Here is a 46,933-nt window from a genome sequence, read left to right as displayed (position 1 = left end):
TGGCGGCCCGCCGCCACCCCCCGGCCCCCCGCCGCGGTGAGGATTACGTCAGCCCGCAGTTGGGGCGGCACTGCCAGTGTCAGCAGTTGGCCTGGTACACGGCGAGGCCCTGCTGGTAATACGTGAAGTAGCGGCGTGCCAGGGTGCTGTAAAGGGTGCGGGTTGCCGGATCCTTGCTGCTGAGCGCCAACATGTTGTACTTGAGGTACATGTTGAGGTCGCTGGTGTACTGCGCCTGCAGGTCAGCGCAATAGGGGCTGGTCACCGACGTGGCCGCATCGGCCGCGTGGGCCGGTCCGGCGAGGCCTGTCACTGTGGTGGCGGTGATGGCGGTGGTGAGTGCGATGCGGAAAAGGGAATTGCGCACGCCGCTCCTCCTTAATTGAATCTCGTGAGTCCGCCGAAGTCGGTTGCCGGGCGGACCAACCTCTCGCAACAACCGGACGCGAACCTGAAGGCTTGAAGCGGTCTCGGCCGTGGGTGATTGCGATCGCTTGTTGCTGACATGGATGTTAGGAACGGCGTACCTGCTTGGTCGTCGACCGCGGGGTTGATCAACGGGTGGACGACACCCGGTTCTCGCTCCACCCCTGGGTGGACCCACGGTGGCCGCCCGGGCTCGGCGCGAGCAACCACAGGGCTGGTCTACGGCACACCAAGCGGGAGGCCGACCAAGGGAACATCCGCGCGATCTACTCTGACGTACGGCCAGCTGTCGGCGCGGCGGGGCACGTCTGGTCGCCGAGCATGATCGACGTCCGAGTTATGCCGGCTGTGCAACTGTGGATGTCGATGCTATTCGACGGATGGGTTGCGTGGTCGCACTATCTGTCTGTTGTGGTCTGTCAGAGGGCGGACAGGCTCCCGTGCTTGTGTTGATCGATGCTGCCGGTGCTCAGTAGGCAGCGGCGATTCGACCACCGTCGAGCGTGACTGTTGTCGGTGGTACGCCCAGGGCTGGCCACTGCACCGTGAGCTGCAGCGAGTGCGCGGGTGGTCGCGGCCACAGCCACGCCCGGTGGTCGGCGACCACGAAGTCCCCCATGACGGTGGCGCCGTGCCAGCAGCCCACGAGAGTCGGCCCGTCGGGTTGCTGGCTGTCGGTATCCCTGGCCTTCGCCGAGATCACCGGTGGCTGGCCCGGCCAGGCGATGCTCAGCCGGAGCGCATCGGGATGGAGTGGGCGGCGAACGGAGTGTCCGGGGAAGCCGAACCCGTGCTGTGCTACATCGCTGAACCTCTTCCATCCGGGCAGGTCCAGATCTGACCGCCGCGCATGGACGTTGAGGAGAATCAGGCACCCCGTCCGGTAGACGGTCACCGCGGTCACGGTCAAGTCGAGACGGGCGGAGCGAAGGACGGCCTGGTCTACCGGCACTTGTACGCCGGGCTCGTCTGGCCACCGTACCCAGTCAGGGACAGACCACCGTGCTGGTGAGGTACGAAACTCCGCAGTCGATGAAGTCCAGCCGCCTCGCCGAGTTTCCTCGTGTCGGTGGTAGGCCCCGACCCGGTCGGTGGCCTTGTGCACGACGGCGTGCGGAACGCCTGGGATCCTGTCGGCAGGCCAGACCACGATCAGGTGTTCCTCGATCGGCTCGTCGTTCTCGCCCTTGGGGTCGTCTCGGGCGTCGTCGCGTCCGCGCGCGTGCAGCCGAAGCCAGTAGGCACCCCCACCGGATGCGATGTCAACGGTGGCGGCAGGACCCGACATGAGGGTCCGGATGGCCAGCCTCGCGCTGGGCAGCTCGAAACTCACGTCCACGACTTCGTCCCAGGATTCCGGGTCGAGGGCCGGTGGGACATCATGCGCCTCGACCGTGAGCCGAACCGGGCCGTACGCAGTGCCGGTGTACACGACGGCCGCGTCGCCCGTCGGGCCGATGAGTCCGGTACCTCCGGTGGTGAACTCACGGCTGATATCGGCGTCGTGGTCGGCCACAAGATACTGGCTGTGGTCAGCATCGACGGCGGTACGCAGGCGGTTGAGCAGCATGCCGGACCATAGCAGCTACCGCCCGCTCACAGGACCCAGTGCCCGGCACCCACCGCCTGCGTTCGCCGGCACCTCGTGCCGTTGTGGTGATCAACAACGGAATGCGCGGGTCATGACCCTGCGTGGAGAATCAACGCACCAATTTGCCGCCGAGCGGGCGCTACGTCGCCCGGCGTGCTGCCACCCGCTCGCGCTGATGAGCGTGATGAGCCCCGCTTCCCGATCGCCCGCAGCCAGCAGCCAGCAGCCCAGGCACTTCCACTCCCATGCACTCATCTGCCGCTGTCCGCGCATTGACCCCCGCCCGGCGCAGTGCGCGGTCGTGCCGATGTGCGGATGAGTGTTTCTGGCCCTCGGTAGCTTGCTGCCGCTGCCCAGCTCAGGGCGGGCGGCGACCGCTGGGCGGCGCCCCGAAAAGTTCCGCTGCTTTGCTCCGGTGGCGTTCGCCATCTTCACTCTGCGGCCGACCGGAGGCATATCTGGTCTGATTGTTTACGAAGGTGGGTAGCTCTTCAAGACAGCCTGAAGGGCGGCCCGTGCAGTGGCTTCCTGCTCGATCGCGTAGCCCCGGTGCAGGCAGCGTTGCGCGAAGGCGCCGATCTGATCCGGGCGTTGTGCGAGCTGCTGCAGGTGGCTGCGGCTGTGGGTGTTGAAGGGCCGGCCTTCGTCGTGCGGCACGGTGCCGACGTCCACGACGTGGATGGTGGTGTCCGGCGGCAGTTTGTCGTAGATGCGGGCGGTAATGCGGACGCCGCCGAGGTCGGCGTCCGCGCAGATGACGACCGCGGAGGTTTGCTGCGCCGCCTGGACGATCATCGACACGACGGCGTCGGGCGGCTGGCCGTGGCACCAGACGATCGGCAGGTCGGCCCGGGTGTCACAGGCCGTTTCGGCTGCCTGTCGGTTTTCCATGATCAGCAGGACATCGCCCGGCCCGGTGAGGGTCAGTCGCGGCAGCATGTGGGGGCTCAGCCGGATGTCATGGGGCCCGGGCAGTGCCGACAGGTCGAGGAAGGGGCCGTTGGTCGGGTGCAGCAGGATCGGGCCGCCGAGCCCGATGTACGGGTTGCGGGCCACGCCGAGTGCGATGAGTGTCTCGTGGTCGAAGCCCATCGCGGCGAGCAGGTGATGTACGTCGTCGCGGGCTTTTGTGTCGTTGGCGTGGCTCTGCACGAATGCGCGGAGGGAGTCGTGGGTTCGGCCCTCGGCCAGGTCGGTGGCTGCGTGCAGTGCCCACAGCAGTCGGTCTGGGTGCTCTGTGCTGCGTAGTGCCCGGCTGGCGTCCGGCCAGTCGTCGGCGATTTCCGACGCGATCTGCTCCGCCTTGGCACGGAGGGTGCTGGTGTCGTCGCGACGGCGGCTTCGACGTTGCTGTTCGGCTGCCGTGAGGTCGGGGTGCGGGTACACCCGGCGCGGCGGCTGGGCCAGGGCGTTGCCGTTGAGGGTATAGCCGATCGTCACGCAGCCGGATGCGGCGAGTTCCAGCATGATGCGCAGCGCGTCGGTGCCGAACTTGCTGTTGACACCGGCCCAGCTGTGCTCGCTGCGAATGACCCAGCTCCAGTCGCTGTCGCTGAGCAGGCCCTCCGGTCGGCGGGGGGCCTCGCGCGGTTCTGCGGTGCGGAGCCGGGCAGAGCGCGGTCTCGGTCGGCCTCGGCTGTCTCGGGGATAGCGGCCGCTGGGCGGAAGTGGTGCGTAGGCGACCAGGCCCGGATAGTCGCGGATCCAGCTCAGGGTGATCTCGGGGTCCGGGTCCTCGGGGATGGTGCCGTCGGTGTAGGTCATGTCTGCGGCTCCGGCCGGAACGAGGTCATCCAGTCAGAGAGCAGTTGAACCCGGGCGGTGTCGGCTTCGCTGCCGATGACGACCGGTGCCTGGTTGTACGGCATGACGTCGGACGGGCGTCGCAGCTTGATGTAGAGGCTGGACGCGCCGATCGCGTACCTCTCCATGTCGTCCTGCAGGGCGCCGACGACGCTGATTGCCCGGTCGCGGCCAATGTTTTCGAACAGGGCGACTGCGTCGCGGCGGTGTGCGGCGCCGAGGTTGCGGCCGAGTTCGTCGAGGACCAACAGCAGCGGCCGGTCCTGGGCGCCGGCGAGGGCCGCTGCGCAGACGAGCTTCACTGCTTTGTCGTCCATTTGGGCGGTGTTGCCGCGCAGCCGGTACGACGACGGAGGCTTGCCCTCGCCGCGCCGCCACCGTGGGGTGATCGTCCACTGCCACGGTTTCTCGGGGTCGGAGGGGGCCTCCGGTTCCGGAAAGTCGAGGTTGCCGCCGTAGCCGCCGTAGGTCTGGTCGAGCCGGTCGAACTCGTCGGATACCTGCCGCAGCTTCGCCTTGATCGCTTTGGCGGTGGTCGACCGTAGCGCCTCCGACGTTCGCCGAGCCTCGTCGAGCGCGGCCTTCGCACCGGTCAGCGTGATGGTCTTCGCCTGCCGCTCCTGCTGGATTTGGGAGGCGTTTTCCCGATCGACGCGCTCGTGATCGGTCAGGAAGTTCCCGACGATCCGCAACACGTCGGGGATCAGCCGCACGTACGCTCCGCTACGCCGATCGGCACGCTGCTCGTCGACGACGCGCAGTTCCTCCGGCCGGTTCTGCTCCGGTTCCCCGGGCGGGAAACACGCAGCGCGGACCTCGTTGGCTAGTCGCGCGCACAGCTCATCCCACTCCGCTGGCGGCCGTATCGCCTCGTTCTCGTCGAGCGTAAGCAAGTACTGCTCGGCGGTCTCCACGGTTCCGGTCCACTGCGCCTGCAGGCGAGGCAGATCAAGGTCTTTGCGCAGTTGTAGCAGGGCTTTCCATTGGTCGCGGTTCTCTCCGAGTTCCTTCCTTAAGGTGTTCAGGGTGCGGTTCGCCGCTTCGATCTGCTGGGCTCGGGCGGCCTTCTCACCGAGAGCGGCCTCGTAGCCGATTTTGGCTTGCCGTAACGGCCCATCGAGTTTGATCAGCTCACGTTCGATGGCGGAGTTGCGATCGCGAAGTTTCGTCACCTTATCGCGGACCGCTGTGGCCTCGGCCTCGGCTTTCGCGCCGCGCAGATGTGCGTCGGCGCGGCCCTTGATCCGCTTTGCCTCGCGGATCCTCTCGTCGGCCTCGGCTCGGATCCGGCCGGCACGACCGGTCAATGCTTCCGGGAGTCCGGCGATCCCGTGCACACCGGCCACAGGATCGATGTGTCCGTCAGCACCGGCTCGCTCTGCCAACGCCGCAAGGAACCGGGCCACCGGTAGGTCGGGGTCCCCGGCGGCAGGCAAGCCCGTCTCGGGCATGTGATCGCTCGGGTCTGCTTCGACCAGCAGACTGCCTGGCAGCGCGGCCAGCAGCAGGACGGCATCCCCAACTTGGTGATGGGCGACGACGACGGCATGCCGATAGGGCAGCAGCCGAGCTTCCCACGCAGCCCGCTGCTGTTTGGTCAAGGAGATCGTGTCGACCAGCGGCGCCGCGGTGATGCCGTTTGCCCGTAGTAGCCGGACCTGAGCGACCGCGACATCCTCGCCCCTCTCGGCCGCCGACAGCGCCGCCTTGGCGACCCGCAGTGCGTGCTCGGTTCGGCCTTTGACCCGCTCCGCAGCCTGGATCATCTCTTCGGCCTCGGAGACCTCCCGCTCGGCCTGTTCAACGGTTCGCCCATCCGCTGCGGCCGCATCAGCTCGAAGACCCCGTAGCTGTCCGCTGAGGGTTTCGATCGAGCCGACGTTCTGGTTCTGCTCGTCCTGCAGCGCGTTCTCGGCGGCCTTGAGATCCTCGTACGCCTTGATCCGGGTCCGACAGCTCTCGTCGAACGCCTTGTCGTCGGACAGCCGATCCGCCTCCCCGCCAGCCGTCTCGATCTGCGCATCCAGTTCCTTGCGCCGGCGATCCTTCGCCTCGATGTCCACGGCGATCCGCTCGGATTCGTGGAAGCCATCGACCAGATACCGGGCACAACGACCTCGCCAGCTGTCACGTGCCTCGGCCAGCAACGTCCGGGCCCGCTCCCGCGAGGCAATGCCCTCCTCGACGACCTTCATCCGGCCGTCCCACAGCTCATACTCGGCCTCGGCGCGCTCGGCCTTCCCGGCCTGTTCATACTCCTCGGCCCGGGACTTCTGTTCCTGTTCGATCTCGGCGGTCAGGCCGGTCAGCGCACCGATGGCCTCGAAGATCCGCTCCGGAGTCAGCTCGTTGAGCGGCTGGGCGAGCAGGTTAGCGGTCGGGCTGGCCCGTACCGAGGTCGACAGGAAGGACACGCACCTGACCGTCGAGCCGTACAGGGTGCGGGCGAGCCGGTTGGCGCGGATGTCGGTGCGGCCGTTGCTGCGCGGCAGCGCATCCCACAACCCGTCGGCACCGCCGGCCCGCTCGTCCTCCGTGTCACCGAACGGCACGTGCAGCCGATGGGCCCACCGCAGCTCCACATGCGGGCTCTGCCGGTTGATCCGCAGCCACACTGTCAGCGCCGACGCGTTGAGTTCCTCCATGGTGGCGGCCTGCGGCGGCACGAACACGCCGATCAGGTAGCCGCGATCGGCGTTGGCGTGCATCGCCTCCTGACCGGCGAGCTCGGCGGTGAACAGCAACTCGGCCGCCGCCTGCGCCCCCGACTGCAGCCGCCACTGCTCATCGGCGTGCAGCAGGCTCAGCCCGGCGATGAACGACGACTTGCCGGCACCGTTGGAGTCCGAGGGCCCCTGCCCCGCCACGGTGATCAGCCCACGGGCGGTGATCGGCACCGGGTGAGTCGACAGCCGCGAGATGTTGACCATCTGGATGCCGGCGAGGACGCGCGCTCCGACGATGTCTTCGACGACTCCGTCCGACGGCATGGCTACAGACGTCAACGCTGCCCTCCCCCGCGGTTGTGCCGGCGTTCCCGGATCGCTGCGGCCAGCGGATGGTCGGGTGCCGCGGCGAGAATCAACTGGTCCTGCAACTGTTCGCGAGCGGCCGGCGTCAGCCGCGACAACTGCGGGCCGGGGACGTAGCCACTGTCGTGGTCGCCACCGCGGACCGTCCGGAGCAGCCCGCATGCAGTCAGTCGGCCCAGGGCCGCTCTGACCTCGCCGACCGGCACCTTGCTGTCACGGGTGACGTCCTGCAACGTGGTCGGGTACGGGCTCTCCCAGGAGTCCGCGGCGACCTGCTCCTCGCTGCGCGGGATTGCCACCGAGTGGACCAGCACCAGAACCAGCACCGCGCGGTCGGCGAGCGACAGCGGCTGCCACCCCGTCTCGGTGAGCTCAGTCCGTACGGTGTCGTCGAACCCGGACGTGAAGTGCAACTGGTCGACCGTCACCAGTGTCCGGCCGGTTCGGCGAAGTAGCTCTTCCAGCCGTTCACGGCTCGTCGCGTCGCGCAGTGCGGGCAGGAACTGCCGGTGAACCGGACCGCTGCCATGCTCCAGCAGCGCGTACGCCGCTTCGACCAGCTCCCGCTGCCGATCGGGCAACGTCCCGAGCACCTCGTCGAAGATCGAATTCGGGCGGTTCACGACCCCTCCGACCTGTCCTCGGCGGTGTCGGGGATCAACCGCCACAGCTCCCGAAGCGTGCTCAGCTCCAGCGACCCGAAGGACGCGATCCGCGGACCGATCCGCACCGTGTCCGCTCGCTCCAGCAGGACCCAACCGGATACCGACAGGCGCCGGAGCCCTGCGGACAGCAGTTGCTGACGACTCACCTTGTTGCGGCCCGGCACCAGCCGTTGCAACACCTGACCGACATGACCGGTCGAAGCCGGCCTCCCGGGCCATGGATCCGTCGCGGGATCGGGCCAGCAACACCGTAAAGTCGCGGCCAGTACTCGCAGAGTTCCCTTGCTGTCCATCATCGAGGAGCCAGGCACCCCGTACTCGATCAGAACAGCCGGTCCCGCGCTGTCGGGCAGGTTCGGGATCAGCCACACCGCCTTGGCGTCAGCCTCCACCAGACGACGCAGCCCGGCAGGTGTCGGTCCACCAGCGGAGACCTGCTGCGGACCGCCGGACCGGATCCGCGCCCACCACAGGGCCGCATCCCGCTCGTTCACGCCGTCTCCTGCTGGTCCCGGCGGAACCAGCCGTCAGAGACCCACGTCCGCGTGGACGTCACATCGACACGCCACCCATCGCCCCAGGTCACCGTGTACGGCAGCTCCGGGCGTAGATGAATCGCGGTCACCTCCGACAACACTCGCCGGCTGGTCGGCCAGTCACCCGCGTCGGCGAGAAGCTGCGCCACCGTGACCACATCCCGCCCGGCAAGCAACTCCTCCGCGCGCTGAGCCAAGAGCGTCGCCTCCGGGTCGACGTCGACCTTCGTCGGCGGAGGCTCCTCGTCGACACGCGGTCGCGGCGGCGGCACCCGGCCGGTGTCGGATTGCAGCCCTTCTTCCACCGCGTCCAGCAGATCGTCGGCGGTGAAGAAGGGCTCCGGCGCGTCGAACAGCAGACCGTCCAGCGCCTGCGCCAGTCCCTCGGTGCTGCTGTCACGCGCAAACGTGCGCCACCGCTCGGTCGGCAGCAACCCCAGTGCACGCGTCTTACCGGCATGCGCCAGCAGCCGCCCGGCCGCGGTGTTCAACGCGTCGCGATAGGCCGCCAGTGCCATCCGGAGCTGCGTGCACTCCGGCAACAACTGCGAATGCCGGTCCGCGGCCGCGTTGTGATACACCCGCGCCTTGTCGAGCAGGTCGCTGTTACCCAGCAGCGGCTGCGCCTGCGTCCGCAGGGACTCGACCGTCGCCGACTTCGCCAACTGCATGATCGGGTTCGCCAGCAGCCGGAAAACTGTCGTCATTTCCAGCAACTGCTCGCGCACCACCTCCGGGGTCGTGTCATCGTCGTCGAGCGCTAGCCGGGCCATCGACAACATCCGGTGCAGCTCCGCCTGGCCCCCGGTCTGCGACAACCGGCGAAGAAAGAGCAACATCACGTACGGCGCGAACGTCGCCTGGTAGAACATCTCGTGCGGCCGCTCGTTGACCCGGGTCACCGCACGGTACGACCGCAGCACCTCGAAACGACGCCGGACCACATCCGCCGGCCCAGCCGGACATGCCAGCACGACCTGTTCGATCGTCATCCCGGCTGGCCCCGCGTTAGCGAACGCCTGCAAGATCGACTCGTCGACCCCAACCGAGTCCGCATCGTCCACCATCGCGTTGGCGTTCCGCGCCAGCACCGCGAAGACCTGCCGGTAGATCCCGAGAACAGCCGATTCGGCAGCGTAGTCATCGAACGTCAAGGCCGGCGCATCGCTCATAGGACATCGACAATATCGCGGCCAGCCAGCAAGCAGGAGAACCTACGTACGCCGAAGCTGCCGGAGGCTCATCCGCCCGCGGGCGCGAGCTGGGAGGAGGACAAGGAGGAGGAGGGGAAGTATTTGGTGGATAAACCAAGAGGGTAGTTGCCAAGCGCTGGCGGTGCTTCAGCCAGCCGTTGGCGCTCCCCCCGCTACTGGCTGGCGGTGGTCGTGGCAACGCGGTTAGGGTTCGCTCGACGTGGGCGTACGATCAGGCCGCCCGAGTCTTTCCCGTGACTGGGCAAAAGCGGGAAGCGAGACTCCCAGTCCGATGGCGCGCAGAGTTGATAGACGTCGACCAGGTTGGCTTGTCCGAGGTTGGAGCCGCGGCTGACTCGATAGATCAAGCCCTCCTCGCGTAGCCACTTCAGCGAGGCTCGGACCGTGCTCTGCCCCAGCTGGCACATGGCAGCGAGTCGGGCTTCACCAGGGCGTGCATTCTCACCGGTGCGAGAGTCTGCGAACGAGGCGAGCATCATCGCCACGAGCTTGATCGAGCGCTGATTGGACGGAAACACCACTCTCCGGATAATCTTTTCCCACTCGAAACGGCCAGTCAGGATCAATTCAGCCTCAGGCATGGCGAAGAGAGTATCCGAGGCGGGGTCAGACATCTATCCGCGTTGCCTGCTGGACCGCTACATCCGCTTCAGACGTTCGGGGCGGTCAGGGGTCGGGCCATGGGCAGCCAAACACAGACATGACAGAGCGATGATTCACGTAGTTTGCGGCTGATGCGCGTTTAGGTGTCTCGCCAGGTTGGGGTGGTTTCGTGGCTGACTCGTTTCGCGAGGTTGTCGATCATCGCGATGCGGATCATGCTGGCGGAGTTGCCCGGTAGGGCTTCGTAGTCACGGGCCAGGCGCCGGTGCAGCATGATCCAGCCGAGGGTGCGTTCGACGACCCAACGCCGTTTGACCACCGAGAACCCTCGTACGTGTGGGTCCTTGGCGACGACCTCGACATCGATCCCCAGGTTGGCGCCCGTGTTCGATGACCTTGTTCTTGAAGCCGGCGTCGACCCAGGTGTTGGACAGGGTCGGGTGGGCGGCTTTGGCTTGTTCCAGCAGGTCGATGCCGATGGTGTTGTCGCTGGTACTGGCGGCGGTGACGATGACCGCGAGGAGCAGGCCGAGGGTGTCGGTGACGATGCCGCTTTGCGTCCGACGATCTTCTTGCCGGCGTCGATGCCCTGCGTCGGCAGAGGCGCGTTGGTGGACGTCTTCACGCTCTGGGTGTCAATCAAGCAGGCCGAGGGCTGCGCGGTGCGTCCGGCTCTGGTGCGGGCCAGACCGGTGAGGTCGTAGTTGAGCTGGGTGAAGATGTCGTTGGTGGTCCAGGCGGTGAAGTAGCCGTAGACGGTCTGCCAGGGTGGGAAGTCATGCGGCAGGTAGCGCCAGGCGATGCCGGTGCGGTTGACGTAGAGGATCGCGTTGAAGATCTCCCGTAGGTGATGGGTGGCGGTGCGGCCGCCGATCCCGGCCTCGGTGCGGGCCTGGCGCCAGGCAGTCAGCCGCGGTGCGATCAGCGCTCAGCGGGCGTCGGACAGGTCGGAGGGGTAGGCAGGTCGCTCAGCCATGCCGCATGTCTACTGTGGACGTCGCGTGCTGGATCGCACCCGCAGTCCGACGATACGAGGGCTTTTCTGAACCAGACACGATCTGCGGTATGAAGCTGGCATATCGATGCGGCATCAGTCGGGGCAAATCGTGGCGGTAGCCGCATTCGGCCACCTTGCTGCCGGGGGCGTTCGGTTGATCGAATCCAGCCAAGCAAGAACAGACAAGATCAAAACGCCCAGTACGAGCGGCCCTCCCGCCCGGGGAAGCCGGCGCGGGAGGGCCATCTGGACGTGCAGGTCAGCCGGTGACCGGCACCGTACGGGGCGTTCCGGGTGTCGTCCCGACGAGGAAGACGCGCAGGGCCTTGATCCGACGGTCCTTGGCACCGGCGATGGCCCCGTCGCAGGCGTAGAAGTTCTGCCACGCCGAGCCCAACCAATGGTCGAGGTACGCCTGGTAGCAGATGCTCGCCTTCGAGGAGGTGATCTTCACCTCCTCGAACCACCCGGCGCCGGCGTCCAAGACCTGACCGTTACACAGCTCGCCTGTCCAGTTGCCGCCGGCGATGTGGGCGCTGTAGCAGGTGTCGCCCGGGCCGCTGACGGTGGTCGCCTGCAGCCACCGGTTTTGATCCGTCGTGCCGGCGTACGGCACATCGGCCGTCGAGGTTCCGGTGAGGGTGCCGTGGCACGCCTCGTATTTGTTCCATCCGGAGACGGACGCCTGCCCGAGGGCACAGACCGTGGCGACGTTCGGGGCGGGTTGCGACACGGGTCTCAGCGTGATGTCGTCGCAAACCCCGGGCTCGCCGGGGGAGCCGTTGACTTTGCGGCAGAAAATCGTCGCGCTGCGCGCCGTGTCGCCGGTGGTGAACTGGAGTTGGCCTCCCTTGAAGACGCTGTTGGAGTAGATTCTGATCGTTTTTTCTGCACCCCCGAAATCGCGCACACCGATGATGACGTCGGTGCCCCAGTAGGACGAAGTCAGCGTCTTCGCGAAGCCACTCAGTTCGTACGTCGTACGGACGGAAAGGTTTTCCACCGTCTGCTGGGCGCTGCCACCGACTGGGACTTGGAGCATCCCGCTTCCGGTGTGGGCTGTTGTCCCGGTGACGATCGTCGCGCCGCCGGACAATGACCAGTACTGCTCGAATCCGCCGTTGCGCAATCCACCCGGCGTGAGTGTGATGTCGTCGCAGTTGGCTGCCCCGTTGCCCGCTGTCTTCCGGCAGAAGATGGTCGCGCTGGTCGCCGATGCGCCGGTGGTGAACCGGAAGGTGGCCTCCCCGTATGCCGAACCGGTGAGCGTGATGGCCGCTTCCGCTGCACCGTGGTCGCGCACCCCGATGGCCACGGCCTCCCCCGGTACGTCGACCCGCGCCCATCCGCTCAGCTGATAGGTGGTGTTCGGGGTCAGGCCGTTAACGGTCTGCTCCGCCGCCGCCGAGGTTGTCGGCAGGTGCAGTGCGCCGCTGCCCGTCCGCGCCATACTGGCGGTCTGAGCTGCGCCGCCCGTGTACGTCCAGCTGGGCTCGAACCCGCTGTCCTTCACCCAACCGGCCCGAATGATCGTGTCCACTGCGCGGACGTTGGTGGTGGTCTCCGCGACGCTTGCCAAGCCCTCCGTGTAGATGTTGCTGGCCAGCCGACGCGAGTGGGTTTCGATCCGGACGGCGAACTCGTCGGTGCGTTTCAACGCGCTCGCCACCAGGCACTGACTGACCGGGTCGATCGGAAGCCCGGTCACCCCCGACACGTCACAGGACGCCTCCAGGTGTCGGTGGTTCGCCATCGGCTGCGGTGAGAACCCGATGGGACACGCACCGCCCGATGAAGCGTTCGAGCAGCCCGCGTAGTTGTTGGCCGCGGTAACGTACGTTCCGACGAGTTCCGGGATCATTGGCAGGTTCTTCGACCCGTAGAGCAGTGCGGACAGTAGGTCGTCCTGCTCGACGGCACGGGAGAAACCGAGTTCCGTGTACGCCTGGAGCAGCCGGCCCGTTTCGTGTACCTGACCGGCGGCGTCACCGACCGCGCCCTCCTTGCGCTCGATCATGTTCTTGACGAGGTGGTAGAGGTAGCCCTGCCGGCCCTGCAGGTATGCGACGTTGCCGGTGCGGATTCCATCGACCAGCGCCTGGTTCGTCGACCACGTCGCGTACGCCTCGAAGTTCGGCTTCTGGGTCGTCCAGGTCTGCTGGAGCTTCTGCAGTGCCGTCCGGTAGTAGCAGTCGTAGGGCACGCCGTGGGAGTCGAGCTTGCACTCGGAGATCGTGCCGGCGGACCACGCGCGGCTGATGCTACGGACGGTCGACCAGCTGGCGGTGGAATCCGTGCGGTACTGCAGATGGAAGCTCAACCGGAGATCGGCGGTGGCCCACTCCCGGTACTGGTTCGCGTCCTCCTGGACGTTCTCGAAAGCGTAGGAGCAGGTGATACGCAGCTCGGGCTTGCTGGGCTGGACATAGGTGGCGAAGAGCACCTCGGCGGGCAGGTCCCTCAGCTTGACGTTGCTCGGGGTGGCCACGGCCGAACAGGGGTTGGTGGGTTCCGCCGGTATCGCCGCGGCCGGAACCTGTTGGGCGCCGGTGCCGAACAGTTCGTACGTCTTGCCTTCCTGGGCGGTGTTGCGCCGAACTGCCTCCACCGCAGTGGCGAACTGCCGGGCCGCTGCCCGGTAGCTCTCCATCAGGTTGACAAAGAGGAAGTTGGTCCGGTTGCCGGCCGCGTCGGGAGTCGACCGCGGTTGACTGAATGTCTGTACCGCCGCCTGGATCTCGTCTCCGGCTCTGGCGATCTCCTGCGCCTTCGCTGACCCCGCCCGGCTGGCGTATCCCGGATAGTCAATCGCCAGGGCGCTGTAGGAACGGGCTCCCAGCCCCCAGACGAGCGGGTTTGGAACGACCGAGGCCGGCTGTGGGAACGCGCTGTCGTACCGTCTCGCAAGCCAGGCCAGGTAGTTTATGGCACCGATGGCCCGATGCTTGTCGAGCTCGGCGACCGGGTCGGCGGTTGCGAAAAGGCCGGAGGAGACCGTGAAGATGCCGTTGCGGGAATTGTTTACCGCCGTGGAGTAGAAAACGTTCTCCGGGTCGGTGTACTGGTCCCCGCCCCCGTTGTAGCTGGGAATCGGCTCGCCGTACTCTTCCTCGTAATCCAGGTACTTCGACATCATATAGTGCTGATCCTGCAGCGAGAGAGCGCTCGCCACGTCGACGAGCTTGCCGCCGAACGTGTCGACCTTGTTCTCGATCGACAGTAACCGGGTCTGGATATCGGTGAGATTGCCGCGGATGACCGTGATGTCGCCCTGCAGCCGGTCGAACTGCTGGAGCATGTCACCGTACATGGTGACCAGCGCCTTCTCGATGCGGTCGAACCGGTTGTTCATCTGGGTCGCCAACTCCCGAACGTCCTTGCGCAGCTCGACAATTTGCTCGAGGATCATCTGTTCCGGCGACGGCTCACTGGCGGCGAACAGGGGCAGCAGCGTCATCACCGCGGCCAGGATGTTCCCGGTGAGGACCACAGTGCTCAGCGACGTCAGCGCCTCTCCGAGCTTCAGTCCTTCCACCTTCGTCAGGTACTGGTTGATCGCGGTGCCGATGGTGACCGCCGCCTTGCCGATGGTGGCGATCTGCTTGCCGAACTTGGGATCCGCGAACCCCACCAGGGTGGACAGGATGCTGACGGCCGCCCCGGCGGCATTGATCACTTCCTGCCGAGCTTCGGCCTCGGCCTTCGCCCTCGCGAGGGCCTTGGGATCAGGGGTACTTGCCACGCTCACCGGTCGTGCCGTGGAGGCATCCCCGAGCTTGTTGATCGCCTGGGTGTTGTCAAGCAGCGCGGCAAAGACCGTCTGCAGCTGGCGGCGGACCTCGGCGAGGTACGCGCCCTGGTCCTGTTGGTGGGCGAGGATGGCTTCCACGTTGATGTACGTGCCGATCAGCGGGTCGGCCATCAACTGTTCGAGGGTGGCGTCCGCCCGAGTACCGGCGCGGACGCCGATGACGGCACTCCACGCGCTGGCGAATGCCTGGTCCGCCTCACCGAGCCGGGCGACGTCACCCCACACCCAGTCCTGGGTCGCAAAGAGGTCATCCTGCCACCGTGAGATCTGACTCGCCCCGTGAATCCGGTCCTGGATACCCCCCCACTCCAGGAGCTCCTTGCCCACACTCATCTCGAGAATCGCCTTGACCGCCGGAATGTACGGCGCGGCCTGGGGAATGCCGGAGATCGCCTCCAAGAGCTTGATCACGTACTCGTAGCTGGTGCGCTGCCAGTCGTCGGCCTTCAGCCTGGCGTCGGTCGCCTGCTGCATGTAGACGAGATGGTCGCGGATCTGCGCCTCGGTGGCACCGGGGTTCGCCTGACGCCAGCTCATCAGTTCGGCACTGAGCACCATGTCCTTCAGCCCCTGCAACCCAGGGTCGTGGGCACGCATGTAACTGCCGAACAGTTTGGCGCGCAGCGACGCCATCTCACCGTCGCCCACAATGTCCGCCTGGGCGGGCGGCACGGCCAGGTTACCCAACACCAAGGTCACCGCCAGCACCATCCCGGCGGACCGCGCCAGTGTGGCGCGCCATCGACGCCACCGGCGCATGCCAGGTTGATGTGCCTTCAACTCCACCATTACTCCTATCCAGAAAGGCATTGGTACGGGCTAGCAGCTTCACCAGCACCCCAGCGGCGCCCTCGAGTAACCGGTTGCAGCCGTAGGTGAAGGACCGGCAGCTCGACCCACGTTTCCTCCAAACAACGACCGCGGCACTACGCCACGATCCGTCGATTTGGGGGCGATCACCGCTCGCCGTGCGCGACCCGATGATCAGAGCTCGGAGGCTATGGCGACGCGTCTCCCAAACACCAGGGCAGCCGTTCCCGGGACAGCCGGGAGCCTTCCCGGGAAGTTGGACGGAAGCGCTGCTCGTCGAACTCCTGACACCCGCCCACTGGGGTCGTCGTCGACCTCGACGCCCCCGCCCGGCAGCCTGTGGCCTGCGGCGGAGCATCTACTTTTGGAAGGGACGACCCCGGTCGGGGGAAGTGACCTGACGTAGCAGCGAGCGTGATCAAGTGCCATCCCGCGTTGCCACGTGACCAATCCCAGCGGGCAGCCACCGAGCGGCATCAAAGCAGCAGTGAGCAGCGGGCTGCCCTGCCGGTGCACGCCGGAGATGCTGCCATACGGTATGGCGATGCAGAGGTTAGCGTTGTTCGATCTCGACAACACCCTCGTCCAGCGCGATCAGGCTTTCGCCGCCTGGGCACAGGAGTTCACCACAGAGCATGGACTTGACCCCAAGTGGGCCACCTGGCTGATCTTCGCCGACGCGCATCACGACGGCCCGATGGGCACGTTCTTCGACCTCGTCCGCGACGAGGTCGCCTTGACCACTCCCGCAGGCGAGTTGTGGCGACAATACCGACACCGCATGCCACAACTGGTCTCATGCTCCGCGGAGGACCTCGCGGGGCTGGCCAAGCTCCGCCGTGAGGACTGGAAGATCGGGATCGTCACCAACGGCATGACCGACAACCAGCTCGGAAAGATCCGCAACACCGGCCTGGACCGGCACGTCGACGCCTGGTGCATCTCCCACGACGTCGGCATCCGCAAGCCCGACCCACGCATCTTCCAGCTCGCGGCTCACCGCTGCGGCCTCACCATCGACGGCGGCGGGTGGATGATCGGCGACAGCCTTACCCTGGACATCGCCGGTGGCGCCGGCGTTGGCCTACGGACGGTGTGGATTCCCGAATCCCGTCTCGCCCGCCAGCACGCCACATACGGACCAGACTTCTTTCTCCCGCCCGCGCCCGACGCCACTGTCACCTCGGTCGCCGAGGCTGTCGACGTGCTGCTCACGGCCGAGTAACCGGCAGCCACGTAGCCCTGCCCTGCTGGTCGACACACGCCCTGCGCGACAGATGGGGGCACCTGATTGTCTCCGGCAGGTCCGATGCGGTGCCTGCCTACGGAATCGCTTCGCAAGGTGAGAATGCTGATCGCGTTCTACCATGCGTCCGCCGAAACCCCGCACGCCGACCACGACGGAGCACCCATGCCATTGACGCTGCGTCATGCCTTGCGCGAACCTGGTGCCCCACCGCTGCGGCAGCTACCAGCCCAGGTCGCCGAACTCCTCCTCGAGTTGAACGCGCCACCTCGGTTGGCCGCGCATCTGCGCGCCGTGCACGACGTCGCCGCCCAGCTCACGGCCTGGCTTACCGTTCACTACCCGACCCTGGTTATCGACCGCGAGGCCGTTCTCTTCGGCGCGGCCACCCACGACATCGGCAAGACCGTTCACGTCGAGGAACTGTCCGGACCAGGCTCCCGGCACGAGCCAGCCGGGCAGCAGCTCCTGCTCGACGCCGGCATCGAGCCTTCCCTGGCACGCTTCGCCGCGACGCACGCCAGTTGGCGAACGACCGCCATCGAGCCCGAAGACCTTCTCGTCAGCCTCGCCGACAAGATCTGGAAGGCCAAGCGCGTCCCCGACCTCGAACAACTCGTCGTCGACCGGCTCGCCGCCGCTTCCGGCGAGGAGCCCTGGCAGGCTTTCCTCAACCTCGACGACCACCTCGACAAGATCGCGGCGGACGCGGACCATCGGCTCGCTTTCCAGAACGGCTATCCCATCGCCCCCGACTGAGACGTGCCGAGCCGGGTCCGGCAGCTCTGCACCGATCGCTTCGCGGCAGATCCGGACGTCGGCCTGGAGCGGCGCGACCACGGGTAGAGATCGGCGGGCGATGGAGATGGCGCGCGGAGCACAGCACGTCACCACCAGAGCCATTGAGCACGGTGTCGGTGCTGCTGGGTGGTCGGGATGGTATCGACGATCCCGTTACCGCGATGTTCTTTCGCGGCATTACGGCATGCGGTTCTCGCAGCCTGACGCTCCCTGCTGGTCCAGATGGCGTTGATGAACCAGCGCGGCGGGCCCCCACCACCGACCAGCGACCGCAGGCCGGTTCGCGGGTGATGCGGACCGTCTTTGTCCGTACGAGACATGGTTGCCCCTCTCGGGGCCGCGGACGCGGCCACCTAACGAGGGTGGAACGCCGCGCTGATCCTTGTCCTTAGGCCGACGACCATGACCGCAGGATAGGTCATTGCATCCACAGCATCAGGCAAGAGGTTCGATGAGACGGTGCGCACGAGCAGCGGCAAATCAGTGCGACGGTGGGATGAGACCATTGGTGCGTGGCAGGATCAGCAACGTCGATCGCCAACGTTCCGTTGCATGACGTGCTCCCCAGTGACTATGTGGCGGCGGAGGACGACCTGCGAAGACTGGCACACAAGCTCGACACCCACCGCTCGGCCGCCAACCGCACCGCATGGCACTGGTACCCAGAGCACGCCGAGTGTCCGCCGTTGTCCTCCGAACGCGAGTATCTGCTCCTCGTCGACACGACGATCACGTTGATCAACACGGGCGACGATTGGCTCGAGCTGACGCTCGACATCGCCTGGCGGCCGAAGCTCACCGTGAACGCGGCGGTCGAAGTGGCCTGCTGGTGCCCGCAGAACCACAACATGCACCAGGTCCGTGAGGCGCACTGGCAGGTTGCGAGCCGTCACGACCTAGTCGATGCGTTTACTGCCGGCACCGCAATGTTGACGGACGTTCTGGACGCGGGCCGATTCGACCCGTCCGCCTGGCGAGTCGGGGCCGGTCTACCGGATGCGCCCGCAGCCAGGCAGTGACCAGCGTCATCTCATCGGCTACGACAGCGCACTGCGCCGGGCACGGCCAACGCACGGACAGCGGCAGATCCGGATGCCGGTTCGGACGCTGTCGGTGACTCCTGCCGGGTCAGGAACAGTCGAATCGGTGGTCGTGGGGACGCTCTGGACATGATGTGCAGACGAAGATGTAGATGCCGCCAGCGTCGCCGAGCATCAATCCTGCAGGGTTCTGAAGCGACCGCCACGGATGGTCATCCGGGCTATCGAAGCCCCAGCCGATCATTGCGCGCCGGTCCTCCAGCGGGACCCAACGTCGCTCGTCACCCCGGCTGAACTCCCAGCTGGCGATGGTGAGCAGATGCTCCATCCGAACCCCGCACATGCAAACCGGCCAGTCAGGCGACTGCGTCCAGCCGGGGTAGCCGCCGACCTTGATCCCGGAAGCGACCGCCAGGTCGGTGTCGTACTCCCAGCCATGGCCAGCCTCGACCCGACGCGCCGCTTCCTGGATCTGCGACCACACCTCGTCCGGCAGGTCGGACGACGGGTACTCGACCACCCGCTCGGGATCGACGACGCACGCGTCGGGCACATACCACGCTTCGGCGTCCTCGTGTGGCGGAGGCATCGCCGCCAGTCGGGGTCCGATCGCTGATCGCCGCCGCCAGCGCAAGCGCGGAAGCGGAGCACTCCAGGGATCATGGTCAAACGGGCACCACAGCGCCTGCAGCACGTCCGAGCCCTCCGGGAATGGCAGCTCGGGCACATCGTCGGCGAGCAGTTGCAGGACCGGCACGAGTGGCACCGCAGCCTCGGCGGGATGATCGTCCAGACCTTCACCATCACAGGTTGGCCAGGGCTCGTTCGCCGGCCACAGCAGCGGCCCGCCCACGGAGCTCTGCTCGACCGACGGCGAGCCCTTGCGTGGATGCAGCCGGATGGTCGTCCGCGCGAACGCACGCAACTGCGGGAAGACCGCGTCCATATCGATCGAAGCCAGCGGGGTGGTATGCACGGCCGAGATCGTACGGGCAAGCACTCCCGTCTCTAGAACGCCTCGCTGGCAAGCGCGATCGGCGGCAGAAGCGTGCACCTGGTCAGGAGCCGCAAGTTGCTACCTCGGCTATACGGTTCTGCCATGTCTGCGGGTCAGCCGAAGCGCGGCACGGTGGTGCGTGGAATCATCTCAGAGATCCACAACTTCGGCGTCTTCGTGCGTTTCGAAGGAACCCGGCCGGCTCGCCCGGCACTGGGTTCATTCGGATTCCGGAGCTTACCTGGGAGTACTTCTGCGACCCTGCCGACGTGGTGCACGCTGGCCAGCAGGTCTCCGCCGAGGTGCTCGACTTCGACGCCACCCGCGGACAGGTGCAGCTTTCACTGAAGGCGTTGCAGGAGGATCCACTGGTCCAGTTCGCGGACCGGGTCGGCGAGGTGTTGTCCGGGCCGGTCGTCAAGGTGGTGCCGTTCGGTGTCTTCGTCCGCGTCGCGCCGGGCATCGCGGGACTGCTCCACGAGTCAGTTCTGACCCGGAGGCCAGTGATGGGAGAGATGGTCACCGTCACGATCGCCGAGGTGGACCGGCCGCGGCGCCGAGTGCGGCTGGAGCTCGCGCCGACGCGTTGATCGGTCGCCCATTACGAGCCGCCCGAATCAACACCGTCGACAACGGTTTCAACGACCACGAAACCCACGCCAAGCGCGGATCGCGGCAGATCTGGTAAACGACAGAGATCGAGAACGGTTCGGGAGGCGAACACGCTGTAGTCCGTCTGCGGGGCTCTTCGCCGCGGTCCAGCAAGGTCTCGGGGCATCTTGGTCATCAGCAGGACAGGGACGTGGCAAATGTCCTTCACCCGTTGGGGTAGGTGACAACCGGCTCCGCTTCCGGATCGGAATACGCCCAATGGGCGCCCGGCTGAGCCTGACGGGTGAGGACCGCAACTGACGGCTCCGACAGCGGCCGGTAGGGCAACTCATGAAGCAAGCGGCTTGCTTCTTCGACGGGGAACCAGCGGGCCTCCTGAATCAGGCCATCTGGGTCGCGGACGTGCAGGGTCGGATCCACCACGTCGACGGTGAAGTTCCACACCCGGCTGACGGTGACTGCTCCGGTCACCGCCGCCGTGCCATGAAGAACGAGGTCCGTGGTTGCGACGACGAGACCTGTCTCCTCGGCCAACTCTCGGCAGGCGCCCTCAAACGGCGTCTCGTGGTCCTCGATCCGCCCGCTCGGGATGTTCCAGTAGGGGCCGCCCCACCGTGGGTACTCCTCGTACACGAGAACGACTTTGTCGTCGTGATGTGCGAGAACGCCGGCGTACCGGGACCGACTCATGCTTGGCACGGGGGCCATTCAACCTCACCTCAGCACCGCGCACGGGCACGGGCACGTCACAGCTTTCACTATCTGCGGCAAATCCGGATGCCCAAGTCAGGCACACCGGTATTCGCTCGGGCGGCTCCGCTCCCTGCGGTCTCGGATGACGACCTTGCCGGGCCCGGTGGTGTTGGTGCAGTCCGGGCAGTGCACGTCGAGGCTCGCGATGTCGGTTGTGATCGCGGCCGAGCCGAAGTAGGCGGGATCGAGAATGAAGGCCACACGGGTGCCGGCTCCGGCTGGAGCGGAGAACTCCGCAGGTGGCTCGACCGGCCGTAAGCCGATGAGGCTCTGCCGAAAGCCGTGGCCGTGTCGCCAGACTTCGACGGTGGTCTGCGAACTCACGGCCGCCGCCGCAGCGCTCAACCAGCGATCGCTGTTAAGCAGCGAGTCGTTGTAGCCGAGATTCGGCATGCCCCGGCCGGTCAGGATGTCCGCCTGGTCGTCGGTCACTGAGAAGATGAGATCAGCGGTGATCTCCGCTACGACGTCGGGCGTGTGGCTCGCGGCGACCCTGGTTGCCGGATGAAACGCGTGCCCCACAACCGCGCAAAACACCCGAGTCGCCAGACGAGGATCCTCCCTGCCTACCCCGAAATACATACCGGGTCGCTTGCGTACGGAGTCGTCGAACTCCAGGACCGTGATCTTCGCGGGGCTATAGTCAGGCTCCGTCACGCCACCAACGCTATCCCGACGAGGCACGCGCGGTCATCGACAGAGGCGGATGCGGCGTGGTCCACCGAAGTGGGGCAGATGTTACGCTGTGTTACTGATCAGGACTGTGGCGTAGGACCCGGGGGTAACGGCGTCATCCGCTGGCCGCGACAGACCATCCCCTACCTGTCGGGTGTGGGCGTGGCGGTGGCGAGCGGGTGGGGTTGGCGGTCATGGCTGCGAGGGCGGCGGCGACAGCGTGCAGGTCTGCTTTGATGTAGGGGGTGGTGACGGGTCCACGCTGGTCGGTGTGGCCGGCGTAGGCGCGGGCTACGCCGTAGCTGAAGTGGCTTTCCACCCCAGGTGAGGGTGGTGTGCCGCAGCCAGTGGGTGGAGATGCCCTGCGCGGCGACCCAGGGCAGGCGCTCGCCGATGCGTTTCCACAGGTGGCCGTAGCGGCGGCTGCTGAGGTAGGCCGTTGCGGTAGCGCAACAGCCGGTCGGTGGGCAGAACGGCGCCGCGGACGCGGGTATGCCACCACGTCGGCGAGAGTGCGCAGCCTGGCGCCGTCGTGCACCCGGCACCCCCGCTCGGCCAGCAGCGGCCGCACCTCGGCGACGCTGCGGGTGATCGTCGAGCGGTGCGCCCCGAACCAGGCTGCTACCACGTCGTGGGTCAGTCCATGCCGTAGGTGCACCAGCGCGGCCAGCGGGCGGTCGGTGAACGCGAGCCGGTGCTTCGCGCCAGCGCCGATGCGGCGACGACGTGTGCGCGTGGCGAGCCGATCACGGTGGCGGGCCTGCCACCGTGGTGCCAGTTCCGCGACCAGGCCCGCAATCACCTGCCGAGACAAGCCTGTCATTCGAGGGTTCATCATGATCGCAGCGCCAGCCATGGCACGAACAACGATCATCGATGCTCAAGGATTCGCAACCGTGCACGAGGTCGGATCCCGGCGTCGAGGTCTCCCGGATCTCGCAACGGTACGCGGAGTCGTCGAGCGTCCGGTACTCCGTGGGCACCATCTGCAGCGGCTGCATGTCCCCGCGCGTCGCGATGAACTCTCGGTTGAGCCGGTTGAGCAGCTCCACCTGGGCACGACCGGCGGTGGCCGCGCTGGGGTGCGCCGTAGGCGGCTTGGTCGGTGGCACAGTTCCAGCGCGTGTAGGAGATGTCGTCGAGTGGGATGGAGAGCGCCCGGACGCCGAGGTCGGACATGGCCTGCAGCTTGGCGACCAGCGCGGCATAGTCGTTCTCGTCGGCGTAGCAGATGGAGACGCCGGGCGAGAGCGCGAAGGTGAATTCGACGTGGTGTCGGCGGGCTTGGTCGATCAGCTCGGCCAGCTTGTCGGCGGGGCAGGGGTCGCGCCAGCGTGCCCGATGGTAGAGGTCATCCATGGGCGCGTAGACGCAGGTGTTCATCTTGACGTCGCCGTAGAACGCCAGCTGGTCGGGGCGCTCGGCGTGCGTCCACGGCGATCCGTAGAAGCCATCGATCGATCCGCGCAGCGGCATGGCCGGGAAGTCCTGGATCGCCACCGCCGGCACTCACTGTCACTGTCCCGAAAGCCACGGAGGACGCGGGAAGGACCGCGCCGGTCAGCCCAGGCGCGATGTAAAGTTTTCTAGACAGGAAGTCAAAGATTCGCTACCTTGGTGATGTCAAAGATTTCAGACATCCGGAGGGCTTGTCATGACGCACGAAGAGAAACGCGCGTGGATCAGGCTGGTCGTCGCCGTGCTCGGCTACTCCGCCTACGTGGCCCTCATCGTCAGCCGCGCCGATGGTCGTTCGCTGCCCGACGTGCCGTACGCGAGCGCCCTGTTGTGGACGGTCGGCGCGGCCATCGTCGCGTCGATCGTGGCGGAGATCGGCATGGCCGTCCTGAATCCGGGCGCGCCGCGCGTCAAGGACGTGCGGGACCGCGAGATCGGGCGGCTCGGCGACCACGTCGGCCAGTCGCTCGTGGTCGTCGGCGCGGTCGCCGCGATGCTCATGGCCATGGCGGACTGGGACCGGTTCTGGATCGCCAACGTCATCTACCTGTGCTTCGTGCTGTCGGCGATCCTCGGCGGCATCACCAAGGTCATCGTGTACCGCAGGAGCCTCCCGCAGTGGTGAAGCCGACGCAGGTCACCAACCGCATCCGCGCGTTGCGCTTCGCGCACGGCGAGATGACCCAGGCCGAGCTCGCCGAGCGCATCGGCGTGACCCGGCAGACCCTCATCGCCATCGAGCAGGGCCGCTATTCGCCATCCCTGGAGATGGCCTTCCGGATCGCCCGGGTGTTCGGCGTTCCGCTCGACGACGTGTTCCAGTACCCCGACTCTCCCGAGGAGAAGTCATGAAAGCGATCGTCCACGACGTGTACGGCCCGGCCGACGTGCTCGAGCTCCGCGAGGTCGACAAACCCTCGGTCGGAGACGACGAGGTGCTCATCGAGGTACGCGCCGCTGGCCTGGACCCAGGCGTGTGGATCTTCATGACCGGCCGGCCCATGGCGGTGCGGCTCGCGGCCGGACTGCGCCGGCCCAAGGTCGCGGTGCTCGGTCGGGCCGTCGCTGGTGTGGTGGTGGCGGTCGGCGCCGGCGTGACCCGCCTGCGCCCCGGCGACGAGGTGTACGGCACCTGCCAGAGCGGCTCGTTCGCCCAGTACGCGACGGCGCGGCAGCACCGGCTGGCACCCAAGCCGGCCAAACTCACCTTCGAGCAGGCGGCGGCGATGCCCATCTCCGCGGTGACCGCGCTACAGAGCATCTGCGACGCACGCGTGCAGCCCGGACAGCGGGTGCTGATCACCGGCGCGGCCGGGGGCGTCGGGTCGTTCGCCGTCCAACTGGTCAAGGCATATGGGGCAAGCGTGACCGGCGTCTGCAGCACCTCAAAGATCGAGCTGGTGCGCTCCATCGGCGCCGAGGACGTCATCGACTACACCCAGCACGAGATCGACCGTGGCGGCGCGCGATACGACATCATCATCGACACCGCCGGCAACCGGCCGTTGTCGCTACTCCGGCGCGCAACCACGCCGCGCGGGACGATCGCCCTCGTCGGTGGCGGCCACGCCACAGGCTGGCTGCTCGGCGGCTTCCAACGCCAGATGGCCGCGCCGTTGCTCTCACTGTTCGGCAGCCAGCGAGTGCGCGGCGTGGCCGCTCGGGAGCGCTACGAAGATCTCGAGGAACTGACCACCCTCACTGAGGCGGGCTCGGTCACCCCGGTCATCGACCGTACCTACGCTCTCGCCGACGCGCCCGACGCGATGCGCTACCTTACCCAGGGCCATCCCGCGGGGAAGATCGTCGTCACGGTGTAGCCCAGCCGGGAACGGCACAGCACGACCCGTTACCTTTCAGTGCGCTCTAGTGAGCACGTGATCGGCAGTCCTACCTTGCGGTGGGACGGTCCCGGTCTGACCGGCGGATGCCGTGCCGGGTTCACGCTTCACGGCCACCTGCCCGCGTACGCGGGTCTTACGGTCGGCTCCACGTGCTGCCACCGGGCCACTCCCGGCGGGGTCGAACTCGGCCGCGAGGGCGGCCAGGTTCAGCGAGGCGTTGCGGTCGCGGTTCATGACCAGGCCACACGCCTCGCAGTGGTACTCGCGCTCGGACAGGGCGAGCTTGGCTTTCGCCGCGCCGCAACCCGAGCAGGTCTTGCTGGATGGGTACCAACGGTCGGCGATGATCAGTCGTCCGCCGTTCCACTGGGTCTTGTAGGTGAGCTGCCGGCGGATCTCGGCGAATCCGACGTCGGTGATGTGCCGGGCCAGCCTGCGGTTGGCGAGCATGCCGGCCACGTTGAGGTCTTCGACCACGATTGTGCCGTGCTCGCGGGCGAGTCGGGTGGTGAGCTTGTGGATGCCGTCTCGGCGCAGATTCGCGACGCGGGCGTGGGCGCGGCCGAGCCGGGCAGCGGTGCGTTCCCAGCGTTTCGACGACCGTCGTCCGATACGCCGGTCCGGACCCTGCTTGCGCGACAGCGCCCGGCCCAGCGTCCGCAGCCGGGCCTGCGCGACGGTCAGGTGGCGCGGATTGTCGGCTAGTTCGCCGGTGGACAGCACCGCGAGGTGCGTGATCCCGACGTCCACACCGACCACGCTGTCGGGTCGGGCCGGCGTTCGGCCGCACCGTTCAACTTCGACGCAGAAGGCGACGTGCCACCTGCCGCCGTCACGGCGGACCGTGGCGGACATGATCCGGGCAGTGCCTGCTTCGAGGCGGCGGGCGAGCTTTCGGGCCGACTCGTGCAGCTTCAACCGTCCCAGTCGGGGCAGCACCACATGCTTACGGCCCGACTCGACCCGGATCGTGCCGGTGGTGAACCGCACGGACGGGGTGGTGCGGCGGCGGGACTTGAACCGGGGGAACCCGACCGGCCGTCCGGCCCGCTTACCCGATCGAGAGTCAGCCCAATTCTTCAACCCGCGAGCGAGCGCATCCAGGCCGGTGTTGAACGCCTCCTTCGAGCATTCCCTCCACCACGGGGCGACCTGCTCCTTGACGGCGTCCCACGTCTTGCGCAGGGCGGGCAACGTCCATGACATGCTTAGGGTCAGAAAGTCGTCCGGCACGCCGTAGGTTCGTTCGGCGGCCCGCTGGTCCATGACGGCCTTGACCCGCGCCAGCGCCCAGTTGTGGGCAACGCGAGCAGCCCCGGCATGCGCCAGCACCGCACGCTCCTGGCCCGGAGTCAGGTCGAGGGCGAACCGGTACGCCTGGATCGTCTTCACGCCGGGTCGTCCCTGGTAGCGGCCTCGACAGCGCGGCGGGCACGGTTCGCGGCGGCACGCCGCCCGTAGAGGCGGGCACACAGCGACGTCAGGATCTCGGTAACGTCGCGCACCAGGTCGTCGTCCACCTCGGCCGGGTCGACCACGAGCAGCCGACGACCCTGCGCGGCGAGGGCGGCCTCGACATACTCGGCTCCGAAACGCGCGAATCGGTCGCGGTGCTCCACGACGATGGTCGTCACGGCCGGGTCGCGCAGCAGAGCGAGGAACCTCTTACGGCGCCCGTTCAGTGCGGATCCGACCTCGGTCACCACCCGGTCCACGGCAAGACGCTGCCCGGTCACCCACATGGTGACCCGGGCGACCTGCCGGTCCAGATCCGCCTTCTGGTCGGACGACGACACCCCGGCATAGACCACGACCTGCCCAGCGTTCCGGGTAGCACCGGCCAGGGGCTCGCCAACCATGATGAGCCGCCCGAGCCGGTACGTAGGAACAGGCAACGTCCCGGCCGCGTACTGCCGACGGGCGGTGACGTACGCGACGCCCTGCGACGCTGCCCATTCCTTCAAATTCACACACTCCACTATCGAGCGTCAAAGAGCGCCAAAGGCCCCCGCCGCGCTAGCTGCTGCTAACCCCGCGACCGCGATAGCTGGCGCTCGTGTCAAGTGTCCCCATCGGCCGGACACCAGCATCTTCCTTGGGGTCCCGCCGCATGCGGGCACCCGGGCGCTCTGTGAGCGGCATGGCGTGACGGATCATTAAGCGGTGATGAACCCTGCCGCGCTGCCGGTCGACCCCGGTGCGTTCTCGTTGGCCGTTCCGCCGCTGTTTGCCGCGCTGGCTCCGGCGCGGAGCATCCTCATCGCCGGAGCGGGCGGCGGGTTCGACGTGTACGCCGGCCTGCCCTTGGCGTTCGCCCTGTGGCGCGGCGGCGCACAGGTGCACCTGGCCAGCCTGTCCTTCTCCGAACTCGAATTGATCGACCGGGACGCGTGGGTAGCGGAGCACGTCGCGGCGGTGCAGCCGGGCACTACCAGCCCGGACTGGTACTTCCCCGAACGGACGCTCGCCCGGTGGCTGGCAGCTCAGAAGCTGCCGTCGACCGTGTACGCCTTTCCGCCGCTCGGTGTCCAGCCGTTACGGGCCGCGTACCGGTACCTGGTCGAACAACTCAACATCGACGCGGTGGTGCTGGTCGATGGCGGCACCGATGTCCTGCTGCGCGGCGACGAAACCGATCTCGGCACCCCGGTGGAGGACATCACCAGCCTGGCCGCCGTGGCCGCGCTGGACATGCCGGTCAAGCTGGTGACGAGTCTCGGCTTCGGCATCGACGCCTACGACGGCGTCAACCACGTCCAGGTGCTGGAGAATCTCGCCGCTCTCGACCGCAACGGCGGCTACCTCGGCGCCCTGTCCATCCCCGGTTCCAGCCCGGAGGCGGCGCTGTACCGCGATGCTGTCGCCGACGCCCAGGCCGCCACCCCGGACCGGCCGAGCATCGTCCAAGGGCAGATCGCCGCCGCCACCACCGGCGCGTTCGGAGACGTCCGGTTCACTCGGCGCACCGGCGGCGGCGACCTGTTCGTCAACCCGCTGATGGCGATCTACTTCACCGTCGACCTCGACAAACTCGCTGCCCGATGCCTGTACCTCGACCGCATCGAAAACACCGTCGGCAGACGACAGGTCATCACACGCATCCAAGCGTTCCGCGACGAGCTCCTCAACGCACGCATCCCCCGCGCGTTCCCCCACTGAACGGCCGGACGGCGGCACGCTTCATCACCCTGGCCATGCTCGCCCTGGCCGTCCTGACCATCCTCACCGCCACCGCAGCAGCCCGACGCCGGCCCGGAGATCATCGCGTTGACCTCGCCGAGATCCGCCGACTCCTCAACTCCTTCGTCCTCGCCGTGGCGCTCCCACCAGCGCACATCCTGCACTGGTCGATCTGGCGACGAACATCCCAAGCCCGAGCCCGACGAGCCCACTACCAGCACAGACAGGCGAAGTGACGTTGGAGTACTAACTCGCGTTCTTGCGAGGGGGAAGCTTCCAGTTCGGCCGGACGTAGTGGCACGTGTAACCCCCGGGATTTCGCTCCAGGTAGTCCTGGTGTTCCGGCTCGGCCTCCCAGAAGGGGCCAGCGGGGGTGACCTCGGTGACCACCTTGCCCGGCCACAGGCCGGAGGCGTCGACGTCGGCGATCGTCTCTTCGGCGATCTTTCGCTGCTGCTCGTCGCAATAGAAGATGGCCGACCGGTAGCTGGTTCCCACGTCGTTGCCCTGGCGATTCTTCGTTGTCGGGTCGTGGGCCTGGAAGAAGAACTCGAGAAGCTCTCGGTAGGCCAGTTTCGCGGGGTCGAAGACGACCTCGACCGCCTCGGCGTGAGATCCATGGTTCCGATACGTCGCGTTCGGCACGTCTCCGCCGGTGTATCCGACCCTGGTGTCGACTACGCCCGGGTGTTTCCGGATGAGGTCTTCCATGCCCCAGAAGCAGCCGCCGGCCAGGAGTGCCTTCGCAGTCGTCTCGGTCATCGTCGCTCCCCGTCCGGGTGCTCGAAAATTCTGCGGTACTCGCCGTAGCCTTCACGCTCGAGGTCGTCGCGTGGGATGAACCGGAGCGCCGCCGAGTTCATGCAGTAACGAAGTCCGCCAGTTTCTGGGGGACCGTCGTCGAACACGTGGCCCACGTGGCTGTCCCCGTGCGCCGACCGGACCTCGGTGCCGAACATGGCGTGGCTCGACTCTCGGACCTCGACCACGTTCTCCGATTCGATCGGCCTGGTGAAGGTCGGCCAGCCGGTGCCGCTGTCGTACTTATTGACGGAAGCGAACAGCGGTTCACCCGACACCACGTCGACGTAGATCCCCGGCTCCTCGTTGTCCCAGTAGGCGTTGTCGAAGGCTGGCTCCGTCCCCGCTTCCTGAGTGACTCGGTATTGCTCCGGCGACAGCCGAGAAACTGCCTCGGGGCTCTTGCGGTACTCGTGTGACACCGTTCTTCCCCTCCAGGGTCGGCAAGAACGCTCAGGGTCTACACACGCCTGCCCGAGTGCGTACCCCGCCTAGAATCGACTAACCACGGGGCTGGTAAGCGGACCACGGTCAGGCACATGCGAGGCCCTATTGGGTCGCTGGATCTATCGCACCTCAGGTGGCGGACGAGTGTCGCGGATCAGTTGTCGGATGACAATCACAGGAAGCGCTCTGTCCCGTCCCGGCTGATGCTTGACACGCGAGTTCAAGGGGTGCGCAAGGAGCTCGGCGAGCTTCTCGGATGGTGTCATGAAGCCGAGGGTCTTGCGGGGGCGGCGTTGGGGCTCTGGGCGAAGCGGGCATGGTCCAAGTCACGCACCGTGATGCCACGAAGGAGTCGTCGCCAAGCCTGAGCGTGAGGCACCGGCAATAGTTGGCGTCCCCGACCAGGTGCGGGTACGGCGTTTGCCGGACGGACCACAACTTGCCGCTGTCTGCGGTTGGTCAGCCCTGTCACGTTCGCGCGTGGCTCGTCGCCCACTCGAGCGCGTAGTCGGCCACCTGCTCCCAGCCAGGCTCGACGCCGGTGAAGTGTGAGCGGTCCGGAAACTCGTAGATCTCAGTCGTCGCCTCGGAGTTGCGGTATTTCTTCGCGTTCGAGCGGATCACCGAGGGCGGCATCAGGTGGTCTTGGCCGCCCATGATGAACAACAACGGAGCACGATCGTCCAGGTCGTAGTCGACCCAGGTCTCCTGGTGGCCCGGTTTCCAGTTGGCTGTCAGGCCATAGGCCCAGACCCAGCTGCCGGGCGCCGGGATGTGGAGGCGGTCGTACGCCGCATCTGATTCCTCCCGGCTGACCGTGTTGGCGAAGGCATAGTGGAACTGCTCCTTGGTGAAGCCCACCGCCCGGTGCCGGTTGGCCGGGTCCTTCAGGACTGGGAACAGGGACTTGATCTGGGCCGGCGGGTTCACCCGCACGCCCTCGGGGGGCGCCGAGTCGATCACCACCGCGGCGGCACCCAACCCGCGGTTCACCAAGAGCTGGGTGAAGGTCCCCCCGAAGGAGTGGCCCATGATGATCGGCGGACGGTCCAGGCTCTCGACCACCTCGCTGAGATGGTCGAGCGTTGCGGGAACGGAGGCCTCGGCGATGACCTCGGGTCTTTCCCGCAACGCCTCTACCTCAATCTCGAATCCCGGGTACGTCGGCACGACGACCTCATGGCCCTTCGCCCGGTAGTGCTCCACCCAGCGGTCCCAGCTTCGGGCGGTCATCCACAGCCCATGGATCAGCACGATCGGCAGGGCATTCGTCGTCGGTTCGCTCATGATGCTCCTTCCGAGGGCTGCAGCAATCGCCGGAACCCTCGGACAGCGGCAACCTCACGCCGCAGGAATGAAGTCGCGGCCCGCCGGCGCACGCGCTGCACCGCCTCCGGGTCGCCGGTCGCTTCCATGAAATCGTAGCGGTCCGCACACCGGCCGGAACCGGAAGCGACGTGGACGCCGGACACGTCGTCAGTTCGGCGCATCTGGTCACGGACGGTTACGCGCTGGCCCTGGCCGGCTGCCGATCGTGTCACCCACCAGGTGAAGCCGCCGTGCCCTCATCAGCCGGAGTCGGACAACCGGCCGCCGGCGATGCCTGGTCTGGTGACCGAAGCCCTCACCGCCTAACTGACCGGCGTTGCGACTAGCCCCGACTAAGCCCCTTGGGCGCAATGGGTCGAACAGGGCTGAGCGGGCAGTCGTTCGGGCGGGCGCCACCGATACCGCAGGAAGACTCATCGATAGCCTTTAGTGGCCTTGACGATCTGCGGGCTGACCACGATCGCGTACCCGACGAGAATCGCCGAGGTGAGCCCGAGCAGCAGGCCAGGTTCGGTGACCACCAGCGTCACCACGATGGCCAGCGTGATGCCCACCAGGCCAACGATGAACCGGCGCCGGGGCATGCGACCGAGAGCGAAGCGGTGCAGACCCAACCCGCACAGCATCCACGTGACGATCGACCCGCCCAGCACGAATCGCGCGTTGACCGGCATCTGACGCGACTGACCAATCTCGTACACCACAACACCCAGCGCCCATCCCAGGAAGAGCACGGCCGCGCCAGCGGGTGAGTGGAGATAGGCGTAGCCCTGACCGCTGCCCAACTGCGGCACGGCGAGCCTGCTGTTCACGTAGGTGGTGTAAATCCACCAGATGCTGGCGGGCAGAAGGAAGGCCGCAACGGCGGCGGCCACCACGCGGGCGGGCGGATGGGCGATCGGTACCGCGTCACGCAGGTTGGTCAGCGTAGCGCCGAGCAGAATGATGGTGAACTGCCCCAGCCGTTCAGGCAGGTGGGTGCTGTGTACGGGATGGCGGCGCAGCCATCGACGGCCGAGCCACGGGGTGAGCAGCTCAACAGCCAGGGCGGTGATCCACACTGCCGGTCGTACGGTCGGGGAGATGACCAGTGACCCAGCCCAGAGCAACCACCCGGTACCGAATCCGGTGAGATAGACGGCGACCAGATCCCAGGCGGACCGGTCGGCTGCGAGGACTCGCAGGTACATCAGGAGCAGACAGCCACGCACGATCAGGTACCCGACCGGCAGCAGCAGCCCGGAGGGGGCCTGCTGCACGCCGAGGGTGATGGCGCCAGCACCAATCGTCGCAGCCAGCACGAGCAGTCGGTGCAGAGTGTCGTCCGGGTCGTAGCGGGTGTCGTAGAAAGACTGGCCGATCCATGACCACTGGATGAGCACGTAAAGCACGATGGCAACGGCGAGTTCTTGCACACTCGGCGATGCCCGGATGTCCAACCGCGCGGTCACGCCCAGCAGGGCCAGGACGAATACCAGATCGAAGAAGAGTTCAAGCCAGGTGGCATGCCGCTCTTCGTTCAGCTCCGGCCCGCCGGGGTAGCGTAGCCCCAGCAGATCCACGGCACGGGACAGCCGGGCCAACCTGCCACCTCCGGCCAATCGCCCACCCCCACGCCGTCACTACCATTGGTAATCATTACCTAACGGGTCGTGCCGCCATGCCGAGACCCGCCCTGCTGCACCGGTTCCTGCCGCGGCTGAGCCACCGAGTTGCGCAGCGTCTCGTGGTCGACACCCGACCCCGGGCCCACGTCCCGAATCGTTGCGGCAGGAAACGAGCACCAGGCCGGCATTGCCGCAGCGCTCGACGGCACAGGCACCCGATCCAGCGGTCCCCCGTCGTGCTCCCGGACAAATCCGGTACCCACCCGTCTCGGCTCGACTCGCCGAACTCATGCGACAACCAGGTGTAGACCCCGATCGAGGTGGTACTCGGATGCCCTGGCGAGGAGCGGAGGCCCATGTGGCTGTCAAGACCGAAGAGCGGGTGGGCATCGCAGGTGTCCGGCCGTTCACGATTGAGGTCCCCGAGGCGGAACTCGAGGCGCTGCGCGCGCGCATCAGGGCCACGCGCTGGCCCGAGAGGCAGACCGTCGATGATCAGTCGCAGGGCGTACCGCTCGAAACAAGCCAGGCGCTCGCGCGCTATTGGGAGAAGGAATACGACTGGCGCAAGGTCGAGGCGAGGCTGAATGCACTACCGAACTTCATCACCGAGATCGACGGGCTCGACATCCACTTCATCCACGTCCGATCGAAACACGAAGACGCCCTGCCGCTCATCGTCACACACGGCTGGCCCGGCTCGGTCATCGAACAGCTGAAGATCATCGGCCCGCTCACCGATCCCACGGCACACGGCGCGAGCGCGTCGGACGCCTTCCATCTGGTGATCCCGTCCCTGCCGGGCTACGGGTTCTCCGGCAAACCGACCACGCCAGGCTGGGGCCCGGAGCACATCGCACGCGCCTGGATCGAACTGATGAAGCGCCTCGGCTACACCCAATTCGTCGCCCAGGGCGGCGACTGGGGCGCGCTCATCACCGACCTCATCGGTCTGCAGGCGCCCCCGGAACTGCTCGGCATTCACACCAACATGCCCGGCACGGTTCCCCCCGACATCGATGCACTGATCCAGTCCGACATCACCGGGATAAACAAGGCGCTCAGCAAGCTGCCCTCCAACCTCTCAGAAGAGGAGAAGCGCGCCTGCGGGCAGCTCGACTTCTTCTGGAAGCATGGAGCCTATGCCCTCGTGATGGGGACGCGCCCCGAGACGTTGACCGGACTCGCGGACTCGCCCATCGCATTGGCGAGCTTCATGCTGGACCATGACGCAGCCAGCCTGGAACTGATCTGCCGGGCCTTCGCCGGCCGACCCGGAGGCCTCACGCGAGACGACATCCTCGACAACGTCACGCTCTACTGGCTGACGAACACGGGGGTTTCTGCGGCTCGTCTCTACGCGGAGAACAAGCTGTCCTTCTTGTCCGCGAAGGGTGTCGCCGTGCCGACCGCCGTGAGCGTCTTCCCAGACGAGCTCTATCAGGCGCCGCGGAGCTGGGCGGAACGGGCGTACCCCAATCTCATCCACTACAACCGGCTCGACCGGGGCGGGCACTTCGCGGCCTGGGAACAACCGCAGCTCCTCACCGAAGAGCTTCGTGCCGGTTTCCGGCCGCTCCGCTAGCCGAGGCGACTCGGGTATCCCGACGTGGTGTGTTGGGTACGCGAAACGGACTGACGACTGCGAGGGGGAGGCATGGACGGCGCGCGGATCCCACCCGGATTCACGGAGCAGACGGCGCGGGTCGGTCAAATCACGATCAACTACGTGCGGGGTGGTCAGGGTGGGACATTGGTCCTGCTGCACGGCTATCCACAGACGTGGTTCATGTGGCGCAAGGTTCTGCCGGAGCTTGCCAAGCGGTACACCGTCATCGCGCCCGACCTGCGCGGCGCTGGCGGTAGCGACGCCCCGGCAAGCGGATACGACAAGAAGACCCTCGCCCGGGACGTACACGACCTCCTCGCCCAACTCGGGCTCGAACAGGATATCTGCCTGGTTGGCCACGACATCGGCACCATGGTTGCCTACGCGTACGCCGCCGCCTATGGCGACCAGGTGAGCAAGCTCGTCCTCACCGAGGCGCCCATCCCCGACCAGGGCCTGTATCAGGCTCCGTCGCTCACACCGAGCGGGCCGGGCCTGTGGAACTTCGGGTTTTTCAGCCTCCCGAACGGGCTGCCGGAGCAGATCGTGGCCGGCCGGGAGGAGCTCTGGGTGGATCGGTTCACCGACTCGATGGAGGTGCAGAAGACCGGCATCGGCGCGGACGAGGTCGCAGAGTACGCCCGGCACCTTCAGGACGACGCCCACCTGCGGGCGAGCTTCGAGTATTTCCGCGCCCTTCCACAGGACATCGCCGACAACGCCGAGTACGCCAAGACGAAACTCACCATGCCGGTGCTCGCCCTCGGCGCCCGGGCGAGCCTAGGGGACGCCGTATCCCAACAGGCCGCCCAGTACGCCTCCAACGTGAGCGGCGCCGTCGTGGAGAACTGTGGCCATTGGATCTTCGAGGAACGCCCCGCCGAACTCACGAGCCAACTGCTGGAGTTCCTCCAACCGGCCTGACCTGACCCGTTCGACTCCGGCCGGCCGTAGCCGGCAGTTTCCGTTGGCTGTCACGGCCCGGAGGCGCGGTCCGCGGCGGCGGCGAGCGGGTGTGGTTGGCCGCTCATGGCGGCTAACGCGGCCGCCACGGCGTGGAGGTCGGCTTTGATGTATGTGGTGGTGGCCGGCCCGGTGGAGCCGGTGTGTCCGGCGTAGGCGCGGGCGACGCCGTAGCCGAAGTGCCGTTCGACCCAGGTCAGGGTGGTGTGGCGCAGCCAGTGGGTGGAGATGCCCTGGGCGGCCACCCACGGCAACTGCTGGCCGCTGGGGTGACGACGAGGCTGCGTTGATGAACAACGGCAGCGGTGACGAGTGGGCGGTCGTGTTCACCGCCGAGGGTGCGTTCATCGGTGTGTTCGACCATGAGTCGGCGATGGCGCCTTACCGCAGTCCGGACCGCGAGCTGTGGCCCGGACTGCTTGACGGAATCCCCACAGTGTTCCGACATCAGATCGAGGAACCAGCGTTCGGCGACGAGGAAGGACAGTTTCTCGCCACCGCGTACTGTGGCGGCTCTCCGGTGACAACCGCTGGCACGCCGGCGAAGGCATCGCGTTCCCTCCGCTCGGTGGACCGTACGACGACAATGCCCCGGACGGCTCTGGGCCGCTCGAGATCCTGCTCGACGACATCGTCGACCGGTACGTCACGTTCGCCGAGGACTACCACGAGATCGAACTGGACCCGACGGAGGTCGAGCATGTCGTCGCGCACCGCCCGCTCACTGACGTCGTTGTGCAGGCTTTGAACCCAGAGATGACCGTTGCCAGGCTGCACGAGGACATCGCCGCGATTGGATACTCGATCGCGACGACGTGACATCAGGCCCGTACCTGGACCACCTCGACAGCACGCTGGTCACTCAACGGCTGTACCGGAAGCTGAAGCACATGCCTATAACTGATCGGCCACGGCCTGTGACGCGCGATCAGCGGCATGAGAGAGCACTCCGGCCGGAGGTCGATGGTTATTGGGCAGAGCCCCGTTGCCCCAACGGATACCGTGGCGCCATGTCTGTGGATCTCGTGGCGACGTTGGGAGAGCCAGTGACGCTTGACGCCGTGCTCCGGTCGGGCCGCCAGGTTCTCTCCGACCTGCTTGGCGTTGCGGCGCCCGAACTTGTGGTCTTCGCCGACCGCGAATACCAACGAGGCGTACGCATCGACGGGGGCCGACAGCTTGCCGTAGCGGAGTTGCGAGAGACGGTGATCGGCCATCGTATCCCTGCGACGGAGCCAAGTTTCGCCGAGTCGATCCACTTTGAGATCGAGATACCCCCCACCGGCGACGGCGTCTTCCTCATGGCGATCGACCATCAGGGCGACGGTCTGGACGACGGCCGGCATGCCGTTTTCACCCCGTACCGCACCTGCGTGGGGGTGGCAGTGGCGGTCTCCCTCGCGTTGGCGACGGCACGACTCGCCCACGGCCAGTACGTCGATGAGCAGATCGGCATGGTCACACCCGCGGAAAATGAGCCCGACGCCATCATCGATCGGACGCGACTATCTGATGCAGGCGAGGACTTCGCGGCTCAATGCGAAAAATACCTCCGGCAGTTTCGGCACCTCAACGGTTGGCCGCGAGATCGCGCGATGCCTTGAGATTCGGCCGGCGATCATCCGGCGGTGCCGTCATCAGGTGAATCCGTTACACGCTGCTGTCGGCACACTCACATCGGCAGTTCCGGACGTGCCCACTCTCTGATTTGCTAACACCCGTTCAGCAGCATGACCGGATGCGCCGGGCCATCCACCAAGCTTGATCCTTAACCTTCTGTTGCTTGTGGGCGGTGATGCTCAGGGCGCGATTGGCGGTCTTCCCCACGCCGTGGTGGGGGGCGGGCCGGCGGTTGCGGGAGCCTGGCGGCCGTCCTGGCCGGGTCTGCCGGGTTTGGGGACACTGGCTGGCAGGACGCTGGTCGCGCGGATGTTGCGAAATCCTCGACGTACGCGGGCGGGGGTGAGCCGCTCGGGTGGTGCGGGGCGTTCCCAGGGGCGGCGTAGATCAGCGGCCAGGGGTCGGGCCAGGCGTAGCTGGGTGTAGGCGACGATGACCAGCCACGTCCAACGGTCAGCGACTTCGGTGGTGCGGATCTTCGGCCGGGTCCATCCCAGGGTCTGTTTGAACAGGCGGAAGGTGTGTTCGAGGTCGAAGCGGCGCAGGAACGCCTGCCACCAGCGGTCGACATCGGCGTTGGTGGCGTTGGTGGCGGAGCACCACAGCCAGACCGGTTTGGCGTCACGCTCCCAAGCGGGGGTAACTCAGCGACCGCGCGAAGTAGGGTCGTGAGATGGTGCCCGTGACTCGGCTGGACCACGCCGTCATTGCTGTCTCGGATTGGCGGGTCTCCACCGACTTCTATCGTGATGTCGTCGGTGCTGAGGTGATCGGCGTTGGCGGCGACCGCGTTGCGTTCCGAGTCGGTCCCAACCAGTTGAACGTTCATGGGCCGGGTGTCGACCTTGCGGACAACGTTGCCCGTCTCCCCGTTCGCCCGGGGAACAGTGACATCTGCTTCGTCTGGGAGGGGCCGATCGAGGAGGCGGTGGCACACCTGCGACAACACAATGTCGAGGTGGAAACAGGACCTGTTCGGCGATTCGGTGCCGGCGGGACAGGGACAAGCGTCTACTTTCGCGATCCTGATGGAAGTCTGCTCGAGTTCATCTCCTACGAGGCGTCCCCGCGGCGGGCCAGCCCCGACCCCGCCGCCCCGGACAGGCCAGCAGGCGGCCATCCGGGCGTAGCCGATGCCCCACGCTCGTCACGGACCACATCTTCGCGCAGAAGCCGCAGGCCCGAACCTGGCTCAGCATGATCAGACATCCGCTCATCGGCTACTTGTTAACTGGCGCTACGACCGCAGCCCGGCCAGGCATGGTCGAGGTGACCGGCGGGATCGCTCTCTCATCGGCTGCCCACCGCGGTTTGGTGTGGCTCTTATCTGGCGTGCGTCCTGCCGGTCACCGTGGCGCGGAGAGGCTCAAGAGGGGTCTGCCCAGCTCGAAGTAGCGCTGCCCTCCTCGCTGACATCAGCCCATGTCGGATCGAGGAGGACGAGCGTGGGACAGGTCATCATCGGTATGGATCCGCATAAGCGGTCCGCGACCATCGAGATCATCAACGACCGCGAGAAGGTCCTCGCGCAGGGCCGGTTCGGCACCGACCGCGACGGCTACCGGACGATGCTGAAGCTCGGCCGGCAGCACAGGGAACGTGTCTGGGCGGTGGAGGGTTGCAACGGCATCGGCCGGCACATCGCTCAACGCCTCGTCGCAGACGGCGAGACCGTGGTGGACGTGCCGGCGAAACTGTCCGCGCGGGCCATCGGTGAAGGCTTCGACGCCCCCGCCCTCGACACGCTCTTCCTCGCCGGTCCGATCTCTTACGACGGCCTACTCGTCCAATGCGCCGGCCGCGTCATCCGGGCCGCACCCGGCAAGGACCTCGCCGAGGTCCACGACTACCACGACCCGGCCACCCCCATCCTCGCCGCCTCACTCCCACGCCGCATGCCCGGATACCGGGCCCTCGGCTTCACCAGAACATGAACGCACCGCACAGGGGGCGTCTGTCGTGACCCAGGGAAGAGTCAGCGCGTGGGAGACTGGCGCCTCGGACACTATGTGCGAGAACCCGGAGCAAGGTCGGCGCGCAGCTGTCGGCGAAGCCTTCGGCCCATGGCGAGTTGGTCGCCTAGCGTGGTGCCGGCGTGCCGGATTGTGGCCGGGCTTGCCAGCACGCGAGGATCCCGTCATCGCGCCCTTGCGGTTGAGGCCGACCGCGCGTGCCCGCAGTGCGGGCACGACGACCGCCTCGGCGGCCCCGCAAATCGAACACCGATGGCCCGCAATCCGAACACGGCTTGTGCCGCAAATCAAACACATACGGCCACGCAGATCGAAACCGTGTCAGTTATCATGACGCCGTGCCCACACCGCACCTGATCCCCCGCCGCGCCGCCACGCAGGTCAACGACGCCTTGGCCGACACCCGCGTCGTGCTGATCAGCGGAGCACGTCAAGCAGGCAAGAGCACCCTGGTTCGCATCGTCGCCGGCGATCGTCTCGCCGAGCGTCGTGATCTCGACCGAGCGCAGGACCGGGCCGCTGCGCTCGCCGACCCGGTCGGCTTCGTGGACTCGCCCGAACTCCTGGTCATCGACGAGATCCAACGCGCTCCAGAACTGTTGCTGGCCATCAAGGCAGCCGTCGACGAGGATCCCCGTCCCGGTCGGTACCTGCTCACCGGCTCTTCTCGCCTGTTCGGCATGGTGGCCGCCCCGGACGCCCTGCCCGGCCGGATGGAAACCGTCGAGCTCTGGCCCTTCTCCCAAGGCGAACTCGAGGGAGCACCGGACGGATTCGTCGACGCCGTCTTCGCGCTCGGTCCGGACCTGCGACACGAGTCGAAGGTGACCCGCGCCGACTACGCGGCTCGGATCGTGTGCGGCGGCCTACCCGAGGCCACGACCCGCACCGACCCACGCCGCCGCCAACGGTTCCTCGACGCCTACGTCCAGGCGCTCATCGACCGCGATGTGCGGCAGCTGTCCGACATCCAGCACAAGGGCGAGCTACGCAAGCTGGTACGCCTCCTCGCGGCCAGGTCCGCGACCATCATCGCCGCCAACTCCCTCGAATCCGCCCTCGGACTGAGCCGGCCAACGATCGCCCGCTACCTCGAAGCCCTGGAAGAGATCTTCCTGATCAAGCGGATCCCCGGCTGGTCCCGCAACCTCGGCACCCGCGCCACCGCCGCGCCCAAAATGATCTTCGTCGACTCCGGCATCGCCGCCAACGAGACCGCCACCGACGCCCGGGCGCTGCTCCGGCCGGGCGCACCGTTCGGGCCACTACTCGAATCATTCGTCCTGTCCGAGCTGTCCCGCCAGCTCACCTGGTCTGAGCAGTCCGTCGACCTGTCCCACTACCGCGACCAGAGCAGGTACGAAGTCGACGCGGTGCTCGAAAACAGATCCGGGCACGTCGTCGGGATCGAAGTCAAAGCAGCCTCCACCGTCGGACCCGACGACTTCCGCGGGCTACGCCGACTCGCCGACCGCCTCGGCGACGACTTCATCGCCGGCATCGTCCTCTACACCGGCACCTCGACGCTGCCGTTCGGCGACAAACTCCGCGCCCTACCAGTCAGTGCCTTATGGCAGATTCCCGCCCCGCCAGCAGACTGACCTCGCTCCCTCCGCAGGTCGCTCCCAGTTGGTGAGGGCCCACCAATGATCGAACGACATGGTCTGCTGATCTTCAGCAAGCGGAGTCTCTACGCGAGTTCGCACAGCGCTAGCTGCCCTGATCTTGGTTGTTCTGGCTGGTAGGGGGTCTTGTCGCGGATGCAGGCCCAGAGGACGTTGAGGCGTTGTCTGGACAGGGCGGCGGTAGCTTGGCGGTGGATCTTTCCTTCGGCTCGTTTCTTGTCGTAGTAGGCGCGTGATCGTGGGCAGTGGGACAGGGCGGTGAAGCTGGACATGCTGAACACCCGGCGCCGACCGCGGTGGTAGCGGTGGGGCCGGACCTGGTGGCCCTGCCTGTGGCCGGAGTCCCTGGAGATCGGAGCGAGCCCGGCGTGGGCGGCGAGTGCTGCGGGGCTTTGGTAGGTGGTGAGGGTGCCGGCGTGGGCGAGGAACTCGGCGGCGAGGGTGGTGCCGATGCCGGGCAGACTGGTGACGATCTTTCCCAACTCGTGGTCGGCAACGACACCGGCGATGGTCTCCTCGATCATGGTGATGCGGACGTTGACCGCTTCCAGGTCGGTGGCCACCTGGGCCACGATCCCGGCTGCGGTGGCCTCGCCCGCGACGGCGACAGTCTGCGTCCGCGCGGCGGTGAGAACCTTGGCGATGAGTGCCTTGGCGGCCCAGACGCCGTGCTGGCGCAGGTAGGCCAGGATGCGGGCTTCACCGGCGCGGCGTAGTCTTGAGGGGGTCTGCCACTGCGCGAGGAGCCGGAGCGCCCTCTGCTGCGCAGGTTGAGCGTTTTCTCCAGGGCGGGGCTGATCATGGTCAGTAGTTCCTGGATGCGGGCAGTGATGCGTACCCGATCGGGCCCTCGGCTTCACCAGAACATGAGTGCATCCCATCGCCGGTTACAGGGATATGACAAAGCCAAGCGTGCTGGGCCTAGCGTAGTAGGCTGACGGGTATGGGCCGGTTCTCCGAGGATGAGCTGCACGCGGTTGTCTCCCGGTACGAGGCGACGCGGGCGCAGGCGTTGACCGAGCGGGACGAGCAGCTGCGGGCGTTTCATGCGGCCGGCTGGCGGCCGGTGGATCTGCAGCGGGTCACCGGGTACAGCCGGGAGACGATCCGTCAGGCGCTCCGACCGGAAGTCCGGCGAGCGACCAACCTCAGCCGGCGCCGGACATCCCCCCGGCCGCCGGCGGACTACCGGCCCTACGGTGACCGGAAGCCCTACGTGGTCGCCGAAACCCTCGCCGAACTGCACGGTCCCACCGGAGGCACGGTGACGCTTCCGCGTCATCTCGACTGGTCCGGCCACGCCGAGTACGACCTCAACCGGGCCGCACGCCTGGCCAGCATGTACAAGGTGGTACTCACCGAAGCCAGTACCGTCGAGGACCTGAACACCTGGCTCGATGCCGACCTCCTCCGGCGGCTCTGGCCCACCCTGTGGCTGCCACCCCAGCTCCGCCAGCGCTGGGAGGACGCCTTCCCCGAACTCACCGCAACCCGCAGCAACGCGGCATAAGAGGTGGACCCCTTCCACGAACGCCTTGCCCGCACCGGGCTCGCGGCGCCGATCGATACGGCTTCGCGCTGGCCGGCGGCTACGCCGTGCAGGCCGCTGGACTTGTCGAGCGGCCCAGTGAGGACGTCGACCTGTTCACCGCCTGGGACCGCCGCGACGAGTTCACCGCTGCGGTCGCCGCCGTCGTACAGGCCTACCGGGACGACGGCCTGACCGTCGAGACCGAGCGGCAGTACGACACATTCGCCCGGCTGGCTGTCACCGACGGCATGCGGGTTTCCAAGGTCGAACTCGGCGTGGACTGGCGTGCCAACGAACCGATCCTCATGGCGATCGGGCCGGTACTGCACCCGGACGACGCGGTCGCGAACAAGATGAGTGCCCTCTATGGGCGAGCGTTCGCTCGCGACTTCATCGACATTGACGCCACGCTCCGATCCGGTCGCTACACGCGCCAGGCCCTCCTCGGCCTCGCGCAGCGCGCCGACCGTGGTTTCGACCGGCGCATCTTCGCCGACGCTCTCGGACAAGCCACCCAGCTCGATCCCGACGACTTCGCCCAGTACGGCGTCACCGGCCGAGCGCTGGACAAACTCCGAAGCCGATTCGCCGAATGGCGCCGCGAACTGCTCGACGACGAGGAAGGATGACTCGGCTCCTGACTCGCGGCAGCGTTAGGCCTGTATACGCAGGACCCACAACGTTCTAGCTGATCGTCGGCAAGCGATCGCAGCGAGCCCGCGCAGCGACCGGCACACGAGGCCAGGAAGTAGAAAGCCGCAGGTCCTCGGCCTACGAACACCGGCGGAGCGTCGGGTTAGGAAACCGTAGCTCTATCCCCTGAGCTACGAGGGCGCGAGGGCCTAGTCTAGCGACCTGGGGGTTCACCTGGGGTGGCAGGGAGTGGCCCACGTTCACCCACGTCCCCCGCACCCCCGCCGCCTCGCCCTCGTCCTCGGGCACAGCGACGGCGACCAACCCCTCACGCTCGCCGCGCTGGTCGCCGCCCGTCCCGTCCCCGAATTGCCCGTCTAACGAAGAGCTACGGCACCCCCGGACGGGCGCTGAGGTCGCCGGGCTGCCGCCCATACCGACGTGGTCGGCGAGCCGCCAGCGAGCGGCCGACGCCGTGCGCGGCGGCGAGTTCGTCGAGCTGAGGAAGGACGATGACCAGCCTAATCGCTCACCACGAGTTGTTGTTCAGACCCCGACTACCGATTCTTCACGGTCCGGGACGAGGAGTGCGACGCTGCGGAAGGCGGCCACACGGCACTCACTCGATCGTACGAGGGCGGCGCTGCGGCGACGGAGTACGAGGTGTACGTGACTGCGGCTCAGGACCTGCTCAAGGTGCGAGCCCGCTTGGAAGTGTGGGACGGGCCCGCCGGCCCGGCAGACGGGTTCGACGACGTCCTAGCTTTCAGGCTGACCTGCCCCAGCGGAATACTGCAAATGGGAGACGGCAGCGGCACCGCTGTCGGAGGGATCGACCTCCCGGGCGGCCCTGGCATGTACACCACGCAGGTACAGAACCGCGGTCGCGCTGACGCCCGCGCGGCACTGCGGCGTCTCGATGAACGAATGATGTCCTCACCTTCCGCAGCCTGGCCAGAACTGTTCGCACCCTACGAAGGCACCGAGGAGTACCTGATCCGCGTCTGGTTCAGCGAACCCCTGCCCGACGACTATGACGATGAGGCCGACCTATACGAGGTGTAGCTTGGTCTACCTTCCTCGGAAGAACATCAACCATCGAGGGCTGTATCCGCGCCTGCGGTGAACGCGCCATCGGCACGCTTAAGATCTGGAAGCTTTTCGCCAAGCTGCGCTACGGCAACCAAGGGCGTGCAGGGCTCCGGTTGGGGAGTGCTTGCCTTGGGAGCCGCTGGGGCAGCGGCTAATCGTGGAGCAGGTGTACGACCACCACGGCAGCGGCCTGTACCGGCTCCCATTACCCGGCGCAAGGCCGTGTAAGGCCTCCATATGGCCAGGTGCCGACCCGCCGGGTGCGAGCGGAGCCAGGAGCGCCTTGTACGTACCGTCAAGGGTCAAGCTCCCAGCCGCCCGTAAGTGCGGAGGTCCGTGTGTCCGGGGGTCCGCAGCTTGCCCTCCCGCGAGTCCCCTGAGTCGGGATCTTTCCGTTCAGGAGGTGCGCCACCTCTGTCACATGCCTCGGCGCGCGTTACGGGTTCGGCAGGGGTGCTGCGCCAGGCTGCGGCAAGTGCTGCCAGGTCGGGGTATCGGTCGGCGGGTGTCGTGGTGGTGGCTCGTACAGCTACCTGTTGTTGATGGCGGGAACCACGCCAGCCGGGTGGGGAGTCGAGGAGGTGGTAGATGGCGCGGCCGAGGGTGTAGCGAGCACGGCTGAACATCTGGTTGCCCGGGTGGAGACGGGCAATGAGCCGACACAGAGCCCCGACGGAACCGGCGAGACCACGTACCTGCGGATGCTGATCAGGCCCCGATGAAGTCGAGGATGCGCCCGTTCACCAGCTCCGGCTGCTCGAGCGGGAGACCGTGACCGGCGCCCGGAATGATCTCAGCCCGTACACCCGGGATCAGCGCCTCCGCCCGGGCGAGTGCCTTCTTCGGGCAGAGCAGCGAGCTGCGGCCGGCAATGATCAACTGCACCGGCACGGTGATGGAGCGCAGCTCGCCGTCGGAGAACGGGCGCGCGGCAGGCCGGTTGGTGCGCCACGTACGGGCGGCCAGCATGACCGGGTTCAGGTGCTCGGGCGGCATGACCAGTGCGTGGTTGGCCAGCAGGCGGGCCAACCAGGGCCGGATGCGCTTGGGCGCGAGCGTGGCGAACGCGCCGAGCAGCAGGTTTGCGTAGAACCGGAACGGCACCTTCTCCAGGCCGCCCGGGTCGAGCAGGGTGACCGACGCGAGCCGTTGCGGCCGGTGCACGGCCAGGCAGAGGCCGAGCCAGCCGCCGTACGAGACGCCGACGACGTGCGCCGATCCCAGACCGAGGCCGGCGAGCGTCTCGTGGAGCCACTCCGCGTTCTCCTCTGAGCCGATCACCACGCGGCGCTGCACGCTGCGGCCCGGGTCGTCGATCGTGTCGATCGCGTACACCGGGTGCTGCTCGCCGAGCTGGGCGATCTGCGGGTACCAGTTCGAGGCGTTACCGGCCGAGCCGTGCAGCAGAACGATCGGCGTGCCCTCGCCGTCTGCCGGGCCGTGGTGGAAGACGTGCACGGTGCCGAAGCTTGTCTCGACGTTGAGCTCGGTGCGGGGTTCGGGCCACGAGCGCATGGCCACGTCGTAGGCCGCGAGGAATCTGTCTCGCGCCTGCTCGCTGGTGAAGCTACCGATGCGTTGCCTGATGGTGCGCATGGGTCCTCCCCGGATTTTGATAGTACGATCGTACTATCAAAATCCACGGTAGGTTATCCGGGATGCCGAGACTGTCCGACCACGCCGAACGGCGCGACCACATCCTGGCCGCGCTGCTGCGCATCGCCGGAACCCGCGGGCTGCACGCCGCCACCATGCGGACCGTCGCGGCCGAGGCCGGCATCACCGTGAGCACCCTGCAGTACTACTTCCACTCCAAGGAGGAGCTGCTCTTCGCCGGGCTGCAACACCTGGCCGAGCGGCTGAGCCGCCGGGCCACGGCGGTGACGGCAGATTCCGTACGGGACGCCATACGCGCCTGGCTTATCCAACTGATACCCGTTGACGAGGAACAGCGGGCGTCGTACCGGGTGTTCGCCGCCTACGCCGCGCTCGCCTTCACCGACAACGCGCTGGCCAGGCAGCCGTACACGCGCAACACCGCCGCCCTCGAGGACGCCATCTCCGGTCGGATCGCGGCCGCCCAGCGTACGGGGGAAGTCGGCGCCGACCGCAAGCCGCAAGCGGAGGCCGCCACCCTCCTCGCCCTCGCGACCGGCCTGGGCGACAGCGTCACGGCCGGCATGCGCCCGGCCGACGACGCCCTGACGCTGCTCGACTACGCACTCGACCGGCTCTTCACCGGCGCATGACCGCCTCGCTGACCCTCGGCTCCTCGATCATCGGCGACAACGCCGGCCCTTGGTCGGTGCTGCGGCCGCTGGTCGGGGTCACCTACCCGCCACCGCCGCCACGGGTTGAGGCAACGGTGCCGGCCTCATCCCACAACTGCAGCAGCAGGCGGTTGACCTCGTTCGGGCGCTGCCGATGCGGTTCATGGTCCGCCCCCGGCACCCGATGCAGGCGGGCGCCGATCCTCCTCGCCACGATGCCGGCGGTGACGATCAGCGCCTCGCCGACACTCGACCGGTAGGCCGACTGCGCGGTTTCCCAGGTGCCCGCAAGCACCAGCTTGGGGTAGTCGTGCGGGCGGAGCGCGTCGACCGGCAGGTCGGCCTCCCAACACGGGCGCTCCCGCAGGGCGGTCCCCGCGGCCCGCACCGCGAACTCCCGGGGCTCGGGGATCGCGTGCTCGCCGGCGCCGTACGCCGCGAGGAGGTATTCCTCCGCCGACATCGATCGCGAGGCCGCCACGTACCGCCGGTTGTTCTCCAACGCTGCGGCCACGACCGGGTGGTCGGCCGCGACCGCCAGCGCCGACGGCTCGATCAACGCTAGCGAGCGCACCAACTCCGGGCGCCGGACCGCGGCGAGGATTGCGACTACGCCGCCGTACGAGTGACCCACCAGGTGAGTGGGCCGGTCCATCAGCCCGACGATGTCGTCGGCGTCCACGTCGTAGTCGCTCTGCTCGGTGTCCGGACTGGCGCCGAAGCCACGCCGGTCCACCACCAGAATCCGTCGATGGCTGGCGAGTGGTTGCTGCCCCGCGAACGCGGCGAGCCCCCATGTCATGGTGCCGTGGATCAGGATGACCTGGTCGTCACGTGCTTGGGGCGCGTCCCAAGTGGTGACATGCAAGGGAAGCATGGGCCCGACGGTAGCGGATGCCAGTGGGCCTGACCCGCTTTGACGGACATCTGAGATCAGGAGCCGGAGGGCTCCAGGAGGATGTCCAGCATCATGGAGAGCATGGGTAAGAAGCGGCCGCGGCCTCGCCGATCGTTTACGGCGCAGTTCAAGGCCGAGATCGTGGAGTTGTGCCAGCGCGGTGATCGGACGATCGGACAGGTTGCGAAGGATTTCGACCTGACCGAGACCGCGGTGCGGGACTGGGTGAAGCAGGCCGAGTTCGACGCCGGCGCCCGTAATGACGGGTTGACCAGCGACGAGCGGGTGGCGGCGGCGGGAACTGGCCGGTCGGGCGGGGCTGGTCGTGGCGGGCGCGCTGCTGCTAGGCGCGGCGCCGATGCTGGTGGACAGCCTCCGGCACGGCCGCAACCCGCTCGCCGCGGTCCTGGCCGCCGGCGGCGGGGACGCGACGGCAAGCTG

Annotated in this window: 44 protein-coding genes and 4 pseudogenes; 20 read left to right on the top strand and 28 right to left on the bottom strand. The window is 67.1% G+C overall.

Going from position 1 to position 46,933, the window contains the following annotated elements; translation table 11 throughout:
• Nucleotides 1-79 precede the first annotated feature (79 nt).
• The 10 genes and pseudogenes from AB0L34_RS13185 to AB0L34_RS13140 form a co-directional block, all read right to left on the bottom strand.
• Nucleotides 80-367: a hypothetical protein gene (locus AB0L34_RS13185; RefSeq protein WP_363704580.1), complete on the bottom strand. Its 288-nt coding sequence runs from the start codon at nucleotides 365-367 to the stop codon at nucleotides 80-82.
• Nucleotides 368-895: 528 nt separating this feature from the next.
• A complete protein-coding gene (locus AB0L34_RS13180; RefSeq protein WP_363704578.1) occupies nucleotides 896-1,996 on the bottom strand; it encodes a hypothetical protein in 1,101 nt (366 codons plus the stop codon).
• Between the two features lie 492 nt (nucleotides 1,997-2,488).
• The gene (locus tag AB0L34_RS13175) at nucleotides 2,489-3,781 is read right to left on the bottom strand and encodes a DUF2399 domain-containing protein (RefSeq protein ID WP_363704576.1); all 1,293 of its coding nucleotides are present in this window, start codon (nucleotides 3,779-3,781) and stop codon (nucleotides 2,489-2,491) included.
• Nucleotides 3,778-6,825, bottom strand: coding sequence for a hypothetical protein (locus AB0L34_RS13170; RefSeq protein WP_363704574.1), 3,048 nt, complete (start codon nucleotides 6,823-6,825; stop codon nucleotides 3,778-3,780). The genes AB0L34_RS13175 and AB0L34_RS13170 overlap by 4 nt, the downstream gene beginning before the upstream one ends.
• Complete coding sequence (locus AB0L34_RS13165; protein WP_363704573.1) at nucleotides 6,822-7,475, bottom strand: hypothetical protein; 654 nt, start codon at nucleotides 7,473-7,475, stop codon at nucleotides 6,822-6,824. Before AB0L34_RS13165 ends, AB0L34_RS13170 begins: the two co-directional genes overlap by 4 nt.
• Nucleotides 7,472-8,011 (bottom strand): hypothetical protein, encoded by a 540-nt coding sequence (locus AB0L34_RS13160; RefSeq protein WP_363704571.1) that lies wholly within the window; start codon nucleotides 8,009-8,011, stop codon nucleotides 7,472-7,474. Before AB0L34_RS13160 ends, AB0L34_RS13165 begins: the two co-directional genes overlap by 4 nt.
• Nucleotides 8,008-9,225, bottom strand: coding sequence for a hypothetical protein (locus AB0L34_RS13155; RefSeq protein ID WP_363704569.1), 1,218 nt, complete (start codon nucleotides 9,223-9,225; stop codon nucleotides 8,008-8,010). Before AB0L34_RS13155 ends, AB0L34_RS13160 begins: the two co-directional genes overlap by 4 nt.
• A gap of 194 nt (nucleotides 9,226-9,419) precedes the next feature.
• Nucleotides 9,420-9,848 carry a hypothetical protein gene (locus AB0L34_RS13150; protein ID WP_363704567.1) on the bottom strand — a complete coding sequence of 143 codons (429 nt, stop codon included), beginning with the start codon at nucleotides 9,846-9,848 and terminating at the stop codon, nucleotides 9,420-9,422.
• 161 nt (nucleotides 9,849-10,009) lie between these two features.
• A pseudogene (locus AB0L34_RS13145) lies at nucleotides 10,010-10,795 on the bottom strand (IS5 family transposase).
• Nucleotides 10,796-11,126: 331 nt separating this feature from the next.
• On the bottom strand, nucleotides 11,127-15,437 hold the full coding sequence (locus AB0L34_RS13140) for a hypothetical protein (RefSeq protein ID WP_363704565.1): 4,311 nt from the start codon (nucleotides 15,435-15,437) through the stop codon (nucleotides 11,127-11,129).
• Nucleotides 15,438-15,930: 493 nt separating this feature from the next.
• On the opposite strand from AB0L34_RS13140, the gene AB0L34_RS13135 reads away from it, so the two are divergent.
• The 3 genes from AB0L34_RS13135 to AB0L34_RS13125 all read left to right on the top strand — a co-directional run bounded on the left by AB0L34_RS13135 (nucleotide 15,931) and on the right by AB0L34_RS13125 (nucleotide 18,554).
• On the top strand, nucleotides 15,931-16,713 hold the full coding sequence (locus AB0L34_RS13135) for an HAD family hydrolase (RefSeq protein ID WP_363704563.1): 783 nt from the start codon (nucleotides 15,931-15,933) through the stop codon (nucleotides 16,711-16,713).
• A gap of 123 nt (nucleotides 16,714-16,836) precedes the next feature.
• Nucleotides 16,837-17,493 carry an HD domain-containing protein gene (locus tag AB0L34_RS13130; RefSeq protein ID WP_363704561.1) on the top strand — a complete coding sequence of 219 codons (657 nt, stop codon included), beginning with the start codon at nucleotides 16,837-16,839 and terminating at the stop codon, nucleotides 17,491-17,493.
• Between the two features lie 554 nt (nucleotides 17,494-18,047).
• Nucleotides 18,048-18,554: a hypothetical protein gene (locus AB0L34_RS13125; protein WP_363704560.1), complete on the top strand. Its 507-nt coding sequence runs from the start codon at nucleotides 18,048-18,050 to the stop codon at nucleotides 18,552-18,554.
• A gap of 109 nt (nucleotides 18,555-18,663) precedes the next feature.
• Here the strand turns inward: AB0L34_RS13125 and AB0L34_RS13120 are convergent, their stop codons facing one another.
• Complete coding sequence (locus AB0L34_RS13120; protein ID WP_363704587.1) at nucleotides 18,664-19,551, bottom strand: hypothetical protein; 888 nt, start codon at nucleotides 19,549-19,551, stop codon at nucleotides 18,664-18,666.
• Here AB0L34_RS13120 and AB0L34_RS13115 point away from each other — a divergent pair.
• Nucleotides 19,461-20,162, top strand: coding sequence for a S1 RNA-binding domain-containing protein (locus AB0L34_RS13115; protein WP_363704558.1), 702 nt, complete (start codon nucleotides 19,461-19,463; stop codon nucleotides 20,160-20,162). The two genes, AB0L34_RS13120 and AB0L34_RS13115, sit on opposite strands and share 91 nt — an antisense overlap.
• Before the next feature lie 226 nt (nucleotides 20,163-20,388).
• On the opposite strand, the gene AB0L34_RS13110 is transcribed toward AB0L34_RS13115, so the two are convergent.
• The 5 genes and pseudogenes from AB0L34_RS13110 to AB0L34_RS13090 all read right to left on the bottom strand — a co-directional run.
• A complete protein-coding gene (locus tag AB0L34_RS13110) occupies nucleotides 20,389-20,874 on the bottom strand; it encodes an NUDIX hydrolase (RefSeq protein ID WP_363704556.1) in 486 nt (161 codons plus the stop codon).
• A 96-nt stretch (nucleotides 20,875-20,970) separates the two neighbouring features.
• Nucleotides 20,971-21,594, bottom strand: coding sequence for a hypothetical protein (locus AB0L34_RS13105; protein ID WP_363704555.1), 624 nt, complete (start codon nucleotides 21,592-21,594; stop codon nucleotides 20,971-20,973).
• A gap of 133 nt (nucleotides 21,595-21,727) precedes the next feature.
• Nucleotides 21,728-22,435, bottom strand: coding sequence for a transposase family protein (locus AB0L34_RS13100; RefSeq protein ID WP_363704585.1), 708 nt, complete (start codon nucleotides 22,433-22,435; stop codon nucleotides 21,728-21,730).
• Nucleotides 22,359-22,820, bottom strand: coding sequence for a beta-N-acetylglucosaminidase domain-containing protein (locus AB0L34_RS13095; RefSeq protein WP_363704584.1), 462 nt, complete (start codon nucleotides 22,818-22,820; stop codon nucleotides 22,359-22,361). Before AB0L34_RS13095 ends, AB0L34_RS13100 begins: the two co-directional genes overlap by 77 nt.
• Nucleotides 22,747-23,088, bottom strand: a pseudogene (locus tag AB0L34_RS13090) (beta-N-acetylglucosaminidase domain-containing protein); the annotation flags it as partial. The gene AB0L34_RS13095 and the pseudogene AB0L34_RS13090, both read right to left, overlap by 74 nt.
• Nucleotides 23,089-23,266: 178 nt before the next feature.
• Here AB0L34_RS13090 and AB0L34_RS13085 point away from each other — a divergent pair.
• From AB0L34_RS13085 to AB0L34_RS13075, 3 genes are read left to right on the top strand one after another with little or no spacing between them, the layout of a single operon-like run.
• Nucleotides 23,267-23,695 carry a hypothetical protein gene (locus AB0L34_RS13085; RefSeq protein WP_363704553.1) on the top strand — a complete coding sequence of 143 codons (429 nt, stop codon included), beginning with the start codon at nucleotides 23,267-23,269 and terminating at the stop codon, nucleotides 23,693-23,695.
• The gene (locus AB0L34_RS13080; protein WP_357464536.1) at nucleotides 23,689-23,922 is read left to right on the top strand and encodes a helix-turn-helix transcriptional regulator; all 234 of its coding nucleotides are present in this window, start codon (nucleotides 23,689-23,691) and stop codon (nucleotides 23,920-23,922) included. The genes AB0L34_RS13085 and AB0L34_RS13080 overlap by 7 nt, the downstream gene beginning before the upstream one ends.
• Before the next feature lie 17 nt (nucleotides 23,923-23,939).
• Nucleotides 23,940-24,890: an NAD(P)-dependent alcohol dehydrogenase gene (locus AB0L34_RS13075; RefSeq protein WP_363704551.1), complete on the top strand. Its 951-nt coding sequence runs from the start codon at nucleotides 23,940-23,942 to the stop codon at nucleotides 24,888-24,890.
• 36 nt (nucleotides 24,891-24,926) lie between these two features.
• On the opposite strand, the gene tnpB is transcribed toward AB0L34_RS13075, so the two are convergent.
• Entirely contained in the window at nucleotides 24,927-26,306 is a 1,380-nt protein-coding gene (gene tnpB, locus AB0L34_RS13070; RefSeq protein ID WP_363704549.1) for an IS607 family element RNA-guided endonuclease TnpB, read from the bottom strand.
• On the bottom strand, nucleotides 26,303-26,884 hold the full coding sequence (locus tag AB0L34_RS13065) for an IS607 family transposase (protein ID WP_363704548.1): 582 nt from the start codon (nucleotides 26,882-26,884) through the stop codon (nucleotides 26,303-26,305). Before AB0L34_RS13065 ends, tnpB begins: the two co-directional genes overlap by 4 nt.
• 196 nt (nucleotides 26,885-27,080) lie before the next feature.
• Here AB0L34_RS13065 and AB0L34_RS13060 point away from each other — a divergent pair, with 196 nt between their 5' ends.
• Both AB0L34_RS13060 and AB0L34_RS13055 read left to right on the top strand, forming a co-directional pair.
• On the top strand, nucleotides 27,081-28,073 hold the full coding sequence (locus tag AB0L34_RS13060) for a DUF1152 domain-containing protein (RefSeq protein ID WP_363704582.1): 993 nt from the start codon (nucleotides 27,081-27,083) through the stop codon (nucleotides 28,071-28,073).
• 35 nt (nucleotides 28,074-28,108) lie between these two features.
• A complete protein-coding gene (locus AB0L34_RS13055; protein ID WP_363704546.1) occupies nucleotides 28,109-28,330 on the top strand; it encodes a hypothetical protein in 222 nt (73 codons plus the stop codon).
• A 10-nt stretch (nucleotides 28,331-28,340) separates the two neighbouring features.
• Here the strand turns inward: AB0L34_RS13055 and msrA are convergent, their stop codons facing one another.
• The 4 genes from msrA to AB0L34_RS13035 form a co-directional block, all read right to left on the bottom strand.
• Complete coding sequence (gene msrA / locus AB0L34_RS13050) at nucleotides 28,341-28,856, bottom strand: peptide-methionine (S)-S-oxide reductase MsrA (RefSeq protein WP_363704544.1); 516 nt, start codon at nucleotides 28,854-28,856, stop codon at nucleotides 28,341-28,343.
• Entirely contained in the window at nucleotides 28,853-29,317 is a 465-nt protein-coding gene (msrB, locus tag AB0L34_RS13045; protein WP_357445634.1) for a peptide-methionine (R)-S-oxide reductase MsrB, read from the bottom strand. The genes msrA and msrB overlap by 4 nt, the downstream gene beginning before the upstream one ends.
• A gap of 493 nt (nucleotides 29,318-29,810) precedes the next feature.
• The gene (locus AB0L34_RS13040) at nucleotides 29,811-30,629 is read right to left on the bottom strand and encodes an alpha/beta hydrolase (RefSeq protein WP_363704542.1); all 819 of its coding nucleotides are present in this window, start codon (nucleotides 30,627-30,629) and stop codon (nucleotides 29,811-29,813) included.
• A gap of 455 nt (nucleotides 30,630-31,084) precedes the next feature.
• Complete coding sequence (locus AB0L34_RS13035; protein ID WP_363704540.1) at nucleotides 31,085-32,254, bottom strand: low temperature requirement protein A; 1,170 nt, start codon at nucleotides 32,252-32,254, stop codon at nucleotides 31,085-31,087.
• 382 nt (nucleotides 32,255-32,636) lie between these two features.
• On the opposite strand from AB0L34_RS13035, the gene AB0L34_RS13030 reads away from it, so the two are divergent.
• Both AB0L34_RS13030 and AB0L34_RS13025 read left to right on the top strand, forming a co-directional pair.
• Nucleotides 32,637-33,863 carry an epoxide hydrolase family protein gene (locus tag AB0L34_RS13030; protein WP_363704538.1) on the top strand — a complete coding sequence of 409 codons (1,227 nt, stop codon included), beginning with the start codon at nucleotides 32,637-32,639 and terminating at the stop codon, nucleotides 33,861-33,863.
• A gap of 72 nt (nucleotides 33,864-33,935) precedes the next feature.
• Entirely contained in the window at nucleotides 33,936-34,811 is an 876-nt protein-coding gene (locus tag AB0L34_RS13025) for an alpha/beta hydrolase (RefSeq protein ID WP_363704536.1), read from the top strand.
• 50 nt (nucleotides 34,812-34,861) lie between these two features.
• Here AB0L34_RS13025 and AB0L34_RS13020 read toward each other — a convergent pair whose 3' ends face one another.
• Both AB0L34_RS13020 and AB0L34_RS13015 read right to left on the bottom strand, forming a co-directional pair.
• Nucleotides 34,862-35,095: a hypothetical protein gene (locus AB0L34_RS13020; RefSeq protein ID WP_363704534.1), complete on the bottom strand. Its 234-nt coding sequence runs from the start codon at nucleotides 35,093-35,095 to the stop codon at nucleotides 34,862-34,864.
• 202 nt (nucleotides 35,096-35,297) lie between these two features.
• Nucleotides 35,298-35,564 (bottom strand): hypothetical protein, encoded by a 267-nt coding sequence (locus AB0L34_RS13015; protein WP_363704532.1) that lies wholly within the window; start codon nucleotides 35,562-35,564, stop codon nucleotides 35,298-35,300.
• A gap of 296 nt (nucleotides 35,565-35,860) precedes the next feature.
• Between AB0L34_RS13015 and AB0L34_RS13010 the strand changes: the two genes are divergently transcribed.
• The gene (locus AB0L34_RS13010; RefSeq protein ID WP_363704530.1) at nucleotides 35,861-36,454 is read left to right on the top strand and encodes a hypothetical protein; all 594 of its coding nucleotides are present in this window, start codon (nucleotides 35,861-35,863) and stop codon (nucleotides 36,452-36,454) included.
• 118 nt (nucleotides 36,455-36,572) lie between these two features.
• Here the strand turns inward: AB0L34_RS13010 and AB0L34_RS13005 are convergent.
• Nucleotides 36,573-37,087, bottom strand: a pseudogene (locus AB0L34_RS13005) (transposase); the annotation flags it as partial.
• 56 nt (nucleotides 37,088-37,143) lie between these two features.
• Here AB0L34_RS13005 and AB0L34_RS13000 point away from each other — a divergent pair.
• The 3 genes from AB0L34_RS13000 (at nucleotide 37,144) to AB0L34_RS12990 (ending at nucleotide 40,044) form a co-directional block, all read left to right on the top strand.
• Nucleotides 37,144-37,671 (top strand): VOC family protein, encoded by a 528-nt coding sequence (locus tag AB0L34_RS13000; RefSeq protein WP_363704528.1) that lies wholly within the window; start codon nucleotides 37,144-37,146, stop codon nucleotides 37,669-37,671.
• 244 nt (nucleotides 37,672-37,915) lie between these two features.
• Nucleotides 37,916-38,404: a transposase gene (locus AB0L34_RS12995; protein ID WP_363704526.1), complete on the top strand. Its 489-nt coding sequence runs from the start codon at nucleotides 37,916-37,918 to the stop codon at nucleotides 38,402-38,404.
• 377 nt (nucleotides 38,405-38,781) lie between these two features.
• Entirely contained in the window at nucleotides 38,782-40,044 is a 1,263-nt protein-coding gene (locus AB0L34_RS12990; RefSeq protein WP_363704524.1) for an ATP-binding protein, read from the top strand.
• Between the two features lie 89 nt (nucleotides 40,045-40,133).
• Here AB0L34_RS12990 and AB0L34_RS12985 read toward each other — a convergent pair whose 3' ends face one another.
• A complete protein-coding gene (locus AB0L34_RS12985) occupies nucleotides 40,134-40,631 on the bottom strand; it encodes a transposase (protein ID WP_363704522.1) in 498 nt (165 codons plus the stop codon).
• Between the two features lie 380 nt (nucleotides 40,632-41,011).
• Here AB0L34_RS12985 and AB0L34_RS12980 point away from each other — a divergent pair, with 380 nt between their 5' ends.
• From AB0L34_RS12980 to AB0L34_RS12970, 3 genes and pseudogenes are all read left to right on the top strand, one after another.
• A complete protein-coding gene (locus tag AB0L34_RS12980) occupies nucleotides 41,012-41,578 on the top strand; it encodes a hypothetical protein (RefSeq protein ID WP_363704520.1) in 567 nt (188 codons plus the stop codon).
• 3 nt (nucleotides 41,579-41,581) lie between these two features.
• Nucleotides 41,582-42,228, top strand: a pseudogene (locus AB0L34_RS12975) (nucleotidyl transferase AbiEii/AbiGii toxin family protein).
• A gap of 667 nt (nucleotides 42,229-42,895) precedes the next feature.
• Nucleotides 42,896-43,297, top strand: coding sequence for a hypothetical protein (locus AB0L34_RS12970; protein ID WP_363704518.1), 402 nt, complete (start codon nucleotides 42,896-42,898; stop codon nucleotides 43,295-43,297).
• A gap of 735 nt (nucleotides 43,298-44,032) precedes the next feature.
• Here the strand turns inward: AB0L34_RS12970 and AB0L34_RS12965 are convergent.
• Entirely contained in the window at nucleotides 44,033-44,920 is an 888-nt protein-coding gene (locus tag AB0L34_RS12965) for an alpha/beta fold hydrolase (protein ID WP_363704516.1), read from the bottom strand.
• Between the two features lie 62 nt (nucleotides 44,921-44,982).
• Here AB0L34_RS12965 and AB0L34_RS12960 point away from each other — a divergent pair, with 62 nt between their 5' ends.
• Complete coding sequence (locus AB0L34_RS12960) at nucleotides 44,983-45,573, top strand: helix-turn-helix domain-containing protein (protein ID WP_363704514.1); 591 nt, start codon at nucleotides 44,983-44,985, stop codon at nucleotides 45,571-45,573.
• Nucleotides 45,574-45,655: 82 nt separating this feature from the next.
• Here AB0L34_RS12960 and AB0L34_RS12955 read toward each other — a convergent pair whose 3' ends face one another.
• Nucleotides 45,656-46,471 carry an alpha/beta hydrolase gene (locus AB0L34_RS12955; RefSeq protein ID WP_363704512.1) on the bottom strand — a complete coding sequence of 272 codons (816 nt, stop codon included), beginning with the start codon at nucleotides 46,469-46,471 and terminating at the stop codon, nucleotides 45,656-45,658.
• Between the two features lie 81 nt (nucleotides 46,472-46,552).
• Here AB0L34_RS12955 and AB0L34_RS12950 point away from each other — a divergent pair.
• Nucleotides 46,553-46,933: transposase (locus AB0L34_RS12950; RefSeq protein WP_363704510.1), on the top strand; the 381-nt coding region annotated here is incomplete at its 3' end.

The sequence above is a fragment of the Micromonospora sp. NPDC052213 genome, assembly GCF_040679695.1.
Classification (GTDB): Bacteria; Actinomycetota; Actinomycetes; order Mycobacteriales; family Micromonosporaceae; genus Micromonospora.
Note: the sequence above shows the minus strand (reverse complement) of the source record. Positions and strands in the feature narration are given on the sequence as shown.

What these genes read in the sequence shown, in the direction of transcription:
- AB0L34_RS13000 (WP_363704528.1), top strand. Translation starts at nt 37,144, where the DNA reads ATGGTGCCCGTGACTCGGCTGGACCACGCCGTCATTGCTGTCTCGGAT.
- AB0L34_RS13140 (WP_363704565.1), bottom strand. Translation starts at nt 15,437, where the DNA reads ATGCGCCGGTGGCGTCGATGGCGCGCCACACTGGCGCGGTCCGCCGGG.
- AB0L34_RS13060 (WP_363704582.1), top strand. Translation starts at nt 27,081, where the DNA reads ATGAACCCTGCCGCGCTGCCGGTCGACCCCGGTGCGTTCTCGTTGGCC.
- AB0L34_RS13180 (WP_363704578.1), bottom strand. Translation starts at nt 1,996, where the DNA reads ATGCTGCTCAACCGCCTGCGTACCGCCGTCGATGCTGACCACAGCCAG.
- AB0L34_RS12980 (WP_363704520.1), top strand. Translation starts at nt 41,012, where the DNA reads ATGGGCCGGTTCTCCGAGGATGAGCTGCACGCGGTTGTCTCCCGGTAC.
- AB0L34_RS13100 (WP_363704585.1), bottom strand. Translation starts at nt 22,435, where the DNA reads ATGACAGGCTTGTCTCGGCAGGTGATTGCGGGCCTGGTCGCGGAACTG.
- AB0L34_RS13175 (WP_363704576.1), bottom strand. Translation starts at nt 3,781, where the DNA reads ATGACCTACACCGACGGCACCATCCCCGAGGACCCGGACCCCGAGATC.
- AB0L34_RS13040 (WP_363704542.1), bottom strand. Translation starts at nt 30,629, where the DNA reads ATGAGCGAACCGACGACGAATGCCCTGCCGATCGTGCTGATCCATGGG.
- AB0L34_RS13130 (WP_363704561.1), top strand. Translation starts at nt 16,837, where the DNA reads ATGCTGATCGCGTTCTACCATGCGTCCGCCGAAACCCCGCACGCCGAC.
- AB0L34_RS12965 (WP_363704516.1), bottom strand. Translation starts at nt 44,920, where the DNA reads ATGCGCACCATCAGGCAACGCATCGGTAGCTTCACCAGCGAGCAGGCG.
- msrA (WP_363704544.1), bottom strand. Translation starts at nt 28,856, where the DNA reads ATGACCGAGACGACTGCGAAGGCACTCCTGGCCGGCGGCTGCTTCTGG.
- AB0L34_RS12960 (WP_363704514.1), top strand. Translation starts at nt 44,983, where the DNA reads ATGCCGAGACTGTCCGACCACGCCGAACGGCGCGACCACATCCTGGCC.
- AB0L34_RS13085 (WP_363704553.1), top strand. Translation starts at nt 23,267, where the DNA reads ATGACGCACGAAGAGAAACGCGCGTGGATCAGGCTGGTCGTCGCCGTG.
- AB0L34_RS13155 (WP_363704569.1), bottom strand. Translation starts at nt 9,225, where the DNA reads ATGAGCGATGCGCCGGCCTTGACGTTCGATGACTACGCTGCCGAATCG.
- AB0L34_RS13110 (WP_363704556.1), bottom strand. Translation starts at nt 20,874, where the DNA reads ATGAGTCGGTCCCGGTACGCCGGCGTTCTCGCACATCACGACGACAAA.
- AB0L34_RS13025 (WP_363704536.1), top strand. Translation starts at nt 33,936, where the DNA reads ATGGACGGCGCGCGGATCCCACCCGGATTCACGGAGCAGACGGCGCGG.
- AB0L34_RS13095 (WP_363704584.1), bottom strand. Translation starts at nt 22,820, where the DNA reads ATGCCGCGCTGGTCGCCAAGCTGCAGGCCATGTCCGACCTCGGCGTCC.
- AB0L34_RS13150 (WP_363704567.1), bottom strand. Translation starts at nt 9,848, where the DNA reads ATGCCTGAGGCTGAATTGATCCTGACTGGCCGTTTCGAGTGGGAAAAG.
- AB0L34_RS13055 (WP_363704546.1), top strand. Translation starts at nt 28,109, where the DNA reads ATGCTCGCCCTGGCCGTCCTGACCATCCTCACCGCCACCGCAGCAGCC.
- AB0L34_RS12955 (WP_363704512.1), bottom strand. Translation starts at nt 46,471, where the DNA reads ATGCTTCCCTTGCATGTCACCACTTGGGACGCGCCCCAAGCACGTGAC.
- AB0L34_RS13010 (WP_363704530.1), top strand. Translation starts at nt 35,861, where the DNA reads ATGTCTGTGGATCTCGTGGCGACGTTGGGAGAGCCAGTGACGCTTGAC.